The 57,671-nt window shown below is 60.4% G+C and carries 48 protein-coding genes (2 of these 48 running past the window's edge); 41 read left to right on the top strand and 7 right to left on the bottom strand.

The window, feature by feature from the left end; all coding sequences use genetic code 11:
* From PH605_RS05895 to PH605_RS05865, 7 genes are all read left to right on the top strand, one after another.
* Positions 1-207 carry the 3' portion of an ABC transporter ATP-binding protein gene (locus tag PH605_RS05895; protein ID WP_003524635.1) on the top strand. 546 nt of this gene lie to the left of the window's left edge, so only the last 207 of its 753 coding nucleotides appear in the window; the start codon falls outside the window, past its left edge; its stop codon occupies positions 205-207.
* 188 nt (positions 208-395) lie between these two features.
* Entirely contained in the window at positions 396-896 is a 501-nt protein-coding gene (locus PH605_RS05890) for an RNA polymerase sigma factor (protein WP_003524633.1), read from the top strand.
* A 104-nt stretch (positions 897-1,000) separates the two neighbouring features.
* Positions 1,001-1,996: a FecR family protein gene (locus PH605_RS05885; RefSeq protein WP_142844652.1), complete on the top strand. Its 996-nt coding sequence runs from the start codon at positions 1,001-1,003 to the stop codon at positions 1,994-1,996.
* A gap of 149 nt (positions 1,997-2,145) precedes the next feature.
* Entirely contained in the window at positions 2,146-4,920 is a 2,775-nt protein-coding gene (locus PH605_RS05880; RefSeq protein WP_142844651.1) for a TonB-dependent receptor, read from the top strand.
* A 104-nt stretch (positions 4,921-5,024) separates the two neighbouring features.
* Positions 5,025-5,780 (top strand): hypothetical protein, encoded by a 756-nt coding sequence (locus PH605_RS05875; RefSeq protein WP_078052495.1) that lies wholly within the window; start codon positions 5,025-5,027, stop codon positions 5,778-5,780.
* Between the two features lie 14 nt (positions 5,781-5,794).
* The gene (locus PH605_RS05870; RefSeq protein ID WP_080857325.1) at positions 5,795-7,642 is read left to right on the top strand and encodes a type I secretion system permease/ATPase; all 1,848 of its coding nucleotides are present in this window, start codon (positions 5,795-5,797) and stop codon (positions 7,640-7,642) included.
* Positions 7,629-8,942: an HlyD family type I secretion periplasmic adaptor subunit gene (locus PH605_RS05865; protein ID WP_142844650.1), complete on the top strand. Its 1,314-nt coding sequence runs from the start codon at positions 7,629-7,631 to the stop codon at positions 8,940-8,942. Before PH605_RS05870 ends, PH605_RS05865 begins: the two co-directional genes overlap by 14 nt.
* A 24-nt stretch (positions 8,943-8,966) precedes the next feature.
* Here the strand turns inward: PH605_RS05865 and PH605_RS05860 are convergent, their stop codons facing one another.
* Complete coding sequence (locus PH605_RS05860) at positions 8,967-9,887, bottom strand: SMP-30/gluconolactonase/LRE family protein (RefSeq protein ID WP_161987816.1); 921 nt, start codon at positions 9,885-9,887, stop codon at positions 8,967-8,969.
* A 33-nt stretch (positions 9,888-9,920) separates the two neighbouring features.
* Entirely contained in the window at positions 9,921-10,634 is a 714-nt protein-coding gene (locus PH605_RS05855; protein WP_142844649.1) for a GntR family transcriptional regulator, read from the bottom strand.
* A 103-nt stretch (positions 10,635-10,737) separates the two neighbouring features.
* Here PH605_RS05855 and PH605_RS05850 point away from each other — a divergent pair, with 103 nt between their 5' ends.
* Genes PH605_RS05850 through PH605_RS05805 form a run of 10 tightly spaced genes read left to right on the top strand, consistent with a single transcriptional unit; the run spans position 10,738 to position 21,640 of the window.
* Positions 10,738-11,790, top strand: coding sequence for a Gfo/Idh/MocA family protein (locus tag PH605_RS05850; RefSeq protein WP_142844648.1), 1,053 nt, complete (start codon positions 10,738-10,740; stop codon positions 11,788-11,790).
* On the top strand, positions 11,783-12,799 hold the full coding sequence (locus tag PH605_RS05845) for a Gfo/Idh/MocA family protein (RefSeq protein WP_080854518.1): 1,017 nt from the start codon (positions 11,783-11,785) through the stop codon (positions 12,797-12,799). Before PH605_RS05850 ends, PH605_RS05845 begins: the two co-directional genes overlap by 8 nt.
* Positions 12,796-13,869: a Gfo/Idh/MocA family protein gene (locus PH605_RS05840; protein ID WP_125145767.1), complete on the top strand. Its 1,074-nt coding sequence runs from the start codon at positions 12,796-12,798 to the stop codon at positions 13,867-13,869. The genes PH605_RS05845 and PH605_RS05840 overlap by 4 nt, the downstream gene beginning before the upstream one ends.
* Before the next feature lie 21 nt (positions 13,870-13,890).
* The gene (locus PH605_RS05835) at positions 13,891-15,162 is read left to right on the top strand and encodes an ABC transporter substrate-binding protein (protein WP_125145766.1); all 1,272 of its coding nucleotides are present in this window, start codon (positions 13,891-13,893) and stop codon (positions 15,160-15,162) included.
* A 57-nt stretch (positions 15,163-15,219) separates the two neighbouring features.
* Positions 15,220-16,188, top strand: coding sequence for a carbohydrate ABC transporter permease (locus tag PH605_RS05830; protein ID WP_020011947.1), 969 nt, complete (start codon positions 15,220-15,222; stop codon positions 16,186-16,188).
* A complete protein-coding gene (locus PH605_RS05825) occupies positions 16,181-17,224 on the top strand; it encodes a carbohydrate ABC transporter permease (protein WP_121490429.1) in 1,044 nt (347 codons plus the stop codon). The genes PH605_RS05830 and PH605_RS05825 overlap by 8 nt, the downstream gene beginning before the upstream one ends.
* A 22-nt stretch (positions 17,225-17,246) precedes the next feature.
* Positions 17,247-18,326 carry an ABC transporter ATP-binding protein gene (locus tag PH605_RS05820; protein ID WP_142844647.1) on the top strand — a complete coding sequence of 360 codons (1,080 nt, stop codon included), beginning with the start codon at positions 17,247-17,249 and terminating at the stop codon, positions 18,324-18,326.
* 37 nt (positions 18,327-18,363) lie between these two features.
* On the top strand, positions 18,364-20,088 hold the full coding sequence (araD, locus tag PH605_RS05815) for an L-arabinonate dehydratase (protein ID WP_142844646.1): 1,725 nt from the start codon (positions 18,364-18,366) through the stop codon (positions 20,086-20,088).
* A 9-nt stretch (positions 20,089-20,097) separates the two neighbouring features.
* Positions 20,098-20,895 (top strand): NAD-dependent epimerase/dehydratase family protein, encoded by a 798-nt coding sequence (locus PH605_RS05810; protein ID WP_142844645.1) that lies wholly within the window; start codon positions 20,098-20,100, stop codon positions 20,893-20,895.
* A gap of 34 nt (positions 20,896-20,929) precedes the next feature.
* Positions 20,930-21,640, top strand: coding sequence for a ribonuclease activity regulator RraA (locus PH605_RS05805; protein WP_078052504.1), 711 nt, complete (start codon positions 20,930-20,932; stop codon positions 21,638-21,640).
* A gap of 3 nt (positions 21,641-21,643) precedes the next feature.
* On the opposite strand, the gene PH605_RS05800 is transcribed toward PH605_RS05805, so the two are convergent.
* Entirely contained in the window at positions 21,644-23,995 is a 2,352-nt protein-coding gene (locus tag PH605_RS05800; protein WP_161987815.1) for a helix-turn-helix transcriptional regulator, read from the bottom strand.
* A gap of 136 nt (positions 23,996-24,131) precedes the next feature.
* On the opposite strand from PH605_RS05800, the gene PH605_RS05795 reads away from it, so the two are divergent.
* From PH605_RS05795 to PH605_RS05700, 20 genes are all read left to right on the top strand, one after another.
* A complete protein-coding gene (locus tag PH605_RS05795; RefSeq protein ID WP_059753288.1) occupies positions 24,132-25,160 on the top strand; it encodes an ABC transporter permease in 1,029 nt (342 codons plus the stop codon).
* A complete protein-coding gene (locus tag PH605_RS05790) occupies positions 25,160-26,041 on the top strand; it encodes an ABC transporter permease (RefSeq protein WP_020813268.1) in 882 nt (293 codons plus the stop codon). The genes PH605_RS05795 and PH605_RS05790 overlap by 1 nt, the downstream gene beginning before the upstream one ends.
* A 4-nt stretch (positions 26,042-26,045) precedes the next feature.
* Positions 26,046-27,692 carry an ATP-binding cassette domain-containing protein gene (locus PH605_RS05785; RefSeq protein WP_142844644.1) on the top strand — a complete coding sequence of 549 codons (1,647 nt, stop codon included), beginning with the start codon at positions 26,046-26,048 and terminating at the stop codon, positions 27,690-27,692.
* 17 nt (positions 27,693-27,709) lie between these two features.
* On the top strand, positions 27,710-29,266 hold the full coding sequence (locus PH605_RS05780) for a hydantoinase/oxoprolinase N-terminal domain-containing protein (protein ID WP_142844643.1): 1,557 nt from the start codon (positions 27,710-27,712) through the stop codon (positions 29,264-29,266).
* Positions 29,259-30,392 (top strand): DUF917 domain-containing protein, encoded by a 1,134-nt coding sequence (locus tag PH605_RS05775; protein ID WP_142844642.1) that lies wholly within the window; start codon positions 29,259-29,261, stop codon positions 30,390-30,392. The genes PH605_RS05780 and PH605_RS05775 overlap by 8 nt, the downstream gene beginning before the upstream one ends.
* A 43-nt stretch (positions 30,393-30,435) precedes the next feature.
* A complete protein-coding gene (locus PH605_RS05770; RefSeq protein WP_161987814.1) occupies positions 30,436-32,031 on the top strand; it encodes an ABC transporter substrate-binding protein in 1,596 nt (531 codons plus the stop codon).
* Positions 32,032-32,148: 117 nt separating this feature from the next.
* Complete coding sequence (locus PH605_RS05765) at positions 32,149-33,225, top strand: DUF917 domain-containing protein (RefSeq protein ID WP_003524597.1); 1,077 nt, start codon at positions 32,149-32,151, stop codon at positions 33,223-33,225.
* Positions 33,222-34,760, top strand: coding sequence for a hydantoinase/oxoprolinase N-terminal domain-containing protein (locus tag PH605_RS05760; protein ID WP_142844641.1), 1,539 nt, complete (start codon positions 33,222-33,224; stop codon positions 34,758-34,760). The genes PH605_RS05765 and PH605_RS05760 overlap by 4 nt, the downstream gene beginning before the upstream one ends.
* 45 nt (positions 34,761-34,805) lie before the next feature.
* The gene (locus PH605_RS05755; protein WP_142844640.1) at positions 34,806-35,750 is read left to right on the top strand and encodes an isoaspartyl peptidase/L-asparaginase family protein; all 945 of its coding nucleotides are present in this window, start codon (positions 34,806-34,808) and stop codon (positions 35,748-35,750) included.
* A gap of 115 nt (positions 35,751-35,865) precedes the next feature.
* A complete protein-coding gene (locus PH605_RS05750; protein WP_142780480.1) occupies positions 35,866-36,771 on the top strand; it encodes a LysR family transcriptional regulator in 906 nt (301 codons plus the stop codon).
* A 180-nt stretch (positions 36,772-36,951) separates the two neighbouring features.
* The gene (locus tag PH605_RS05745; RefSeq protein ID WP_104679684.1) at positions 36,952-37,896 is read left to right on the top strand and encodes an ABC transporter permease; all 945 of its coding nucleotides are present in this window, start codon (positions 36,952-36,954) and stop codon (positions 37,894-37,896) included.
* On the top strand, positions 37,893-38,711 hold the full coding sequence (locus PH605_RS05740; RefSeq protein WP_035221040.1) for an ABC transporter permease: 819 nt from the start codon (positions 37,893-37,895) through the stop codon (positions 38,709-38,711). Before PH605_RS05745 ends, PH605_RS05740 begins: the two co-directional genes overlap by 4 nt.
* Positions 38,708-40,342 (top strand): ABC transporter ATP-binding protein, encoded by a 1,635-nt coding sequence (locus PH605_RS05735; RefSeq protein WP_142844639.1) that lies wholly within the window; start codon positions 38,708-38,710, stop codon positions 40,340-40,342. The genes PH605_RS05740 and PH605_RS05735 overlap by 4 nt, the downstream gene beginning before the upstream one ends.
* A 13-nt stretch (positions 40,343-40,355) precedes the next feature.
* A complete protein-coding gene (locus tag PH605_RS05730; RefSeq protein ID WP_161987813.1) occupies positions 40,356-41,198 on the top strand; it encodes a serine hydrolase in 843 nt (280 codons plus the stop codon).
* A 29-nt stretch (positions 41,199-41,227) separates the two neighbouring features.
* Positions 41,228-42,772 carry an ABC transporter substrate-binding protein gene (locus PH605_RS05725; RefSeq protein WP_161987812.1) on the top strand — a complete coding sequence of 515 codons (1,545 nt, stop codon included), beginning with the start codon at positions 41,228-41,230 and terminating at the stop codon, positions 42,770-42,772.
* A gap of 126 nt (positions 42,773-42,898) precedes the next feature.
* Positions 42,899-44,341 carry a M20 family metallopeptidase gene (locus PH605_RS05720; protein WP_142844636.1) on the top strand — a complete coding sequence of 481 codons (1,443 nt, stop codon included), beginning with the start codon at positions 42,899-42,901 and terminating at the stop codon, positions 44,339-44,341.
* Between the two features lie 78 nt (positions 44,342-44,419).
* Positions 44,420-44,578 (top strand): hypothetical protein, encoded by a 159-nt coding sequence (locus PH605_RS05715; RefSeq protein WP_161987811.1) that lies wholly within the window; start codon positions 44,420-44,422, stop codon positions 44,576-44,578.
* A 280-nt stretch (positions 44,579-44,858) separates the two neighbouring features.
* A complete protein-coding gene (locus tag PH605_RS05710; RefSeq protein WP_003524584.1) occupies positions 44,859-45,788 on the top strand; it encodes a sugar ABC transporter substrate-binding protein in 930 nt (309 codons plus the stop codon).
* Between the two features lie 239 nt (positions 45,789-46,027).
* A complete protein-coding gene (locus tag PH605_RS05705; protein ID WP_080857299.1) occupies positions 46,028-47,569 on the top strand; it encodes a sugar ABC transporter ATP-binding protein in 1,542 nt (513 codons plus the stop codon).
* 32 nt (positions 47,570-47,601) lie between these two features.
* Positions 47,602-48,633: an ABC transporter permease gene (locus tag PH605_RS05700; RefSeq protein ID WP_003524582.1), complete on the top strand. Its 1,032-nt coding sequence runs from the start codon at positions 47,602-47,604 to the stop codon at positions 48,631-48,633.
* Between the two features lie 80 nt (positions 48,634-48,713).
* On the opposite strand, the gene PH605_RS05695 is transcribed toward PH605_RS05700, so the two are convergent.
* Positions 48,714-49,469, bottom strand: coding sequence for a gamma-glutamyl-gamma-aminobutyrate hydrolase family protein (locus PH605_RS05695; protein ID WP_003524581.1), 756 nt, complete (start codon positions 49,467-49,469; stop codon positions 48,714-48,716).
* Positions 49,470-49,773: 304 nt separating this feature from the next.
* Between PH605_RS05695 and PH605_RS05690 the strand changes: the two genes are divergently transcribed.
* Positions 49,774-50,871 carry a TRAP transporter substrate-binding protein gene (locus PH605_RS05690; protein ID WP_003524575.1) on the top strand — a complete coding sequence of 366 codons (1,098 nt, stop codon included), beginning with the start codon at positions 49,774-49,776 and terminating at the stop codon, positions 50,869-50,871.
* Positions 50,872-51,258: 387 nt separating this feature from the next.
* Here the strand turns inward: PH605_RS05690 and PH605_RS05685 are convergent, their stop codons facing one another.
* Together PH605_RS05685 and PH605_RS05680 are read right to left on the bottom strand one after the other, a co-directional pair.
* On the bottom strand, positions 51,259-52,728 hold the full coding sequence (locus PH605_RS05685; RefSeq protein WP_078052517.1) for a TRAP transporter large permease: 1,470 nt from the start codon (positions 52,726-52,728) through the stop codon (positions 51,259-51,261).
* A gap of 32 nt (positions 52,729-52,760) precedes the next feature.
* On the bottom strand, positions 52,761-53,300 hold the full coding sequence (locus PH605_RS05680; protein ID WP_065657269.1) for a TRAP transporter small permease subunit: 540 nt from the start codon (positions 53,298-53,300) through the stop codon (positions 52,761-52,763).
* A 414-nt stretch (positions 53,301-53,714) separates the two neighbouring features.
* Here PH605_RS05680 and PH605_RS05675 point away from each other — a divergent pair, with 414 nt between their 5' ends.
* Complete coding sequence (locus PH605_RS05675; protein ID WP_003524572.1) at positions 53,715-53,939, top strand: aa3-type cytochrome c oxidase subunit IV; 225 nt, start codon at positions 53,715-53,717, stop codon at positions 53,937-53,939.
* Between the two features lie 69 nt (positions 53,940-54,008).
* The gene (locus PH605_RS05670) at positions 54,009-54,542 is read left to right on the top strand and encodes a hypothetical protein (protein ID WP_193559571.1); all 534 of its coding nucleotides are present in this window, start codon (positions 54,009-54,011) and stop codon (positions 54,540-54,542) included.
* A gap of 16 nt (positions 54,543-54,558) precedes the next feature.
* Here the strand turns inward: PH605_RS05670 and PH605_RS05665 are convergent, their stop codons facing one another.
* The gene (locus tag PH605_RS05665; RefSeq protein ID WP_142844635.1) at positions 54,559-55,812 is read right to left on the bottom strand and encodes an NAD(P)/FAD-dependent oxidoreductase; all 1,254 of its coding nucleotides are present in this window, start codon (positions 55,810-55,812) and stop codon (positions 54,559-54,561) included.
* A gap of 319 nt (positions 55,813-56,131) precedes the next feature.
* On the opposite strand from PH605_RS05665, the gene PH605_RS05660 reads away from it, so the two are divergent.
* Positions 56,132-57,671: the 5' portion of a methyl-accepting chemotaxis protein gene (locus tag PH605_RS05660; RefSeq protein ID WP_080857295.1), read on the top strand. It continues 197 nt past the right edge of the window; 1,540 of the gene's 1,737 nt are visible here — the first part of the coding sequence; its start codon is at positions 56,132-56,134; the stop codon falls past the right edge of the window.

Genomic DNA, 57,671 nt, shown 5'->3' with positions numbered 1-57,671 from the left:
ATCGTGCTGATCGCCCTGCATGACCTCAACCATGCGCTTCGTTATTGCGCCAATACGATGGTTATCGCGCGTGGCGAAATGGTGGTGAGCGGTAGCACGGAGGCGGTTATAACCCCGGAGATGCTGCGCGATATTTATCGCATCGATGCCCGTATCGAACCCTGCTCGCAGGGCAGACCCATGGTCATCGTCGACGGGGCCATCTGACAGGTCAAGTCCCGGCCGCCTTCGCTGCCGGGTCTGCTCGGTGCGGCTTGCACAAATTCTTGATGATAATAGTCATGAAATATCTGTTCGATCCACGGTTTGGATGCTAGAGCTTTGAGCGGCAGAGCTGTGCGGCCATTCGGGGGCGGCAGGTTTCGTCGATCCTTGAAATTTCTCTCGGTTGAGACATGGGCATACGGGAAGATGACAAGCGTTATAACGCTTACGTCGCGCATAGGGTCGACCTGATCAAATACGCCACCCTCATTCTGGGGTCGCGGGCGGATGCGGAGGACGTGGTTCAGGAAGCATTCCTGAAATTCGTTCCCGAGGCCTCCGGCAATCCTTCCAACCTCAAATCCTATCTCTTCCGCATCGTTCGCAATCTTGCGCTCGACAATCGCCGGCGCAGCCGCCAGGACCTTCGGGAACGGCCGGACGATACGCCGTTCTGGGGTGTGCCGCAGGACAATGGTACGCCGGAAGAGCATGCCCTTTTCTGCGACGAAGTTCGCCAGATGCGGACTATTTTGGCCGGCCTGCCGGTTCAGGCGCGGGTGGCATTGGAAATGCACAGATTCGGTGGTTACAATATGGAAGAGATTGCGCGTCACCTTGGCGTGTCCGTGGCCAGCGCACATCGTCTGATCAAGGGCAGCATTGCCGCGATTACCAAAGAAATGAAGTAAAATAGTCCCGATTGTCCCGCCTTGTGAAAAAAATCTCTTCCTCAAACGTCTTTATAGCAATGCAGAAGACGACGCTTCTCCCGCAAAGGAACTGGCCCGGTTCAATGACCATTGATCCAGAGAAAAAAATTGAATTGCCGGCCGGTAAGGCGGAGGAGGCGGCCGATTGGCTGCTGCGCTTGCAGTCTGGCTCGGCGGAGCCGCGGCTAAAGGCGGAATTCGAGCAATGGCTGGCGGCAGCGCCGGCAAACCGTCTCGCCTGGGAACGAACATGCAAGACGTGGCGCAATCTCGGCCTGGTGGAGCCGGAATTCAAGAACCTCTGGGAAGATGCGCCGCATCTGCCCGGCAAGGCCGCGACAAAGCCGCAGCGGCGGCGCTGGTCCGTGCGACATTATGCCGGCGCGGCTGTGGCGGCGGCGTCCCTCTGTCTTGCCGTATTGTTCGTTCCGGCATTTTTCGTTCGCCTGGAGGCGGACTATCAGACCACCACTGCCGAAAGCCGCACGATCACCCTCGAAGACGGCAGCAAAGTGCAGCTTGCCGCCGCGAGCGCGCTTTCAACGGATTTCACGAATGGCCGTCGCAATGTGACGGTGCTGAAGGGGGAAGCCTTTTTCGACGTCGTGCCGGATAAAACGCGTCCCTTCGTCGTGGAGGCAAAAAACGTGACCGTTCAGGTGCTGGGCACGGCTTTCGACGTCGACCTGACGGATGGCGTAACCCAGGTGGCGCTGGCGCACGGTTCCGTGGAGGCGTCTTTCCGCAATGCGCCGCCAACGCGGCTGGTGCCGGGCGAGATGCTGATTGTCGACGCTTCCGGTGCGATCCGCAAAGAGACTGTTTCCGTCGAGGATATTGGCGGCTGGCGCAATGGCGAACTCTATGTGGTCGATGCGACGATAGGCTCGGTCGTGGAGCAGATCCAGCGCTACCATCCCGCATGGCTGACCATGGCCGACAAGCGGCTTGCCGAGCAGAGGGTGACAGGGTTTTACGATCTGCGCGACCCGGATCGCGCGCTGGAAGCCCTGGTGGAACCCTACAAGGGCAAGGTGCATGCGATTGGCGGCAGCGCCCGCATCATCACCCGCTTCTGAAACATTCCGAAACAAAAAATCATATTTATTTTCAGTCATTTATAAAATTTCTTCCGAAAGCCTGAAAAAAATCGACGAGGCAATCGTCTTTTTGTTGAGTAATCCGGTCAAGATATATCCGGAGCGAAAGACAGGAAGACAAAAGCAATATGCGCCTCCAGACATGCAAGACCGGTTCAGGGGAAAAAGCAGCAAAGCAGGCTCGCAGGGCCGTGCTGCTGGCGACAACGGCAGTCGCCGTTTCATTCGCGACGCCCGTTCTGGCCCAGACCGGAGCTGACACCGCCAATTCCCAGCGTCCAGGCGGCGAGCAGGGGGCGACGCGGCCGTTCAACATTCCCGCCCAGTCGCTGTCATCGGTCGTGGGTGCTTTCGGGCGGCAATCCGGCCTTCAGGTCACGCTTGCCACGCCCGCGGCCGGAAATGTGCGCACCAATGCCGTCACCGGCAGTTTCACGGTGCGGGAGGCGCTGTCGCGGTTGCTGGCGGGAACGGGCGTCAATTTCCGTATCGCCGGCAATGGCAGAACCGTCGTCATCGGCACGGGGCAATCGACCGTCGATTTTTCCGCGGCGGAGGGTACGACGGTTCTGGAAACCATTACCCTGACCGGCAAGACCGGGCGCAACTCCATTGCCGGTTCCGGTTATCAGGGGACGCCCGACTGGGTTTATGAAACGCCCGCCAGTGTCAGCGTGGTCGGCCGTGAGGCGATCCAGTCGGCCGGGGTGCGCAACACGCGCGATGTTTTCAACCGGGTTTCCGGTGTTTATGCCGGCGAGGGCAATGGCAGCTTTCCAACCGTTTCGCCCAATGTGCGCGGTTTGCAGGAAAGCGGCCGCGTGGTCGTCTCCATCGATGGCGCGCGGCAGAATGCGCAGCGTGGTGCGGCCTTCGGCGGCGCCACGAGCTACACCGCAAGTGCCGGGCAGGGTTATGTGGATGTCGCTTTCATCCGTGCCGTCGAGATCGAGAAAATAACCAATGCGCGCTCAGGCAATGTCGGCTCTCTGGGCGGCAAGGTCGAGTTCCGAACCGTCAGCGCCGACGATCTGATTGCCGAGGGTGAAAACAAGGGCGGGGAAGCGAATGTTTCTCGCGGCACCAATGGCTATGATTTTCAGGGCTCGGTTCTCGGCGCCGTTCGCTCGCCGGATGGTCCTCTCTCCTTCGTCGCCGGCTACAGCCGCACGATCATGGATGAATACAAGATCGGAACAAAAGGCGAGGCTCGCAGCACCGCGCTGACGATGAAGGATTTGCTCGGCCGCGACGGCTGGTCGACCTTTTTCAAGGGCGAAGGCGACTTCGGCGACGTGAAGGCTTCGCTTTCCTGGATGCATCAGGAGAATGATTTCGTTCAAGGCGCTTCCACGGTGATCGACCGGGAAAGCGTGCGAAACGACAGCGTCGTCGCAAAGCTGGACTGGGACCCCGAGAGCGAACTCATAGACCTCAAGTCGTCGCTGTGGCTGAACGATAATATGACGCATGAACTGCGGGCGGAACGAGAGAGATACGCGGCCGAAACGAACCTTGACATGGGCCTGCGCAGCTTCGGCGGCAGCCTGGAAAATACCAGTCGCTTTGATACGGCGGCGGGCGCGCTCAGTCTGAACTATGGGGCAGAAGCCTTCCGGGACATTGCCACATCCGTTGCGACAAGCGCCAAAATCGCGGAAAATCCTTCTTTCGCCAGCAGCTACACGTCATTCAGCCCTGCCGGGCGGCGCGATGTCGCCAGCCTATTCCTTAATGGCGAGCTTGAGCCGGCCGAGTGGATCACGCTGAGTGGCGGTGTGCGTTACGACTGGTCGCGCCTGAAAGGATCTGCGACCTATTATAGTGTCAAGGAATCGATAGTAACGACAAGTGTGCCTTGCGACCTTGTTCGCAATCACTATACGGCCCTGGAATACTTCAATCGGGTCTTTCTGCCTGCAAATTCCCCCATATGGGCATCCCGCTATAATGTTTTTCTCGCCAGCATTTGGCCGCGTACATCGGCCAACTGCATGCCGGGCACCGGTATAACCACCAGTACGCCGGTCCCCGAATATCCATCGCACAATGTCGATATCGATCGCACCTACAGCGCCTGGCTGCCCTCCGCCACCATTGAACTGAAACCCGTCGACTGGTTCCGCCCCTATGTGAGCTATTCCCAGAGCTTGCGTCCGCCGACAATTCTCGAAGCATTTTTCGCTGGAGCGCGTCCGGGCGACAGCCCCGGATACGAATACGCTCCGAACCAGGCCCTGCGTGCGGAAAAAGCGACGACCTATGAAGTCGGCGCGAATATGAGCTTCGACGGCGTGCTGCTGGACGACGACTCCATTCGCATAAAAATGGCTGCCTTTCGCCGCGAGGTGAAGGACTATATCGCGCTCGGTTATCTCGTTACGGATCAGGTGCTCGACCGCACCTATACCAGCTTCGTCAATCTGGACGGCACGACCTATATGCGCGGGCTTGAATTCGAGGGCAATTACGATGCCCGCAGTTTCTGGATCGGCGGTTCGGCAACCTTTCTGAAAACAGAATGGCCTGAAAAGACGCAGGTTTTTTCCAACGGCACGACCACCACAACGGGCGAAATCGTTGCCTGGCCGGGCGACGTCGCGCCCAAGGTGAAGCTGACGCTCGATGGCGGCATGCGTTTCTTCGATGAAAAATTCTCGCTGGGCGCAAGGCTCAACCACGTTACGCCGACACAGTCGCGCACGCTGGATACGGAAGGCAATCTGCGCGAGGTGACCGATCCTTACACGACGGTGGATCTCTACGGTTCCTATGCCTTCAACGACAAGGCCACGCTTCGCTTCGCCGTCAACAACCTGACGGACCGCAAATACATCCCGGCGGCAAGCGCTTACACGGCGCCGGGCCGCACCTTTATCGCGACGATGAACGTGAAGTTCTGAACCGTGGAAGAAATTCTCCGGGCTGGGTTGCAGCCCGTCCCGGAGATGAAACGCCTTCGCCACAGGACGAAGGTATCGATATTGGCCAGCAAAGGAGTACACCTATGGCTACCACAATTCAACTGACGCAGTCTTCCTCCGATCTGATCGGCTACCTCAACGGTTGGACGAGCGGTTTCGGTTCGACATACGGTGCGTTCTACGACGCTCAGACCAGCTCTCTCGCCACCACCACCATCGATCCGAACACGACCTATGAGGCGTGGGGCGATGGCAGCACCGGCGGCAAGGGCATCGTCATGAGCGGCGCTCTGCAGTACTCCCAGGGCAACCTGACGGGTTCGGTCGACAGCATCGTTCTGGGCACTGGCTACAGCCAGTCCACCAGCGGCATCGCCGTCAGCCAGCAGGAACTGCTGATCGATCCCGACAGCGCCTACTCGCTTGCCGGTGCCCGCGATCTTCTCGATCTTGCCGTTTATCAGCTCGCCCGCTTCGGTTCGCTTGCCGGTTTTTATGATTACTTCGCGGCCACTGGCACGGTCATCGAGGATACGGCTGCCTCCAACACCCTGACCGGCTTTGCCGGCGCAGACACCTTCGTATTCTCCGGCGGCAACGACGTTGTGGCGACTGGCCCGACCGGCACCTACGGCTACCAGGATGGCACGGATACGCTTGACGTTTCCGCCTGGGGGGCAACTTCGGTGGACGATTTGTTGTGGTATAACGATAATGGAAATGCCGTTATCCTTTCTGCCACAGACACGTCCGTCTCCGTCACACTGAATGGCGTCGATGCAAATGTGCTCGACGCATCGGACTTCATTTTCGCCAGCGCATCGGCGCTTGCCGCGTAAAGGAAAATCAGGCTGTGGGCTTTCAAAACCACCAGCAGACGCCGCCGCAGTCCCTCACTGCGGCGGTTGTTTCGCCCCTTAAAAGCACATTTCTCGGCGTTGCGCTCGTCAGCGGCGTGGTCAATATACTCGCGCTCACGTCGCCGCTCTTCATGCTGCAGGTTTATGACCGGGTCCTGGCAAGCGGCAGCCTGCCGACGCTGGTCGGGCTCGCCATTCTCGCGCTTGGCCTTTACGGCTTCCAGTGCCTGCTCGATATCATCCGCGCCCGCGTTCTGATCCGCATCGGTGAAGATTTCGACATGCGTTATTCCGGCAGGGTGCATGATGCGGTGGTGCGCCTGCCGCTCGTCAACCGCATGCCGGGCGACGGTTTGCAGCCGCTGCGCGATCTCGACAATGTGCGCGGTTTTCTCTCCGGTACGGGGCCGACGGCCTTTTTCGATCTGCCGTGGATGCCGCTTTATCTCGGCATATGTTTTCTGTTTCATTTCTGGATTGGCGTGACGGCGCTTGCCGGCGCGATATTGCTTGTCTCCCTGACGATCCTCACCAATATCTTCTCGCAGAAGCCGATCCGCGACACCATGGTCGAGAATATGGCCCGCAACCGGCAGCTGGAGGCCTCGCGCCGCAATGCCGAAGTCGTGCAGGCCATGGGGCTTGGCGGCCGGCTCGGAAAACGCTGGCAAATTTCCAACGAGGCCTATCTCGCCGCCAATCGCAAGGCCGGAGATGTGGCCGGCGGTCTCGGCAACATCGCGAAGTCTTTGCGGGTCGTGCTGCAATCGGCCATTCTGGCGGTCGGCGCCTGGCTCGTCATCAATCAGGAGGCCTCCGGCGGCGTGATGATCGCCAGTTCGATCATGATGGGCCGGGCGCTCGCGCCCGTTGATCTCGCCATTTCCAACTGGAAGTCCTTCGTGGCCGCCCGGCAGAGCTGGGCGCGGCTGAGGGAGCTTTTTGCACAGATGCCGGCCAATGCCGCCGCCATGGCCCTGCCGAAGCCTGAAAAGGAACTGCGGGTCGAAAACGTCGCCATCGTTCCGCCGGGAGAAAGAAAACCGACCGTCACCGGGCTTGGCTTCATCGTGACCGCCGGAAACGCGCTCGGCGTCATCGGTCCCTCCGGCTCGGGTAAATCCACGCTCGCGCGCATTCTCACCGGCGCGTGGATGCCGGCGGCCGGCAAGGTACGGCTGGACGGTGCAAGTTTCGAGCAATGGGACCGTGAGGCGCTGGGCCGCCATATCGGCTATCTGCCGCAGGGCGTGGAGCTGTTCGACGGCACGATCGGTGAAAATATCTCCCGTTTCGAGGATAATCCCGATCCTGACGCCATCATCGCGGCGGCCAGGGCTGCGGGTGCGCATGAACTGATCCTGCGTTTCGAAAAGGGTTATGACAGCGATATCGGCGAGGCGGGTTCGGCGCTTTCCGCCGGGCAGCGCCAGCGCATCGGCCTTGCCCGCGCGCTATACCGCGATCCTTTCATCGTCGTGCTGGACGAACCCAACGCCAATCTCGATGCGGAAGGCGAAGCCGCCGTGGTCAAGGCGATTGCCTCGGTCAAGGCGCGAGGCGGCATTGCCGTCGTCGTTGCCCACCGGCCGAGTGCCATCGGTGCTGTCGATTTCATTCTGATGATGGAAGAGGGGCGGATGAAGGCCTTCGGCCCGCGCGACGAGGTTCTGTCGAAGGTACTGCGCGTTCCGCAGGCGCAGGCGGCCAAGGGATTTACCGCATCCGCCCAGACGATCTCGCCGCTGCGCGTCGTCGCCAATACCCAGCCGCAGGCGTTGGTGCTGGAAGACGTCCGTGAAGAGAACAGCCAGGAAGGAGATGCGGATGTCAAACATTGACCAGCGCAGCCATGTGTCCCGCTCCATCCGCAAACATCTTGTTGCCGGCCTCGCTGCAGGTGTAGCGCTGCTGGCCGGCGTCGGCGGATGGGCTGCGACGACCAATCTTGCCGGCGCGGTTGTCGCCTCCGGCCATCTGGTTGTGGATTCCTACAGCAAGAAGGTGCAGCACCCGAGCGGCGGTGTCGTCGGCGAAATTCTGGTGAATGAGGGCGACAGGGTAAAGGCCGGCGATGTGGTCATGCGCCTTGATGCGACCCAGACCCGCGCCAACCTCGCCATCGTGACCAAGCGTCTGGATGAGCTGAATGCGCGCATGGCAAGGCTGGAGGCCGAGCGCGACGATCTGCCGGAACTCGTTTTTCCGCAGGCGCTGATGGCGCGAAAAGACGATGCCGATGTCGCCTCCGCCATGCGCAGCGAGACCAAGCTGTTCGAATTCCGCAAATCCTACCGAGAAGGGCGCAAAGCACAGCTTTCCGAACGCATCACCCAGTTCGAACATGAGATTGAGGGGCTGAAGGCGCAGGAAGTCGCCTATGATAACGGCCTTGCCGTGCTGGAGGCTGAAATCACCTCGCAGAAATCCCTGCGCGAACAGGGTATCGTTTCGGTGCAGAGGCTGAACAGCCTGCAGACGCAGGCCGCGACATTCGGCGGCGAGCGCGGCGAAAAAATCGCCTATCAGGCGCAGACGGCAGGGCGCATCACCGAAACCAGGCTGCAAATCCTGCAGATCGATCAGGAGTTGCGCACCGAGGTCGGGCGGGAACTGCGGGAAATACAGGCGCAGATGGGCGAATTCGTCGAGCGCAAGGTTGCCGCCGAAGACGAGCTGAAGCGCATCGATATCGTCGCGCCGCAATCCGGCATGGTGCATGAAATGGCCGTGCACACGGTGGGTGGCGTGGTGACGCCGGCGGATCCGATCATGCTCATCGTGCCTGACGGAGACGAGCTGGCGCTGGAGGTAAAGATCGTGCCGAAGGATATCGATCAGCTTCAGGTGGGGCAAAAGGCCATGCTGCGCATGACCGCCTTCAACCAGCGTGTCACGCCGGAACTGGAAGGCCATGTCAGCCGCATCGCGGCGGATATCACCACCGATCAGCGCAGCGGTCTCTCCTATTATCTGGCGCGGATTTCCGTGCCGGTCTCCGAGCGGCAGAAGCTGAACAATGCGCCGCTGGTGCCGGGCATGCCGGCCGAGGCGTTCATTCAGACCAGCGAAAGGACGGCGCTGTCCTATATCGCCAAGCCGCTGACCGACCAGATCAGCCGCGCCTTCCGGGAAGAGTAGGAATCCTGGTCCGGTTTCCGGGCTTTATCCGCCTTCGCCAAAACGAAAGGCGGCAAAGCCTTTCGTTTTTGTCGGGATCGCCCAGACGCCGCCCGAAAATGGTGCTTTCGCCAGCCTGTCTTCGGACATGTTGTGGCGGTGTGACGTCAGGAAAAGGAGGCTGAAATCAGGTCCTCCGAAGCACGGCATGGTGGGGTGCGGGACGGGCGCTGCGAGCACCTCCGCATGCCTGCCGTCGGCCGTGAAAACGTTCAACAGGCCAGCGGAAACGCCCGCGCTGTAATAGGTGCCGCTGCTGTCGAGACAGCCGCCATCGGGTCTTCCCGTCTCTTCCGTCATCCAGGCCACCAGCACGCCCTCATCAAATGTGCCGTTTCTGCTGTCGAATTTTCGCCGGCGTATCCATTTCTGGACGGAATCGCTCTGCCACATGATGGAGCCGTCTGGGGAAAAGGCGAGGCCGTTCGGGCATGTCAGGCCGGTCTGCATGCGCTCGGCGCTTTTTTCGGTGATCCGCCAAAGTTCACCATGGGGCTCCATGTCCGCGAGTGGCACATTGTGCATGGTTCCCACCCAGAAGGCGCCGTCGGGGCCGATTCGTCCGTCGTTGAGCCGGCAGGGAATGCCGTCCGGTGACGGCAGGGAGTGGAGAAGGCGTGTTTCGCCGCTCTCCGGATCGAGGATGACGATATCCATGCCGCAGGCGACGATGAGGTCGCCGTTCCGACAGAGACCGAGACTCGAGACCGTATGGGGAAACGCCCATTCGCGATAAAGGCCAGGCTCAAGCGCTGCGGACCGCACCGCCTTGCCGAGTATATCGCACCAGAAAAGCACCTGTCGCCGCTCATCCCAAACGGGGGATTCCGCAAGCGTGCTCATCGTGTCGCACAGAAGTTTCGCCTGCGACATGGCAGGCGCTTTTTCAGGAGTTGCCGTATTCATGATGCTCGAACCGTTGAAGATGATGGCGCAGATTTATTCGAAATAGTCCTGATGGTTCTCGAAAACCTGCGAAAGAATGCCGAGGACGCGTCTCAGGTGTTTGCGCAAACCATCGGTCGCACGGGCTTCGTCCCCGGCCTTGATCGCATCGTAAACCGCTTCATGTTCGGAGAGCAGCCGCGCCATATGCGCCTCGTCGGTGATGGCGAGCGCGCGCAGGCGGTCCAGCCCCGCCTTTTCGCGGATCAATAGCGTCTCCAGCCTCTCAAGCCCCGTCGCGGCGGCAAGCGCGCTGTGGAACTGGTCGTCATGCACACGGAAAGCCTTTCTGTCCCCGCGGTGCATGGCTGCACGTTGGCCGGTGAGGGCGTGTTCGATCTCGTGCTCGGCCTCCGCCGTTATGCCGATCTGGCAGAGCCTGCAAACCGCAGCGACCTCCAGCGCCTCGCGGATGAATTGCGCGCTGCGAATGTGCTTTTCCGATAATCTGGAGACATAGGTGCCACGGCTTGGCAGGGTGACGATCAGGCCGTCATCCCGCAGGCGGCTCAGCGCTTCGCGCACCGGCGTGCGGCTGGAACTGAACAACTGTCCGATCTCGTTCTCCGAAACCGCCTGGCCGGGAAAAAGCTCCCGGGAAAGGATCGCCGATTTCAGCGCGGAATAGATCTGGTCCACGACCGGACGATTAAGATCCAATCGCTCCATTGTCGGCACGGTCCCACCTGTTACGGGAATTTTTGGCATATACCCTCCAGCACTTTCATAACCGGTATACCGGAACACAAGTCTGTTGACAACCGGCATACCGGTATGCAAATGATCGCGTATTGGGAAGGAGGCTCCCGAAATGCAAAATATCAAGACCTGCGTCATCGTTGGCGCCGGAATGGTGGCGAAGACGCATGTGCTTGCCTGTGCGGCAAGTCCGGAAAAAATTCGCCTGAAGGGTTTAGTCGATAGCGGCTCCGGCCGCGCCAGGGCGCTGGCCGCCGAAGCGTCGAAACATACAGGATATGAGGTCGTCGTTTATTCCTCGGTCGAGGAAGCAGCGCGCGATGCGGATGTCGATTTCGCCATCATCGCAACGCCGCCGAATGCCCGCATCGATCTCGTCGGACAGCTCGCAAAGGCGGGCAAACACATTCTGATGGAAAAGCCCGTTGCCCGTAACACGAAGGAAGCCGGCGGGCTTGTCGCCCTATGTCGTGAAGCCGGCGTCACGCTTGGCATCATCTTCCAGCACCGCATGCGGGCTGCATCGCAAAAAGCCCGCGAGCTTGTGGATGGCGGGACGCTCGGAGCGCTCGGTCTCTGCGAAATTTCCGTGCCGTGGTGGCGCGCGCAATCCTATTATGATGAACCCGGCCGTGGCACACTCACACGCGACGGCGGCGGTGTCCTGATCTCCCAGGCAATTCACACCATCGATCTGGCATTGAGCCTTACAGGGCCGGTCTCGCGCGTTCAGGCCATGGCGGCGACGACGCGGTTTCATCGCATGGAAACCGAGGATTATGTCGCTGCCGGTCTGCGTTTCAAGAATGGCGCTGTCGGCTCGCTGGTGGCAAGCACTGCCAGTTTTCCCGGTGCTCCGGAATCGATTGTCCTGCATTTCGACAATGCCAGCCTGCGGCTCGCCTCGGGCCTCCTGCATGTCGACTGGCGCGATGGCCGGCAGGAGACCTTTGGCGGTGCGGCATCCGGCACGGGTGGCGGCGCCGACCCCATGGCTTTCACGCATGAATGGCATCAGGGCGTCTTCGAAGATTTCGCAGACGCCATCTCCTCAGGGCGCGCCCCGGTCGTCACCGGTGAAGCGGCTCTTTTGTCTCACAGATTGATCGACGCGATCATCAACTCGGCCGACACCGGCAAGGAAGTGGAACTGCAGGATGACTAAAGCAATCAAGTTCGTCGCTCTCGGCATAGAGCACCGGCACATTTTCGGCATGGCCCAGAACATGCTGGATGCCGGCGCGGAATTCGCCGGCTGGTGGACCGAAGGCGAGCCAGACGTGGTGGAAGGCTTCGTCAAGCGCTTCCCGGATGTGCCGCGCGCGGCCTCCAAGGAAGCTCTGCTGGCCGATGGCAGCATCGATCTCGTGCTGATCGCCGATATTCCCTCCAAGCGCGCCGATCTCGCCATCGCCGCCATGGAAGCCGGCAAGGACGTCATGTCCGACAAGCCCGGCTGCACCACATTCGAACAGCTTGATCGCCTTCGTCAGACCGTGGCGAAGACCAAGCGCATCTGGACTGTCGATTTCTCCGAGCGTTTTGAAGTTCCGAGCGTGACCAAGGCCGCTGAACTCGTTGCGCAGGGTGCGATTGGCCGTGTGATCCAGACCGTCGGCCTCGGCCCGCACCGCCTGAACCGCCAGATCCGCCCGAAGTGGTTCTTCGAGCGTGAAGCTTACGGCGGCATCATCACCGATATCGCCAGCCACCAGATCGACCAGTTCATGTTCTTCACCGGCTCGACCGAAGTGGAGATTGTGGCTGCCACCGTTGCCAACTATGCCAACCCGCGCGATCCGGGCTTGCAGGATTTCGGCGAAGTGGTGCTGCGCGGCGACAAGGGCCACGGCTATATCCGCGTCGACTGGTACACGCCCGATGCGCTGCCGACCTGGGGCGACGGCCGCCTCACCATCCTCGGCACCGAGGGTTACATCGAGCTGCGCAAATATGTCGATGTCGGCAACAAGGAAGGCACCGACCGTCTCATTCTCGTGAATGGGGACCGCTGCGAATATATTGACGCCTCCGGTGCCGGCCTGCCCTATTTCGGCCGGCTGTGCGACGACATCCGCAACCGCACCGAAACGGCGATGACGCAGGAGCATGTGTTCAAGGTATGCGACCTGTCGCTGCAGGCGCAGGCCAAGGCCGAAGGAGCAAAGGCATGATCGGCGTTGCAATCGTTGGTGCCGGCATCGGCGCCCTGCATCTGAAGGGTTATCAGGCGTTGCCGGAGCGCTTCTCCGTCAAGGCGATCTGCGACCTCGATCTCGAGCGCGCCCGCTCCGTGGCGGGTGAGGATACGTCCATCCGTCTGACGACCGATCTCGATGAGATTCTGGCCGATGAGAGCATTCAGCTCATCGACGTCTGCCTGCCGCCGCACCTGCATTTTCCCGTGACGCTGAAGGCGCATGCGGCGGGCAAGGATGTGGTTTGCGAAAAGCCGCTGGTCCGCTCGCTTGAAGAGGCAAATGCGCTCATCGACTCCGTCAAGAAGACCGGCCGTGGCGTGTTTCCCGTCTTCCAGTACCGTTTCGGACATGCGATGCGGCAGCTTCGCGCGCTCATCGATGCCGGCCTTGCGGGCAAGGCTTTCGTCGCGAGTTCGGAAGTTCACTGGAACCGTGGCGCCAGCTATTACGACATTCCGTGGCGCGGTACGTGGAAGGGCGAATGCGGCGGCGCTATCCTTGGCCATGCCATCCACGCCCATGATCTTCTCTGCCACGTTCTCGGCCCGGTCGACGAAGTGTTCGCCATGGCCGATACGCGCGTCAACACGATCGAAACCGAAGACTGCGCGGCGCTCAGCTTCCGCATGAAAAGCGGTGCGCTGGCGACGAGCTCGGTGACGCTCGGTGCCGCCGAAGATACGTCGCGACTCCGTTTCTGCTTCGAAGGCTTCACCGCCGAGAGCGGCACGCTGCCCTATCGCCCGGCCGAAGACACATGGCGTTTCATCGCGCGTGCACCGACCACGCAGGACCAGATCGACGCCGTTCTGGCGACGGTCGGCGATGGCGAAAACGGCTTTGCCGGTTTTGTGGAAGCCATTGCCGACGCGATGGAAGGACGCGGCGGCAAGGAAGTGACTGTGAACGATGGCTTGCAGTCCATCGAGCTCGTCACCGCCATTTATCGCTCGGTGCGGGAAGGAAAGCCGGTCCGCCTGTCCGACGCCGCAGAAGGCGAATGGATCAAGGGCTGGGCTCCGCGCGCATCCGCCAACGCATAATCATCTAAGGGAGGAAAAGAGATGATCGGTAAATACAGCATGGCATTGGCGCTCGCCATTGGCGCGGCGTCCTTTGCGGGCGCCGCCCAGGCGGCTGAGGAAGTGCGCTTCACCTGCGCTTATGACGGCAACGGCTGCGAAATTCTGAAAGACATTCTCGCGCGTTACGAAAAGCAGCATCCGGACGTGAAGATCGTCACCGACGTCGTGCCCTACAAGGCGCTGCTGGAAGGCCTGCCCGTGCAGCTTGCCGGCGGCAGCGGCCCGGATTTCGCAACCGTGACCGACCTTGGCGGCCTCAACCGCTATTATCTCGATCTCACGCCCTATGTGGACGCGAAATATTGGGAAGACAATTTCTCCAACGTGCTGAAATGGTATCGCAGCGGCCCTGACGACAAGGGCATCTACGGCATGCATACCCAGCTGACCATCACCGGCGCCTTCATCAACCGCACTTTGTTCGATCAGGCCAATGTCGCCGTTCCCGGCAAGGATGCGACGCTGGACGACTGGGCGAAGGCCGCCAATGCCGTCGCCAAGGCAACCGGCACGCCTTACCCGATGGCCATCGACCGTTCCGGCCACCGCATTGCCGGCCCGGCCATTTCCTATGGCGCGAAGATTTTCGACGCCGATGGTAAGCCCATTCTGGTTGATGAAGGTTTCACGACCTTCGTGAAGAAATTCGTGGAATGGAACAAGGACGGCACCATGGCGCGTGACGTATGGGCCGGGCAGGGCGGCAATACCTATCGTGACGCCGCACAGGAATTCATCAACGGCCAGCTCGTCTATTATTACTCGGGCAGCTGGCAGACCGCGCGTTTCGACAGCCAGGTCGGCGATGCGTTCGACTGGGAAGTCGTGCCGCAGCCCTGCGGTGGCGCAGCCTGCACCGGCATGCCTGGTGGTACCGGCATCGTCGGCTTCAAGCAGACCAAAAACCCGAAGATCGTTGCCGATATCCTGAACTTCATGGCTCAGGACGAGAATTATCTCGACTTCACCGTTCGCACCCGCAACGTTCCGGCCCATAAGGCCGTGGCCGACAAGGGCGTGACCTATACCGGTGCGACGCCTGCGACGCAGAAGGCCATGAACGCCTGGCTGGACCAGATCCCCGGCCTCAGCCCGATTGCCTATGCCTATCAGGGCTACAAGAACAATCGCGCCATGTTCAACATCTCCGTCCAGCGCATCACGCAGGCCATCGTCGGTGAAAGCACTGTTGATGAGGCCATGGCCCGCGCGAAGACGGACCTCGAGGAAGCGTTGAAACAGGCGAAGTGATCCATCGCCTTCCGGCGCGGCGCATGCCGCGCCGCGCCGGATCGAAGGAGGACCCTCATGTATAAATTTCTTGCGCCCGTGATGGGCATCGTTGAACTGCCCTTTGCCTTTCTGCAAAAGGTTCTGGGCCATCGGCGAATTGCCTGGGTGTTTCTCACACCCAACCTGATCCTGTTTGCGGTCTTCGCCTTTCTGCCGATCGTGCTGAACATGGCCTATTCCGTGACAGGCAGCGAACACATATTGCTTTCCGAACGCCCTGCCGTGGGCGGCGAAAATTTCTCGGTCCTTCTTTCCTGTCAGAATTACCTCGACCCCAATTCCTGTCAGCGTGACCTGTTCTGGCGCTCCGTCTGGAACACGGTTTTCTTCGTGGTGCTGCAGGTTGGATTCATGGTCGGCTTCTCGCTGATCACGGCCATCGTGCTCAACCGCGATATCCGGGCGCGCGGGTTCTTCCGTGCCGTCTTTTTCTTCCCCGTGCTGCTGTCGCCCGTCGTTGTGGCCTTGATCTGGAAGTGGATTCTCCAGCGTTTCGGCGTTCTCAATGCGGCGATGGAGGGGCTGGGCCTCGGCTCGGTGGACTGGTTGCTCGAAGCCAATCTTGCCTTCGGCTGGTCGGTCTTCCTGTCGGTCTGGGCGCATATGGGCTTTTACACGCTCATTCTTCTGGCCGGCCTGCAGGCGATCCCGCGCGATGTCTATGAGGCGGCGCAGCTCGACAAGGCAAGCCCCTGGCGCATCTTCCGGCGCATCACGCTGCCGTTGCTTGCGCCCACCATGCTCGTCGTTCTCGTCCTCTCGCTCATCAAGGGCGTACAGACCTTCGACGAAGTCTTTGCCTTCACGGGTGGCGGCCCCGGTTCGGCGACGACCTTCATCATTCAGTTCATCTATCAGACCGGCTTTGCCGGGACGCCCCGCAATTTCGGCCTTGCGGCTGCCGCTTCGCTGCTGCTCGCCGTGGTGCTCGTGGTGCTGACCGCCCTGCAATTCCGGGCAAACAGGAGCAAGGTCGATGGCTAGGATTGGCGCATTTCTGACCCGTACCCGCGGCCGCAACGGCAAGCTGCACTGGACCGACTGGCTTTCCTACGCCTATCTCGGCGTGGCGGTGCTGATGATGTTCGGTCCCGTCGTCTGGCTCGTGCTTTCCTCGTTCAAGACGGAAGCCGATCTCCAGCGCTTTCCGCCGCGCCTCCTGCCCTATAGCCAGGAAACCGTGGTGGTGGATGGGCAGGCAGCGCCGCTGCCGGCCTATGTCGACAAGGATGGCCGCAAGTTCGGCATGGTCCGCCGCATCGGCCTCGTGGCCCAGGTGGTTGACCCGGCCAAGCCAACCGAAGTCCTGAAGATGCCGTTCAACGAGCTGAAACCGGCTGAAAAAGTGGCGCTGGCGACGGAAAACTACACCGAGCTTTTCCAGCGCTTCAATTTCCCGCTCTATTTCTGGAACTCGACCTTCATCACGGTGACCTCCACCATCATCATGCTGATCGTCAATTCCATGGCGGCCTTCGCGCTCTCGAAATACCAGTTCAAGGGCAGGGGTGCGGTGCTGGCGCTGGTTGTCGGTACGCTGATGATCCCGCAGACCGTCGTGCTCGTGCCGCTGTTTCTCATCACCAGCCAGCTGGGCATGATCAATAGTCTCTGGGGCGTCATCATTCCCGGTGCAGCGACACCCACGGGCGTCTTCCTGCTGCGGCAATATATGCTGACGATCCCGGATGAAATCCTCGATGCGGCGCGTATGGACAAGGCGAGCGAGTGGAAAATCTACTGGCGCATCATCCTGCCGCTTTCGGCTCCGGCGCTTGCCGTTCTTGCCATCCTTGCGATCATGTGGCGCTGGAACGACTTCCTCTGGCCGCTGATCGTTCTGACCCGCAACGACAACTTCACCCTGCAACTGGCGCTCAACTCCTTCCAGGGGGAGATGACGACGGAATGGAGCAATCTTCTGGCCATGACGGTGCTGACACTCGCCCCGATCGCGCTGGTCTTCATGTTCCTGCAAAAATACATCGCCACCGGCATTGCATCGACGGGCGGCAAATAATCCTCAGGGAGGAAACACGACAATGGCAAGTATTCAGCTTCGTCAGGTCAAAAAGACATATGGTGCCCTCGATGTGATCAAGGGTGTCGATCTCGATATCAAACACGGCGAGTTCTGTGTTTTCGTCGGCCCTTCCGGCTGCGGCAAGTCGACCCTGCTGCGCATGATCTCCGGTCTCGAGGAGTTGAGCGGCGGCGATATCGTCATCGGCGGCGACGTGGTCAACACCGTGCCGGCGGCGGATCGCGGCCTTGCCATGGTGTTCCAGTCCTATGCCCTTTATCCGCATATGACGGTGCGCGAAAACCTGTCCTTCGGGCTTGAGAACATCGGCACCTCCAAAAAGGACATCGCCGAAAAGATCTCCCAGGTTTCCAAGATGCTGCAGATCGACCAGCTGCTGGAGCGTCGTCCGAAGGACCTTTCGGGCGGCCAGCGCCAGCGCGTCGCCATCGGCCGCGCGGTGGTGCGCGAGCCGCGCGTGTTCCTTTTCGACGAGCCGCTTTCCAACCTCGATGCGGAACTTCGCGTCGACATGCGCGGCGAGATTTCAAGCCTGCACCGGCGTCTCGGCAATACCATGATCTATGTGACGCACGATCAGGTGGAAGCCATGACCATGGCCGACAAGATCGCCGTCCTGCGCGCCGGCAAGCTCGAGCAATTCGGTGTGCCGCTCGATCTTTATAACCGCCCGGCCAATCTCTTCGTGGCAGGCTTCATCGGTTCGCCCAAGATGAACTTTTTTGCCGGCGAAGTGACGTCGGATGCAACGCCGTCGCTGAAGATCGCCACCGGCGAATTGATCCCGCTACCGCAGACCGGCTTTTCCTACAAGCCCGGCCAGAAGGTGACGCTCGGCGTCCGCCCGAACCATGTGCAGCCGGGTGAGGGCGGCGCGCTGACCATGTCTGTGCGCACCGCAGAACAGCTGGGCGGGGAATCCTATCTCTATGGTAATCTCGGCGATGGCACCCGGGTGACGCTGCATCTTTCCGGCCAGACCTCGACATCGGCGGACGAAGTCATCCGTTTGTCGGCGCCGCTGGAACATATCCATCTTTTCGATACGACGAGCGGGCTGACGCTCCGGCAGGACTGACAGCCTTTGGCGCAACCCGCAACGCAGGACCATTGACATGACCGATAGAAAACTCCGTTCCGACCGCTGGTTCGCTCCCGACGACCTGCGCAGCTTCGGCCACCGCTCACGCATGATGCAGCTCGGTTATGCGGAGGAGGATTTTGTCGGCAAACCCGTCATCGGTATCCTGAACACCTGGTCGGAGCTGAATACCTGTCACTCGCATTTCCCTGAAAGGGTGAAGGACGTGAAACGCGGCGTGTTGCAGGCCGGTGGTTTCCCCGTCGAAATGCCGTCGCTCTCGGTGGACGAAAGCTTCACCAAGCCGACATCGATGCTCTATCGCAACATGCTGGCGATGGAGACGGAAGAAATGATTCGCTCGCATCCGCTCGACGGGGTGGTGCTGATGGGTGGTTGCGACAAGACGACACCCGGCCTCGTGATGGGCGCGATCTCGGCCGGTGTGCCGATGATCTATCTGCCGGCAGGCCCGATGTTGCGCGGCAATTATGCCGGCAAGGTGCTGGGTTCGGGTTCGGATGCCTGGAAATATTGGGACGAGCGCCGTGCCGGTAACGTCACGGACGAGGAATGGCGTGGCGTGCAGGGCGGCATTGCCCGCTCCGCCGGTGTGTGCATGACCATGGGCACCGCCTCGACCATGACCGCCATCACCGACGCCCTTGGCCTCACCCTGCCGGGAGCTTCCTCCATTCCGGCGGTGGATGCCGAACACCAGCGCATGTCGGCAGGTTGCGGCCGGCGTATCGTGGAAATGGTGGCCGAGGAGCTGACGCCGGACCGTATTCTGACCGCGACCGCCTTTCGCAATGCCGCCATCGTCGCCATGGCGACCGGTTGCTCCACCAATGCCGTCGTGCATCTGATCGCCATGGCGCGGCGCGCCGGCGTGCCGATGACGCTGGATGAACTGGACGAACTTGGCCGGGTCACGCCGCTCATCGCCAATGTTCGCCCCTCCGGCAAAGACTATCTGATGGAGGACTTCTATTACGCCGGCGGTCTGCGGGCGCTGATGAAGCAGCTCGAAAGCCGTCTCGACTGTTCGGCGCTCACCGTGACCGGCCGCAGCATGGGCGAAAACCTCGAGGGTGCGAAGGTCTATAATGACGACGTCATTCGCTCGCTCGATAATCCCGTTTATGCGGAAGGCTCGCTTGCGGTGCTGCGCGGCAATCTTTGTCCGGATGGCGCTGTCATCAAGCCCGCCGCCTGCGATCCGAAATACCATGTTCACGAGGGCCCGGCGCTGGTCTTCGACAGCTATCCGGAGATGAAGAAGGCAATTGACGACGAAAACCTCGATGTCACGCCGGATCATGTGCTGGTGCTGCGCAATGCCGGTCCGCTGGGCGGTCCCGGATTTCCGGAATGGGGCATGCTGCCCATCCCCAAGGCGCTGATCAAGAAGGGCCACCGCGACATGGTGCGCATTTCCGATGCCCGCATGTCCGGCACCTCCTATGGCGCCTGCGTGCTGCATGTCGCGCCGGAAAGCTTCGTCGGCGGCCCGCTGGCGCTTCTGAAGACCGGCGATATCGTGCGCCTCGATCTGCCGCAGCGTCGTCTCGACATGCTGGTCAGCGAAGAGGAAATCGCCAGCCGCCGCGCCGCCTGGCAGGCGCCCGCGCCGCGTTATGAACGCGGCTATGGTTATCTCTTCTCTAAACACGTCACCCAGGCCGATGAAGGTTGCGATTTCGACTTCCTGCAGACGGATTTCGGCCGCACCGCCGGCGAGCCCGATATTTTCTAAGGACGCGATATGTTGAAGCGATTGCTCATCACCGGCGCCGGCGGCAAGCTGGGAAGCATGCTGCGCGGGCGGCTTGGCCATATCGCCGAGACCATCCGCCTTTCCGATGTCGTCGATCTCGGGGAGGCAGCGCCCCATGAGGAGCTTGTTCGCTGCCGGCTCGAAGACGAGGCGGCGGTTCATGAACTGGTGAAGGGCTGCGATGGCATCGTCCATCTCGGCGGTATTTCGGTGGAAAAGGCTTTTGATCCCATCGAGGCCGCCAATCTTCGCGGCGTCTACAATCTTTACGAGGCGGCGAGACAAAACGGCCTGCCGCGCATTCTCTTCGCGTCCAGCAACCACACGATCGGTTATTATCCGCAGGGACAGCAGCTTGAGCCGGAAACGCCCTTTCTGCCGGACGGCCTTTACGGCGTCTCGAAGATTTTCGGTGAAGCGATGGCAAGCCTCTACTACTCCAAATTCGGCCAGGAGACGGCCATCGTCCGTATAGGGTCCTGCGAAGAAAAGCCCTCCAACTGGCGGATGCTGTCGACCTGGCTCAGCTACGGTGACTTCGTCTCGCTGATCGAGGCCACCTTCCGCGTACAGAAACTCGGTTGCCCTGTCATCTGGGGTGTTTCCGCCAATGACGACAGCTGGTGGGATAATTCCCATGTCGATTTTCTCGGCTGGCAGCGCCGCGACAATGCCGCGCGCTACCGTGCGGAAATCGAAAGCGATGTGCCGCGCCCCGATCCCGAGGCCGCAATCGCAAAATATCAGGGCGGCGTCTTCACAGACGAGCCCATTCACAGGACTTGAAACACATCCATCCGCCCATTGCGAGGAGACAGACATGAACAATGAAACGCGCGAAAAACTGATGACGATTTCCGTGGCTACCCTGGCGACGGCGCTTTACAAGCGGGGTCTGCGCAACCAGGTCATTCAGGGCGTGCGCCCGCTGGGCTACAAGGGCAAGAATATGGTCGGCCCGGCCTTTACCCTGCGCTATATGCCGGCCCGCGAAGACCGCAACCAGCTTGTTGAATTCCGCAATCCCGCCCATCCGCAGCGCGTCGCCATCGAAACCTGCCCGCCGGGCCATGTGCTCGTCATGGACAGCCGCAAAGATGCGACCGCCGCCTCGGCCGGCGATATTCTTGTGACCCGCCTGATGGTTCGCGGCGGTGCCGGCATCGTTTCCGATGGCGGTTTCCGGGATGCGGCCACCATTGCCGAGCTGGATATTCCAGCATACCACACCCGCCCTTCCAGCCCCACCAACCTCACCAAACACGAGGCAATCGAGATCAACGGCCCGATTGGCTGCGGCGATGCGCCGGTGTTTCCGGGTGACATCATTGTCGGCGACGCCGATTGCGTCATCGTCATCCCGGCTGGCATTGCCGACGAGGTGGCGACCGAGGCGGTGGAAATGACGGCTTACGAGGATTTCGTGGTGGAACAGGTCAAGGCCGGCCAGACGATCATCGGGCTTTACCCCTGCACGAAGGAAGAGCACCAGACGGCTTTTGCCGAATGGCGCAAGAAGAACAACCGCTGAGTCTTATAGCCAGCCCAGTGCTTTCGCCGCGCGGATCGCCTCCGCGCGGCGTTTGCAATCCAGCTTGCGGAACAGGTTGCCGAGGTGAAACTTCACCGTCACTTCCGAGATGTTGAGCGTCTGGGCAATCTTCTTGTTCGACATGCCGCTGGCGAGCAGTTGCAGCATCTGCGCTTCCCGCTGCGAAAGCCCGCCATGCAGGGCGCGCGCCTGCGGTGAATTCACCGAGGCGGCGAAAATCGACAGCGCGGTGCGGACATCGGACGAGGTTTCGATGAAGCTGCGGATGCGGCGATTGTTCAGGAGCGGTGAGAGGAAGACGCGCTCCTCCGACAGGACGCCGCTGCAGCCAAGGCGGGTCGCCGATTCAAGGGCGGTGAGGATATGGGCGCGGGCGGCGGCGTTGTCGCGGCGCTGATGCGCGGCATAGCTCTGCCAGATACGCAGCGCGACCTTCTCGCGGTTGGTGACCTTGGGATTGGCGATCATCGCGTCGATCTGGCGGGAGAGATAGGCGCGCGGCGTGAAAAGATGCACCGCATCGCGCAGCCAGGCCATGACATAGGCGATCTCATCGCGGCGCGTCAGGCGGGAAAGATCCTCATGCGCGCTCTCCACCCAGTTGCGGCCCATGGGCATGCGGATCGCCGAAAGCGTCGCGGCCGCATCCGCCCAGCGGTTGGCGTTCTGATAGGCGATGGCCGTCCTGATCTCCATCATCGCATGGAATTGCAGCCCTTCCGACAGATGGATCCACAGACCGTCGAGAAAACCGGGGCGCACGGTCATCGGAAAATGATCGATCAGCACCTGTGAAGCATAGTGCAGGGCAAACTGCATCAGGCTCGGCCATATCTCGGCCGCAGCGAAATGATCGAATTCATGTTCGACAAAATGCAGCAGGTCGCGCGGTTTTCCCGCCTCATAGGCAAGACAGGCTTCCGCCAGTCGCAGCATCCGGAACTCCTGCACGGCGTCATGCGGCACCTGTTCCAGCCGCGCACGCGCCTCCTGCGCCGCGTGGCGTGCCAGAAGCGTATCGCCGCTCATCAGCCGCAGCACGATCTGGTGCAGATGGATGAAAAATTCCAGCAGCGGCTGCCCGCCCATCTTGCGCAGATAGATGAGCGCACGCGCTGCGGCAGCCTCCGCCTCGCGGAAATTGCGGCGGCGGATTTCGAATTCCAGCAACGCATTGTAATAGGCCGCCCATTTGCCGTGATCGTCCATGGGGTAGTCGGCCATGAACTCGGCGAGGCGGGTTATCACCGCGTCATTGGGCGTCAGGTCCTCGGCAATCATCAGGTTCAGCCGAAAGGTGCGTGCGGCGAAGGAAAACCGCGAGCCACGGGCAAGCACCTTCAGTGGATCGAGATAATCCGATCCGAGGCTCTTGCCGAGCAGATGGCGCACGCGCTGCAACTCACCCTGTTTCAGCAGGGCGCGGGTAACGGCGAAGAGCACGGTTTCATTCGTTGCGATCATATCCTGCGAAAACCGCATGATGATCTCGCGAAACCTGTCGACGCTGCTTCGATAGATCAGCTCGCGCCCATGGGCGCGTTCAAGGATTTGCGCGGCATGGGTCTCGTAACCACGGTTGAGCAGCATCGCCATAGCCGCAAGCGCCCGTCCTTCCTTTTCGAAAGCCGATGCGACCTCCACCACGGCGCTGCCTGCCTGCAGCGTGGCGAGACGTTCCCGTGCAGCCACGCCCAGAAGACGTATCAGGGTGGGGTGGCTGTCGGGATTTCCGGTGAGGAAAGGTGGCAGCAGTTCGGTCCAGTCCGCCTCTGGCTCCGCAGAGGGGTTTTCCAGCCAGAAGGAAAGCTCAACCGTCTGGGCGGGAGAAAGATGCGGCAGGTAGTTTTCCCGCAGATAGTCGACACACAGCGTTTCATCCGGAAAACGCGCCAGTGACAGAAAAGCCGGCCAACCCGCATAGTCGTGGAGTGCGAGGCGTTTCTGTTCAGGTGGCAGGTCTTTCACCTCGTCCTCACCAAGAAGCAGTTCATTCGGTCCGATGGTAAGCGAACCGCGATGCAGGATTTGCCGGGCCAGTCCGCTGATCCGTTGATCCGGCCTGCAGGCGATCACCACCAGACGCACCGCTTCCAGAATGGCGGCCGGCATGCGCGCGGCCCGTGCGAAAACCGGCACGTCCCACAGGAGACAGCCATTCGCGGTCTCGTCGCTTCGCGGCTGGTGCGTGCGGCACACTTCGGTTCCGAGCTCTTTTGCGAGCATTTCCAGCAACACGCTTTTTCCCGCACCCGCAGGCGCCCGCAGAAAGACCACGCCGGCGGTCTCGCTGGCGATGCGACGGCAGAGGCGGGTGCGGGGAAGCAGCGTCATTCGCAAAGGCATAGGGGATTTAATCTTGAAAACCTATACTCATCTTTCAAAAAACTATACCTTTTCCAGATTGTTCAAAGGGACATGTGGTGAAAACTTGTGCTCACGCAACCGATGCACAAGGAACGTTCCACCGATGCAGCAACATCCGCTGGTCGCGATTTTGAACAGGCTCGGCACCTTCGTGCTGGTCATGATCGCCCTGTCCATCATGATTTTCGTGCTCGCCCGCGTGGTGCCGGGCGATCCCGCGCGTATGGCGCTCGGTCCTGCGGCAACGCAGGAGCAGGTGGATGCGCTGCGCGGTGAGATGGGCCTCGACAAGCCGCTCGCCGTCCAATATCTCGACTATATCGGCAATGCCCTGCACGGCGATCTTGGTTTCTCGCTGGTGTCGCAACGCCCGGTGACTACCGATCTGGCGCAGACCGTTCCGGCTACCGTGGAGCTGGTACTTGTCTCGGTCATCTTCATGTTTGCCGTTGCCATCCCTCTCGGCGTCATCACGGCGCATTACCGCGACCGGCCGCTTGACCATATCGGTCGCATCCTCTCGCTCACCGGGGTCACGATCCCGAGCTTTCTTTTCGCCATCACGCTGCAATTGCTGGCCGCCCGGTTTCTCTCCGGCTGGCCGATCATCGGCAGGCTCGATCACGGGCTTGGCTGGCAGGGCGGCCCGACGGGCTTCATCCTCATCGACGGCACGCTGGCCGGACGTTTCGACGTCGTGCTCGATGCGCTGAAGCATCTCGCACTGCCGGCCTTCGCACTTTCCATGGCAGGCATCGGCCAGATCACCCGCATCACGCGCTCCTCGATGATCGAGAACCAGCGCAAGGACCATGTGCTCACCCTGCAAAGCTTCGGCGTGCCGGAGCGGGTCATCATCTTCCGTTACCTGCTGAAGCTCTCTTCCATCGCGCCGCTGACGATCATGGGTCTCGAATTCGCGTCGCTGATCGGCAATGCCTTCGTGATCGAGATGGTCTTTGCCTGGGGCGGGTTCGCTTCTTACGGGCTGAACGCCATCCTGCAGAAAGACCTCAATGCCGTGACCGCCGTGGTGCTGGTGGCCGGCCTGTTCTTCATCGTTGCGAACCTGATCGTGGATGTCCTGATCTCGATCATCGACCCGCGCCTGCGCCGCAAGGAGGCTCGCTGATGGCTGATATGAAAATGCTCGAACCCACCGATCGGGGCTTAAGCGCCGGTTACATGATGTGGTATCGCTTCAGCCGCAATCCGGCGGCGGTCATCGGCTCGCTGATCCTGCTATCGGTGCTGGTGCTGGCGGTCTTCGCGCCATGGCTCACGCCCTATCCCAAACATATCGGCGCGGTCGTCGATTTCCGCGCCCGCCATATGCCGCCGGATCTGGAGCACTGGTTCGGCACCGACAAGGCGGGGCGCGATATCTTTTCGCGTACCATCTTCGGGCTGCGGGTCTCGCTGCTTCTCGTCATCGGCGTGCTCGGCATTTCGGTGCCGGTCGGAACCGTGCTTGGCCTGATCGCCGGTTATTTCGGTGGCTGGACTGAAAAGCTCATCAGCGGTCTGACGAATGTGATGCTGGCCATGCCGCCGCTCGTCATGGCGCTCGCTGTCTCCAACCTGCTGGAACCGACGCTGATGAACGCCATGATCGCGATCACGCTGCTATGGTGGACCTGGCATGCGCGGCTGATCTATTCGGTGTCGAAGTCAATCGCCTCGGAAGACTATATCGAGGCGGCGCGTCTTGCCGGTGCCGGGCCGCTGCATATCCTCTTTCGCGAAATCCTGCCCAATTGCGTCTCCGTCATATCGGTCAAGACCACGCTGGACGCCGCCTTCGTCATTCTGTTCGGCGCGACGCTGAGCTTCCTCGGTTTCGGCGTCAAACCGCCGACCCCTGACCTCGGTTCGATGGTTGCCGACGGGCGCCAGTTCATGCCGGATTTCTGGTGGGAAGTGCTCTGCCCCGGTGCGGCTGTGCTTTACGTGACGCTGGGTTTCAACCTGCTGGGCGACGGCCTGCGCGACATGTTCGACGTGGAAAGCTAAGGCCATGACTGAACCGCTTCTCAAGGTCGAAAACCTCAACGTCACCTTCACCAATTATGGCCGCACCCGGCAGGTGCTGCGCGATGTCGCCTTCACGGTTGCCGCCGGCGAGCGCGTGGCGCTGATCGGCGAAACCGGATCGGGAAAATCCGTCACCGCCAAGGCGATCATTGGCACTTTGCCGAAGAATGCCGCGATCACCTCCGGTGCGATCGTCATCGATGGCCGGGATGTGCTGTCCATGCCGCGCAGGGAGCGTGAGGCGCTGAAGGGCACGGCGTTTTCGCTGATCATGCAGGACCCGCTATCGTCCTTCAATCCGGTCTTCAAGATCGGCACGCATCTCGATGATGTCATGCGTTTTGCCGACAAGCGCGACGGCATCAACTCGTCCAAGGCCGAGCGCCGCAACCGTATCGCGGCCGTGCTGCGTCGGGTACAGCTCGCGGATACCGAACGGGTCATGAACGCCTATCCCTCCGAACTTTCGGGCGGCATGCGCCAGCGCGTGCTGATAGGACTTGCGCTGCTGCACCAGCCGAAGCTCCTGATCGCCGACGAACCGGGCACGGCGCTTGACGTGACGACGCAGGATGAAATCCTCAACCTTATCAACCAGCTGGTCGCCGAAGAAAACATGGCGCTGCTGATGATCACCCACAATCTCGGCGTCGTGCGTAAGGTGGCGGACAGGGTCGTGGTCATGCACCACGGCGATATCGTCGAGACCGGTCCTTGCAGGCAGATCCTACATGCTCCTGCCGAGGATTATACGCGTTCGCTGCTGGATGCCGTGCCGCCGCTCTATGGCCCGCGCGTTACCGATCTGGCGCAGAGCACGCGCTCGCCCATCGTCACCATCGAAGGGCTGAATAAGATTTACGGCCGCCGCAACGGTTATCACGCCGTCCGCGATGTGAACCTGACCCTGAAGGAAGGCGAGGTTTTCGGCCTTGCGGGTGAGTCAGGCTCCGGCAAGACCTCGGTTGCGCGCATGATCATGGGCCTTTCGCGTCCCACGTCTGGCAATCTTGTTATCGACGCCCCGACTCCTGAGCGCGGCAAGCGGCTGACGCAGATTGTCTATCAAAATCCGGGCACCTCGCTCAATCCGAAGCGCACGGTGAAACAGACGCTTGCCCTGCCGCTGAAATCCATAGGCATGGACGGGCCTGCGCGTGAAAGCCGCATGCAGGAACTGATGGGGCTGGTGCGGCTGCCGCAATCCTATCTCGGCAAATATCCGCACGAGCTTTCCGGTGGTCAGAAGCAGCGCGTGGCGATTGCCCGGGCGCTCGCGGCCGAGCCGAAAATCCTCATCCTCGATGAGCCGACGGCCGCACTTGATGTCTCCGTGCAGAAGACGGTTATCGACCTTCTGCTGCAGCTGCGCGAGGAGCTTGGCCTGACCTATCTGATGATCTCGCACGACCTGTCGCTGATGCGCAATTTCTGTTCGCGCGTCGCCATCATGCTGCGGGGCGAGATAGTCGAAGAGGGCGTGACGTCGGGGGTCTTCGCCGAGCCGACCCATCCCTATACCCGCGCCCTGATCGCGGCCATCCCCGTCGTCACCGACGAGGAAGAACGTCTCAAACCCATGGTGACCGAGGAGGAGCGCATGCGCTTCCTCGTAAAAACGACCGATTGATGAAAGAGGAGCCTGACGTGTATCGCGTTGGAATTGACGTCGGCGGCACGAATACCGATGCCGTTGTGTTGCAGGATAAAACCGTTCTGGCGGGGGTGAAGGCCTCCACGACAGAGGATGTGACATCCGGTGTCATCGAAGCCCTTGAAAAGGTCATCGAGGCTTCGGGCATAGACAGGGCGCGCATCGGCGCCGTGATGATCGGCACCACGCATTTCACCAATGCGGTGATCGAGCGCCGGCATATGGACGAGGTCGCCGCCATCCGGCTCGGCCTGCCTTCCGGTGCCGGCCTGCCGCCCATGGTGGACTGGCCGGACGATCTCCGTGAAATCGTCGGCAACCACGGTTATCAGGTGCGCGGCGGTTATGAATTCGACGGACGCGAAATTTCGCCGCTCGATGAGGACGAAATTGTCCGCATCGCCGCCGATATCCGCGCCAAGGGTCTGAAGGCCGCTGCCGTTACCTGCGTTTTCAGCGGCATCAACGATGCGATGGAACTTCGGGCGAAAGAAATCCTGCAAGAACGTTGCCCCGGTCTGCCGGTGGTGATGTCCAAGGATATCGGCCGCCATGGCCTGCTTGCACGGGAAAGTGCGGCAATCATGAATGCCAGCCTGCTGTCGCTTGCCGACCGCACGGTCGCCGCTTTCGGCGCTGCGCTGAAGGCTGCGGGCATCACCTGCCCGTTTTATATCACCCAGAACGACGGCACGCTGATGGCGGCTGACGTGGTGCGCGGTTTCCCCGTGCTCACCTTTGCTTCCGGTCCGACGAACTCCATGCGTGGTGCGGCCTTTCTCACCGGTCTCAAGGATGCCGTCGTCGTGGATGTGGGCGGCACCACGTCGGACGTCGGCTCGCTGTCCCACGGTTTCCCGCGTCAGGCCTCGACCACGGTGGATATTGGCGGCGTGCGCACCAATTTCCGCATGCCTGACGTTTTCTCCATCGGTCTCGGCGGCGGTTCCCTCGTGGTCAATGGCGACCATGGCCTGACTGTCGGACCGAAATCCGTCGGTTACCGCGTCCGCCGCGAGGCGCTCTGCTTCGGTGGCTCGACCCTGACGGCGACCGATATCGCGGTTGCCTCCGGCAAGGCCGATGTTGGCGAGAAAAAGCTGGTCTCCAGCCTTGATAAAAAGCTCGTGGATGCGGCGGTCGACAAGATCAACGACATGCTGGAGGCCTGCGTGGAGCGCAGCCGTATCTCTTCGTCGCCGGTGCCGGTTATCGCCGTTGGCGGCGGTTCCATCCTGATGCCGGATCGCATCGGTGATCTTGATGTCATTCGGCCCGAGAATTTCGCGGTGGCCAATGCCGTTGGCGCGGCCATTGCGCAGATCAGCGGCGAGACCGACCGGGTCTTCTCACTCGTCGATGGACGCACGCGCGAAAGCGCACTGGCTGAGGCAGAAGCGGAAGCCCGCGAAAAGGCGGTTGCCGCTGGCGCGATTGCCTCGACGCTCGAAGTGATCGAGCGCGAGGATATGCCGCTGGCTTACCTGCCCGGCAACGCCACCCGCATTCACGTGAAAGTTGTTGGAGAAATGGGAGCCAATCATGGCTGAGACACGCAAGCTGAAATATGACGACGCGGCATTGCGGACGCTGACCCGTGAAGATCTCGACGCGCTGGAAATCGGCGCAGGCATTCTCGGCACGGGCGGCGGCGGCAACCCCTATCTCGGCAAGCTGCTGGCGCTGGAAGCCATGAAGGCCGGTTACGAGATGAAGATCCTCTCAACCGATGCCATCGAGCCGGACGCGCTCTGCATGTCCATCGGCGGAATCGGCGCGCCTGTCGTCGGCGTCGAGCGCATTCGCGAAGGTCGCGAAGGCCTGCGCTGCCTGCGCGCGATGGAAGAGCTGATCCGCACCCCCATCGACGCGATCGTCTGCGAGGAAATCGGCGGTTCCAATTCCATGAACCCGCTGGTGACGGCGGCGCTGGGCGGCCTGCCGATCCTTGATTGCGACGGCATGGGCCGGGCATTCCCGGAAATGCAGATGACCACCTTCTCCATCTACGGCCATAGTTCCACGCCGTCGGTGATGTGCGATCTGCATGGCAATGCCGTCATCTTCAGCCATGCCGTTTCCGAGGTCTGGCACGAGCGCATGGCGCGGGCCTGCGTCGTCTCGCAGGGCGGCGGTGCGATGTTGGCGACCGCGCCGATGCAGGCGCATTACGTGCACCAGTATGGCATTCCGAAGACTTACACCAAAGCGATCGCGATCGGCGAGGCAGTGATCCGCGCCCGCAAACAGCAGGAAGACCCTATTGCCGCAGTCTGCGCGCTCGAAGGCGGGCGGCGCATCTTCAACGGCAAGATCACCGATCTGAAGCGCCATCTTCGCGGCGGTTTCGCGGTTGGCGATCTCACGCTTTCCGGCTTTGATGATTGCGCCGGTCAGACGGCAGGCGTCGCCATCCAGAACGAATTCCTGCTGTTTTCCCGTGACGGCAAAGTGGAAGTGACGGTGCCCGATTTGATCGTCCTGCTCGATGTCGACACCGGTTATCCGATCACTACCGAAGTGCTGCGCTACGGCCAGCGCGTGGCCGTCATCGCCATCCCCTGTCACGACCTGCTGCGCAGCGCCCGCGCGCTTGAGGTCGTCGGGCCGGCGGCCTTCGGTTATCCGGACATTCCTTTCTCACCGCTGCCCTTCCCGGTCAGCAAGGCTGCCTAACCATAAGCGGGGCCAACGCCCCGCAATAAAGAGGAGAACGATAATGAAAATGCCTGTACTTTCTTCCCGTCTCGCCGCGCTGGCGCTCGGCACGGCGCTCGTGCTGCCGTTTGTTTCTTCCGCAGCCATTGCGGAAGACAAGGTGTCAGTTGCGGTCAACACCATGCAGATATTCAGCTCGCTCGACCCGGCGAAGGTGACCGATTACACCGGCTACATGGCCATCGTGAACATGTATGACGGCCTGACCACGGTGAACGCCAAGGGCGAAATCGTGCCGCATCTGGCGAAATCCTGGGATATTTCGCCGGACGGCCTGACCTATACCTTCCACCTGCGAGACGATGCGAAGTTTCAGGATGGCACGGCGGTGAAGGCTGCCGATCTTGCCTGGTCGATCCAGCGCCTGCTCGGCATCAACAAGGGCCCGTCGAACCTCATCGTCGGCGTTCTGAAGCCCGAAAACGTCACCGCGCCTGACGATGCCACGCTGGTCATGAAGATCGAGCGCCAGTTCTCGCCGTTCATGGCGGCGACGCCGCTGATGATGGTGATGAACAAAACGCTGATCGAAGCCAATGCCAAGCCCGAAGACAAATGGGGTGAGGCTTATGTCGGGGAACACTCCGCCGGTTCCGGCCCCTACAAGCTGGTCAGCTACAATCGTTCGGCCGATATGGTCATCGCCCGCAATGCCGATTATTTCCTCGGCTGGACCAAGGGCAAGCCGATTGACGAAGTACGCTTCGTGCAGACCAGCGACGACGCCACCGTCAAGGCGCTGGCGGAAAAGGGCGAACTCGGCCTTTCCTCGCACGGGCTTGGCAACGACACCTATGAATCCATCGGCCGCATGAAGGGTTACAAGTTGATCCAGACCCGCACCGCCGGTGGTTTCGTCATCAAGCTCAACACCAAGGTCTATCCGACGGACGACGTCCACGTTCGCCGCGCCATCGCCTATGCGACAGATTACAAGACGATCCAGGAAGTGATCTATCCGGGCTTCGATATGAAGGGACCGCTTTCCGACGCGTTCAAGGACGCGCATAATGGCGATATCCAGCCGGGCGTCTACGATCTGGAAAAGGCCAAGGAAGAGCTGGCGAAGTCGAAATATGCCGGCCAGAAGATCACGCTGGTCAACAGCTATGTCGCGTCGCTCGCCTTCGAGGCGGAAGTGGCCTTGCTTCTGCAATCCAGCCTCGAGCAGATCGGCATCACGCTCGATATCAAGCCGGAGCCATGGAACCGGATCGTCGAGCTTTCCTCCAAGCCGGAAACGACGCCTGCATCGACGCAGGTGAACATCTCGCCGACCTATCCGTCGCCGGATTCGATGTTCTACAACCAGTATCACTCCAAGGCCTCCGGTACCTGGATGTCGATGGAATGGTTGCAGAATGCGGAGATCGACGGCTTGATTGACAAGGTTCGCTCCACAACTGATGTCAACGAGCAGAACGCCACCTACAAGGAACTGCAGACGAAGATTGCCGATCTTCAGCCTGACGTCTGGGCCGTTGCGCCGAACCGCCGTTACGCGGCGAACAAGTGCCTTCAGGGTTACGAGTTCATTCCCATGCAGAGCTGGGACCTGAACTTCTCCAACTTCCATTGGGACTGCAAGGCGGAGTGATCTCCGCCTCATGAAACCCGGCCCCGCCGCAAAGGCGGGGTTGGCCAGACTTGGAACTTCAAAGGGAAGGAGCATCGCCTGCGGCCGGAAAGGCTGCGGCATGCCCGAGGATGACGCATGATCCAGGAATTTTCCGAAGACGATATCGAACCTCTGGCCACCGGCGCCTGGATTCTGGGAACCGGCGGTGGAGGCAATCCCTACATCTCGACGCTCAATCTGCGCCGTCTCTATGCCGAAGGGCGGCGGGTGAAGGTAATGGATCCCATGGCGCTTGCCGATGACGATATGGTTGCCGTCGTCTCCAAGATGGGTGCGCCGCTTGTCGGTCAGGAACGACTGGGTGATCCCGTGCATCTCGCCCGTGCCGTCGAGGTGATGGAGGATTATCTCGGCAAGCCGTTCCGGGCGATCATGAGCGTTGAAATCGGCGGCTCGAATGCGCTTTCTTCCTTCCTCGCCGCTGCCGTTCTCGACCGGCCGGTCGTGAATGCCGATGCCATGGGACGCGCCTATCCCGAAGCGCAGATGACATCTTTCGCCATCGGCAACCTGCCGATGTTTCCGCTGTCGCTGGTCGATGTGCGCGACAATGAGGTGATCGTGACGCGTGCTGCTTCGTGGAAATGGATGGAGCGCATCTCGCGCAAGGTCTGCACCGAAGTCGGTTCCACCGCCGCCACGTGCAAGGCGCCGCGCACCGGCAAGGAGGTGAAGGAGTGGGGTATTCATTACACCGTTACCAAGGCGACCGAACTCGGGCGCGCGGTGATGGCAGCCCGTGCGCGCCATGACGATCCGGTTCAGGCGGTTCTCGACCACGAGGGCGGCAAGCAGCTGTTCCGCGGCAAGGTGGTGGATGTGGCGCGCGAGACCACTGGCGGTTTTCTGCGCGGCAGCACGACCATTGAAGGTATCGATGCCGACCGCGGTTCGCGCATGGAGCTCGCCTTCCAGAATGAGTGGGCCGTTGCCTTCCGTGATGGCCAGCCAGTCGCCATGACGCCGGACCTGCTCTGCCTTCTCGATACGGTTTCCGGTGGCGCCATCGGTACGGAATCGGTGCGTTACGGTCAGCGCGTGACGGTTGTCGCCCTGCCCGCGCCGGAACTTTTGACGACGCCTGCCGGCATCGCCGCCGTCGGCCCGCGCGCCTTCGGTTATGACATTGACTTCAGATCGGTATTCCCATGAAACGCATCGGTATTGACGTTGGCGGCACCAATACGGATGCCGTTCTGATCGATGGCGACACCATCGTGGCTTCCATCAAGGTTCCGACCACGCAGGATGTCCTATCCGGCGTAAAGGCGGCGCTTGCCCATGTGGCGGGCCATGTCGGCGCGGCGGACCGGCCGATTGATGCGGTGATGATCGGCACGACGCATTTCACCAATGCGGTGGTGGAGCGCGCCCGGCTGGAGCGGGTTGCGGCCATCCGCATCGCGCTGCCAACAGGTTCTTCGCTGCCGCCCATGTGCGACTGGCCGAAGGATCTGCGCGATGCCGTCGATCCGCTGATCTTCATGGTGCATGGCGGCCATGAATATGACGGTAGTCCGCTGGTGCCCATGGTTCCCGATGAAATCCGCGAAGCGGCGATGAAAATTCGCGATGCGGGCATCACCTCCATTGCCATTTCTGCAACTTTCTCGCCGCTGACGACGGAGTGCGAGGTGCGGGCGGCGGAAATCGTCCGTTCGGTCATTCCCGATGCACGCATCACGCTTTCCCATACGCTTGGCCGCATCGGGCTTCTGGAGCGGGAAAACGTCGCCCTGCTGAACGCAGCGCTGCAAACACTTGGCAGGACAACCGTTCAGGCATTTTCGGATGCGTTGCGCGAAGCCGGTGTGAAGGCGCCGTTTTATCTGACCCAGAATGACGGCACCGTGGCGCTCGCGGATGTCGCTGCCGCCAACCCCGTGCACAGTTTCGCTTCCGGCCCGACGAATTCCATGCGCGGTGCGGCCTTCCTCACCGGTCTTTCCGATGCCATGGTGGTGGATGTCGGCGGCACCACCTCCGATATTGGCTGCCTTGTCGGCGGTTTTCCGCGCGAGGCGAACAATATCGTTCATATCGGTGGGGTGCGCACGCTGTTCCGTATGCCAGATCTTCTGCCGATTGCGCTCGGCGGCGGCACCATCGTCGACCCTGAGACGGGCAAGATCGGTCCGCGCTCGGTCGGTTATCGCATTCTGACGGAAGCCCGCGTTTTGGGCGGTGAAACGCTGACGACATCGGATATCGCGGTTGCCGCAGGCTTGATCGAAATGGGTGATCGCGACCGTGTAAAAGACCTTGATCCATCTTTCGTGCAGGCCACGCTTCAACGCATCCGTGACATGGTGGCCGACAGCTTCGACCAGATGAAGACATCAGCCGAAGACGTACCGTTGGTTGCTGTAGGCGGCGGGGCGTTCCTGATCCCCGAGACGGTTCCGGGTGCGTCGGAAGTGTTGCGTGTGGAAAATGCCGGCGTTGCCAATGCGCTGGGCGCGGCGATGGCGCAGGTTTCCGGAGAGGTCGATCAGGTCTTTTCCGGCCTGAGCCGTGACGAGGCCCTTGCGAAAGCAGAAACCGAAGCGCAGAACGCGGCGGTCTCTTCGGGCGCGGAGCGGGCGAGCCTCAAGACGCTTGAGGTGGAAGATATTCCTATCGCCTATTTGCCTGGCGGCGCTCGCAGGGTGCGCGTGCGGGTCATCGGCGATATCGCCTTTCATTGATGCTAAGAGGCCCTGCCGCTGGTGGGGCGACGAGGGAGTGAGCACATGACGAAGATCGCACTGGCCATTCACGGTGGTTGCGGCGTGATGCCGGAAGACAGCATGACGGCCGGGGAGTGGGCTGCTGCACGCGACGATCTGGCAGCGGCCCTGCGCGCCGGTTATGGCGTGCTGAAGGCTGGCGGAACGGCGCTTGAAGCGGTTGAGGCGGCGGTCGTCGTCATGGAGGATAGCCCGCATTTCAATGCCGGCCACGGGGCGGCGCTCAACGAAAACGGCATTCACGAACTCGATGCCTCGATCATGGATGGTGAAACGCTGGCGGCAGGTGCGATCAGCGCCTCTCGCGCCATCCGCAACCCGGTAAAGGCGGCCCGTGCGCTGATGGCGGATGAGCGTGCCGTCTATCTGACGGGGGAGGCGGCCGACCGCTTCGCGAAGGAAAAGGGGCTCGCCACCGAGCCTCAATCCTATTTCACCACCCAAAAGCGTCTTGAAGCGCTGGCGGCGATGAAGCGCCATGCCTCCGCCGGTACGGAAGCGACGGAAAACGAAAAGCACGGAACCGTCGGCGCGGTGGCGCTCGATGCGGCGGGGCATCTCGCGGCGGCTACTTCGACCGGCGGTTACACCAACAAGCCTGATGGCCGGGTGGGCGATAGCCCGGTGATCGGGGCTGGCACCTATGCGCGGGATGGGGCCTGCGCCGTTTCCGGTACCGGCAAGGGCGAGTTTTTCATCCGTTATGTTGTCGGCCACGAGATCGCGTCCCGCGTTGCCTATCTCGGGCAGGATCTGGAGACCGCCGCCGGCGATCTCGTCCACAAGGATCTGGCGCCCTACGATATCGGCGCGGGCCTCGTCGCAATCGATGCCGAAGGCGGCATATCCGCGCCCTATAATACATCAGGCATGTTTCGCGGCTGGGTGACGCCATCGGGAGAGGTGCGTGTGGCCACCCATGACACGATCTATGAGGTGGAATTGTAACCGGCGACCGTGCCGGCCAAGTGGCGACGCAAAAAAACCGGTGACATCAAGGTCTATCGGCGGCAAAACGTCTGAACCGAAACCGGCTCGTTTCTTCACCCATGGTGCTGGCCTCATGAACATCAAGCAGCTCGAAGTTCTGCGCACGCTTCTTTCCACCGGCTCCACCATCGCCACCGCCAAGGCCATGGGTCTCAGCCAGTCCGGTATCAGCCGGCTTCTGGCCCAACTTGAGGCCGACCTGTCGCTGACGCTGTTTGCCCGCGACAAGGGGCGACTGATACCGACACCGGAGGCGGTCCTTCTTGCGCGGGACGCGGAAAACGTGCTGCTTGCCGTGGACCGCATGTCCGGCCACGCCGAGGATTTGCGCAATGGCGCAGCCGGTCCGGAAATCGTCCGCATCGGCCTGCCGAGCAGCATGTGGGAAAATTTCGCGCCCGCCATGCTGATCGATTATGTCAGGGATTTTCCCGGCGTTCGCATCGAGACATTTTTCGAAACGACGACCGCCATCAACAAGCTCGTCGGCGAGCGGGTGATCGATCTCGGTTTCCTGCGGATGGAAGGCGAGATCGGGCCGGGCATCGATGTCGAACGTGTTGCAACCGGCAAGAGCGTCTGTGTGGTTCGGGAGGATCATCCCTTGGCCGAGCTCGATGAAATTACCGTCAAGGACCTGCGCAATGTTCCGCTCATCCTGATCGGCCGGCAGCGGCCGAACCGCATGGCGCTCGATCAGGTCTTCAAGAAGGCCGGCGTCAAGCCGATGGTGAAGATCGAGACCCACACCAACAGTTCCGCCTGCGCCTATGTCGCGCATGGGCTGGGGGTCACGATCATCAGCAGTTTTTATGCGAACCTCTACCGGCATCTTCCCGTTGTCGCCCGGCCATTCGTTCCGCAGGCGACGCAGGAATTCGGCCTAGCCCGTGCTTCCGGCGCACCGCTGTCCATCGCTGCGCAGGCGCTGAGCGATGCCTTGAAGCGGGAAATCCAGCTTTCGCAAAAAATCGACTGAAAACGGGATTTTGAGCGGAAAATCTCATTGTCCTCATCAGGATGAAACGCGCCGTCATTCTGCATAGATATATGACGTTTATGCATAATATTGCGCCTTATTTATCAATCCGTCATAGTCACCAGCAACGAAACCGATAGAGGCGGGATACCATTCCCTGCCATCAATCGTGGGGAACCGATGATAAGATTCATACTGAGCCGTCTTTTGATGGCGCTGCCGACGATCGCATTCGTGTCGATCACGGTCTTTGCGCTCATCCGCTTCATTCCCGGCGATCCGGCTGCCCTGATGCTGGGCGACATGGCGCAACCGGAGCAGATCGAAGCGATGAGGACCGAACTCGGCCTCGACAAATCCATGCCGCAACAGTTCCTCATCTGGGCCGGCAATGTGGTGCAGGGCGATTTCGGCCGCTCCATCGTTAATGATGAGGCGGTGCTGCCGCTGGTCGTCTCGCGTTTTCTCGTCAGTGCCGAGATCGTGGTGGTCGCGGTGCTGCTCGCCAGCCTGATCGCGGTTCCGGCGGGTGTTATCGCCGCCTGGAAACAGAACAGCCTCACCGATCTTGCGCTGGTGGGAACGGCGACCCTGCTTCTGTCCATTCCGACATTCTGGCTGGGTCTTCTGCTTCTTCTGTTTTTCGGCCTCAAGCTCGGCTGGTTGCCGGTGCTGGGATATGTGTCGATCAGCGACAATTTCGTCGGTGGCCTACTCTATCTCGTCCTGCCCGTCATGACGCTGGTGATCCATGAAATGGGCGTTCTGATCCGCATGGCGCGTGCCTCCACGCTGGAAGTGCTGCGGCTGGATTACATCACCCATGCCCGCGCCAAGGGCCTTTCGGAAAGCGCCGTTCTCTGGCGGCACGCCTTCAAGAACGCCTTCGGCCCGACATGGACGATGATCGGCCTTATCCTCGGCAATCTTCTCGGCGGCATCGCCGTCATCGAGACAGTGTTCACCATTCCGGGGCTCGGACGGCTGATGGTCGACAGTATTTTCGCCCGCGATTACCCCGTCATTCAGGGATGCCTGCTGTTCGTCTCGCTGTCCTATGTGCTGGTCAACCTCTTCGTCGACCTTCTTTATCCCCTCTTCGATCCGCGTGTGGTTGCCGAATGAAAAAGTTCACACTTAACGGGCTTATCGGCGGCTTTCTCATCGCCCTCCTGCTCATCACCGCCGCAACCGGTCTGTTCTGGACGCCCTATGACCCGATGAAGCTCGGCTTTGCCTCGCGTCTGGCCGGCCCAAGCGCCAGCCATCTTCTCGGCACCGATGAATTCGGGCGCGATGTTTTGAGCCGCCTGATGGTGGGTGCCCGCGCCAGCGTCTGGATCGGCTTCCTGACGGTCAGCTTCGCAACGATCTGCGGCACGCTGATCGGCCTTGTCAGCGGTTATGCGCGCGGCTGGGTGGATGGCGTCATCATGGCCATCAACAATGCGCTTCTTGCCTTTCCGGGCATTCTGCTAGCGCTCGGCCTGCTCGCGGTTTTCGGCGCAAACCAGTATGGCATCATCTTCGCACTCGGCATCGCCTATACGCCATCCATGGCCCGCGTGGTGCGCGGTGCGGTCCTCTCATTGCGTGAGCGGGAATTCATCGAGGCGTCGCTGGTGATGGGCAATGGTGAGATCTACACCATGTTCCGCCATATCCTGCCCAATTGCATCGCGCCGATCACGGTTCTTGCCACCTCCATGTTCGGCTGGGCCATCCTGTCGGAAAGCGCGCTCTCCTTCCTCGGCCTCGGCGTGCCGCCGCCGGCCCCCACCTGGGGCAACATGCTGGCCGCCGGCCGGCCCTTCATCCAGCAGGCCGTCTGGCTAGGGCTTTTCCCCGGTCTGTGCATCGCGCTGACGCTGCTTGGCATCAATCTTCTGGGAGATGCCCTTCGCGACAGGCTTGACCCGCGCATGAGAGGTCTCAAATGACGGATAATACACTTCTCACCGTTCGCGGCCTTTCGCTCGAAGTCGCCAGAACCGGCCACCAGGTGGTCAAGGATGTCTCCTTCGATATTGCCGCGGGCGAAATCTTCGGCATCGTCGGCGAAAGCGGGTCGGGCAAGACGCTCGCCACCCGCGCGCTCATCTCGCTTCTGCCACCGGCCATCGCCGTCACCGGCGGGTCGATCATCTACAAGGGGCAGGATGTCATGTCCCTGCCGGTGAAGGAGCTACGGCGTCTGCGCGGCGCGGAGATCGGCGTCGTGTTTCAGGAGCCGATGACCTCCCTAAACCCATCGATGACGATAGGCCGGCAGCTGGAGGAGGGGCTGATCCTTCATACCAAATTGTCGCCGGAGGAGCGCCGCGAGAAAATTCTAGACATGCTGCGGCGTGTGGGCATCCGCGATCCAGAAGGTGCGCTGACGGCCTATCCGCACGAGTTTTCCGGCGGCATGCGCCAGCGCATCATGCTGGCCTCGGTCATGCTGCTGAAACCCGCTTTGCTGATCGCCGATGAGCCGACGACGGCGCTTGACGCGGTCATCCAGCGCGATGTCATGGAACTGATGGTGGAGCTGACGCGGGCGGAAGGCACCGCCGTTCTCCTCATCAGCCACGATCTGCCGATGGTGGCACGTTATACCAGCCGTATCGTGGTGATGGAAAAAGGCGCGATTGTCGAACAGGGCCGCACCGAGGATTTGCTGGACGCGCCGCAGCACCCCTATACGAAAAAACTGCTTTCCTCCCTGCCGTTCCGCGGCGAGCCACGCAATATCGACACCTCCAAGGCGCCAATGGTTTCGGCCCGCGATATCGTCGTCGATTATGCCGGCCGCAAATCTCTGCTGAAGAAGGCCAAACCGAAGCGGGCGCTGCATGGCGTCAGCGTCGATATTCATGAGGGCGAGGTCGTGGCGCTTGTCGGCGGTTCCGGTTCCGGCAAGACCACGCTTGGCCGCACCATCGCCGGGCTCTTGCAGGAGAGCGAAGGGCATATCCGCTTTCAGGGCCGGGAGCGCAACGAGGACTGGAAGGATTATCGCCTCAACTGCCAGATGGTGTTTCAGGATCCCTATTCCTCGCTTGATCCGCGCATGACCATTCAGGCGCTGGTGGAGGAGGCGCTGCGCCTCGTGCCGGGCCTCGACCAGGCCGCCAAGCGCAAGCGGGCGCTGGAAACCCTGGAGGAGGTGGGGCTCGGCGCTGATTTTGCCGCCCGCTATCCGCACGAGCTTTCCGGCGGCCAGCGCCAGCGCGTGGCGATTGCCCGCGCCATTGCCCGCCGTCCGCGGTTCCTGATCGCCGACGAGCCGGTCTCGGCGCTCGACGTGACAGTGCGGGCGCAGGTGCTCGATCTCTTTTCCGATCTGCAGAAACGTTACGGCTTTTCCTGCCTGTTCATCAGCCACGATCTCGGTGTGGTGGAGCAGGTGGCCGACCGTGTCGTCGTCATGCAGGACGGTCGCATCATCGAAGAGGGTGACCGCGACACGATTTTCGACAGTCCGAGGGAGGCCTATACGCGCCGGCTGCTCTCGGCCATTCCCGCCCTCGACCAGAATGAAAAGGGCGGCGTGACACTGAAATGGCGTCTGGAAGATGAAGTTTAACAGGAAGATGACTATGACCGTTGCTGCCCAACTGAATGCGATCTGCGATGCACAGCCTTTCGTGACACGCTTCATGGTGCGCAATCTCCTGACCGGAGAAGAGATCGGCCGGGGGGAAAACGAGGAGACGCCATCGGGAAGCACCCGCAAGACGTCGATCATGATGGCCGTACTCAAGGCCGCCAGCGAAGGGCGGATCGATCTCGGCCAGCCCGTCACCTATGAAAAGCGGCTGGCGGAAGAGGTTGCGAGCGGCATGTTCCGTTATATGACGCCAGGCATCGTCATTTCGCTACGCGATGCCGTCGCTGGCATGATGGTGCTGAGCGACAACGTCTGCACCAAGATGGTGCTGGAGAGGCTGACGCTGGAAGAGGTGGACGGCTATTGCAAATCGCTTGGCATGGCCAACACCCATCACCGTTTCCTCATTCCGCCGCTGGCGCTGGCGGCCGACCATCCGCTGAAAACCGTCACCACTACCTCGGCGGCGGATCAGGTGCTTCTGCTGCAGACCATTCTCGATGCGCAATCGTCGCCGGATGCGCAGGCAAAGCTCGGTTGCATCCCGCAATTGTGCGAATGGGCCATGCAGACGCTGAAGAACCAGATTTTGCGGTATGGTATCCGCTCCCGCCTGCCCTTTGAGGCTGTGGTGGCCAGCAAGAGCGGTCGCGGCAAGCGCGGGCGCATGGATGCCGGCATCGTCTACAGAAACGGCGCGCCGTCCTTCATCATCACCACTTATACCGACGAGGTGCCGCAGGTGATGCCTGACGGTACGCCGGGATACACCATCGCGCTCGAAACGATCGGCCGGCTGGCACAGGCCTGCTGGGACGGCTTTCACCAATGACAATCAATGACAACAAAGAGGGTAGAACAGTGAAAAAACTTCTTCTCGCAGGCGTTGCCCTGCTGGTAACGGCCAATATCGCGGCGGCCCGCGACATCACCATCGCCCAAAGCTCGGATCTTCGCAGCAACAATCCCGGCGTGAACCGCGACGGCAATACGGATGGGGTTATCCTGCACATCGTCGAAGGTCTTGTCGGCTACAACAACGCCGGTGAGGTGAAGCCGCTTCTGGCCGAGAGCGTCGACGTTTCGCCCGATGGCCTGACCTATACGTTCAAGCTGCGCAAGGACGTGAAATTCCACAATGGTAAGCCGCTTACCGCAGAGGACGTCGTCTGGAACTGGACGCGCTACCTGAAGCCGGAAACGAAGTGGACCTGCCTCAACGATTTCGCGGAAGGCGGGGCAGCGCACGTCACCGGCGTCAAGGCCCCGGATGCATCCACGGTCGAGATTACCCTCGAAAAACCCTCCGCCGTTTTCCTTGGCCTGATGTCGCGGCCGGAATGCGGTTATACCGGCATGATCTCGCCGGAATCGGTTGCTGCCGATGGCAGTTTCGCCAAGCCCATCGGCACCGGGCCGTTCCAGTGGGACGAGTGGAAGAAAGGCGAATATATCCGCCTCGCCAAATTTGCCGATTATGTTTCGCCGGCAAATGACGGCAAGCCGGACGGCATGGTCGGCTCCAAGCGCCCGCTCGTCGATGGCATCAAGTTCATGGTCATTCCCGATGCTTCGACGGTGAAGGCCGGGCTTGAATCCGGTGTGCTCGATACGGCCGAGATTTCTCCCGATCTCATTCCGGAATTCAAGACCAATGAGAAGATGCAGCTGATCGTTGCCCGCAACAACGGCAAGAACCTGTTCTACATTCAAACCCGCGACAAGGTTCTGAGCAATCCCGGCGTGCGCCGCGCCATGGCGATGGCGCTCGATCTCGATGAACTGGTCGCCGCCGCATCGAACGGCACGGGTGAAGCCAACGGTTCGATGGTCTCGCAGGACTCGGTTTATTATGACGAGGCCCAGAAAAAGCGCCCGGCCTATGATGTCGAGGCGGCGAAGAAGGAGCTGGAGGCCGCCGGTTACAAGGGCGAGCCGATCTCTATCATCGCCAACAAGCGTGGCAACGTGCCGAGCTTCCCGGCCGCCGTCATGGCGCAGGCCATGATGCAGCAGGCGGGTCTCAACGTGCAGATCGAGGTGCTGGACTATGCCACGCAGGTGGACCGCCGCCGTTCCGGCAATTATCAGGTGATCTCTCAGTCGGTCGCCCCACGTCTCGACCCGGCGCTGATGTATGCCTTCTATGTCGGCAACAAGGACAAGAACGCCTCGCTGATGTGGGACGATCCGAAGGCGATAGAGCTGATGAAGGCGGCTTATGTCGAAGCCGACCAGACGAAGCGCCAGAAGATTTTCGATGAGTTCCATGAGCTGATGTTGAAGGAAATGCCGGGCATCTTCCTTTACGACATGGTCGATGTCTGGGGCGCGACGAAAAAGCTCAAGGGCCAGCCGGTCTGGCAGTCGAACGCCCGTCTCTGGGAAGTCTCGGTCGACAACTGATTCATTATGCCCGCGCCGGAGGCGGACCCCGGCGCGGGCTTTCCAATATGAAGCGCAGGAATTTGGCGGTGCATCCGCCGAAGCGCTTGCGCGTGCCCGTAAAGGGCAAAAATGCGAGGACAAGCCATGAACCGTGACGCCGTGATGTCGATTGCCGCCGAAGTCGAGGCGATGAAGCCCGATTTCACCACCTTGAGCGACAGCATCTGGGATTTTGCCGAACTCAAATTCGAGGAACAGCAATCTGCCGGCGTTCTGGCGGGCGCGCTCGAGGGCAACGGCTTTGCGGTTCGCCGCGGCATGGCAGGCATGGAAACGGCCTTCATCGGCGAATTCGGCAGCGGCAAGCCGGTCATCGCTTTTCTCGGTGAATTCGATGCGCTGGCCGACATGAGCCAGGTGGCCGATGTGGCTGAGGTGCAGCCGCGCGAACCCGGCGCCACCGGCCATGGCTGCGGCCACAACCTGCTTGGCGTCGGCTCATTGATGGCCGCTATTGCGCTCGCCCGGCATCTGAAAGCCAATAATTTGCCCGGCACCGTCCGTTATTACGGCTGCCCCGGCGAGGAGGGCGGTTCCGGCAAGACGTTCATGGTGCGCGCCGGCCTGTTCGACGATGTCGATGCTGCGCTGACTTGGCACCCGGCACCGTTCAACGGAGTACGCTCGACCAACAATCTGGCCGTGCTGGAATATTTTTACCGTTTCAAGGGTGTTGCGGCTCATGCCTCCAACGCTGCCCATCTGGGCCGCTCGGCGCTCGATGCCGTCGAACTGATGAATGTCGGCGTCAATTTCCTGCGTGAACACATGCCGCAGGATTGTCGGGTGCATTACGCAATCACCGATACCGGCGGCAAGGCGGCGAATGTGGTGCAGGCCAGGGCAGAAGTGCTCTATCTGATCCGAGCCCCGGAAATGCGCCAGGCGCTCGATCTTGCCGCGCGGGTGGACAAAGTCGCGCGCGGCGCGGCGATGATGACCGAAACAGAGGTGGAAATCGTCTTCGATACCGCCTCCACCAATCTCCTGCCCAACATCACGCTGGAAACGGCGATGCATGAAAACATGGTGGCGCTAGGCCCCATCGCCTTCGACGAGGCGGATATCGCTTTTGCCAAACGCATTCAGGACACTTTCACCGACGAGGCGATCAAAAGCAGCATCAGGCTCTATCAGATCAAGGGCGATGTCTTTTCCAACCGGAAGATTGACGGGTCGACACCCCTGCATCTCGGCCTGCGCGATTTCGAGGGTCAGTCGCATTTTCGGGCGGGTTCCACCGATGTCGGTGATGTCAGCTGGGTGACGCCAACCGCGCAGTGCTGGACGCCCGCCTGGGCGATCGGCACCAATCCGCATACCTGGCAGGTGGTGGCGCAGGGCAAAAGCCCCGCCGCCCACAAGGCCATGGCCCATGCCGCCAAAACACTCGCATCGACCGGCTTTGCGCTGATGACCTCGCCGGAACTGCTCGCGAATGCTAAAAGGGAATGGCAGGAAAAAACCGAGGGCAGCAAATATGTCTGCCCGATTCCCGCCGATGTCATGCCCGGTTCCCATCGATAGAACGTGGTGCACCAACACGCCCATTCTGCTGAACCTGTTCCCTTCTCGCGTATTTTCGCCGGTGGAATGGTGCCTCCCATGAGCGCGCTAAGCGAAAAGATGAGACCCGCCGGTGGCTTTGCCAATGGCGGGGTCTGCGGGTCCGGCATTGAAAACGGACCTTCCGCCATATTCTTCGTGATCCTAGGTTTCGGCCCGCGCATCCATGATTTCAACGGCTTATCGATCCCCGCCTGACGAGTGCGGGTAACGTTGAAGAAGCTTCGGCGCAGTTCCCGGCAATCCGCCACGAAACTCCTTCCTCCTGAAATCCTGCCTCATCACCGCCTTGTGTGCCGCTTCGCCGCCTTGCCGTGAAGAAAGCATTGACGTTTGGACCAAAAATGGAATAAATATATCGAACAGACAGAAAATCGGTTTCATTATTCCGTTTTCTGGTTGTGAGGAGGTAGCGGCGGGCTCTCGGGTTCGCCTCCGGCTGGGAGAGGTGGCGCCGGACACCGAGGAGGAGAAAACAATGAAGAAATTTATCATCGGCGCAGCCATGTCTGTGCTTCTGGGCACGGCGGCGCATGCGGAGACCGTAGGCGTCTCGATGGCGCTGTTCGACGACAACTTCCTGACCGTGCTGCGCAACGGCATGCAGGATTATTCCAAGGAACTGAAGGGCGTGACCCTGCAGGTCGAGGACGCCCAGAACGACGTTGCCAAGCAGCAGAGCCAGATCCAGAATTTCATCGCGTCCAAGGTCGACGCGATCATCGTCAACCCGGTTGATACGGATGCGACGGCGGCCATGTCGAAGCTCGCTGCAGACGCCAAGATTCCGCTGGTTTACGTCAACCGCCAGCCGGTGAACGTCGATAGCCTGCCGGACGGCCAGGCATTCGTCGCCTCCGACGAGACGGTGGCCGGCACGCTTGAAGCGAAAGAAGTTTGCCGCCTTCTCGGTGGCAAGGGCAATGCGGTCATCATGATGGGTGAGCTTTCCAACCAGGCGGCACGCATGCGCACGCAGTCTGCCAAGGACGTTCTGAAGACCGACGAATGCAAGGGCATTTCGGTTGTTGAAGAGCAGACCGCGAACTGGCAGCGCACGCAGGGTTCCGACCTCGTCACCAACTGGCTTTCCAGCGGTATCGAATTCAATGCCGTCATCGCCAACAACGATGAAATGGCGATTGGCGCGATCCAGGCCCTGAAGGCCGCAGGCAAGGACATGAAAAGCTATGTCGTCGCCGGCGTTGACGCCACGCAGGACGCCCTTGCCGCGATGCAGGCGGGCGATCTGGATGTAACCGTGTTCCAGGATGCGGCAGGGCAGGGCAAGGGCGCTCTCGATGCCGCGCTGAAGCTCGTCAAGGGCGACAAGGTGGAGAAGAAGGTCTACATTCCTTTCCAGCTCGTCACGCCTGAAAACGTCAAGGACTACGTGGCCAAGAACTAACGGCCGCCTTCCGGCATCTGCGCCCGTTCAGATTGACATTGGAGGCAGATGCCGGTTTCCGACGGCGCCGAAGACAAGCTTCGGTACGCGAGCGGATTACGATTGAATTTCAGTGAATTCAAAGTGTTGCAGCGCCTTTCATGTCGTGATCGACATGGCGCTGCAAGCCTCCCCGGAGGCCGGGTGCGCCATCTGGCAAAGCCTGTTTCCGGTCATTTTTGTCTATTGTGGAGGATGAGATGGTCGTCAGTCCATCGACAATGGCCGCCGTGCGCGCCAGCGGAGCCGTGCCGAATGCGGAGTATCTTCTCGCGGCGGAAGGCATACGCAAGGAATTTCCCGGCGTCGTGGCGCTTGATGATGTGCAGTTCAAGCTGAAGCGCGGCACCGTGCATGCGCTGATGGGCGAGAATGGCGCCGGAAAATCGACGCTGATGAAAATCCTGGCCGGCATCTACCAGCCGGACAGTGGCGAAATTCGCCTGAAAGGCGCCGACATACGTCTCGATTCCCCGCTCGATGCGCTGGAAAACGGCATTGCCATGATCCATCAGGAACTGAACCTGATGGCGTATATGACGGTGGCGGAAAACATCTGGATACGCCGCGAGCCGAAAAACCGGCTGGGTCTCATCGACCATGGCGAAATGTATCGCCGCACCGAAACGTTGCTGGAAAGGCTCGGCATCGATCTCGACCCGGAAACCCGCGTCGGCGAGCTTTCGGTGGCAAGTCGCCAGATGGTCGAGATCGCCAAGGCGGTTTCCTATGATTCCGACGTTCTCATCATGGACGAGCCGACATCCGCACTGACGGAGCGCGAGGTCGAGCATCTCTTCCGCATCATCCGCGATCTCCGGGAACGCGGTATCGGTATCGTCTACATCACCCACAAGATGAACGAGCTGTTCGAGATCGCCGATGAATTTTCGGTTTTCCGCGACGGCAAATATATCGGCACCCACGCCTCGACCGATGTAACGCGTGACGACATCATCCGCATGATGGTGGGCCGTGAAATCACCCAGATGTTCCCGAAGGAAGAGGTTCCGATCGGCGACGTGGTGCTTTCGGTCAAGAATCTCACGCTCGACGGCGTTTTCCACGACGTTTCCTTCGAGGTGCGCGCCGGCGAAATTCTCGGCGTTGCCGGCCTTGTCGGATCGGGCCGCTCCAATGTGGCGGAAACGGTGTTCGGTGTAACGCCCGCATCCTCGGGTACGATTGCAATCGACGGCAAGCCGGTATCGATCGACAGCCCGACGAAGGCCATCAGTCACCGCATGGCGTTTCTGACGGAGGATCGCAAGGATACGGGATGCCTGCTGATCCTTAATATTCTGGAGAACATGCAGATCGCCGTTCTGCAGGACAAATATGTCGCCAATGGCTTCGTGCAGGAAAATGCGCTGTCGGATGCCTGCGAGGAGATGTGCCGCAAGCTCCGGGTCAAGACGCCGCATCTTTACGAGCGCATCGAGAACCTGTCGGGCGGCAACCAGCAAAAGGTGCTGATCGGCCGCTGGATGCTGACCAAGCCGCGCATTCTCATTCTGGATGAGCCGACACGCGGCATCGATGTCGGGGCCAAGGCGGAAATTCACAAGCTGGTTTGCGAGATGGCGCGCCAGGGCGTCGCCGTCATCATGATTTCCTCCGAAATGCCGGAGGTTCTGGGTATGAGCGACCGTGTCATGGTCATGCATGAAGGTCGGGTGACGGGCTTCCTTGATAGAAGTGAAGCCACGCAGGTTAAAGTGATGGATCTCGCATCGCGGTGAGGCGCGCCGGGATTTCTCGAGGAGGAATGACTATGAATACGAACGCCGCCGCCAACACAGAGTTGGACGCAAAATCCGGACGCAAGCCGCACCGGCGCATCCCGCCGGAGGCCAATATCTTTTTCGTGCTGATCGGCATCGCGCTGGTTTATGAAATTCTCGGCTGGATTTTCATCGGCCAGAGCTTCCTGATGAACCAGCAGCGCCTGACGATCATGATCCTGCAGGTCTCGGTGATCGGCATCATCGCGGTTGGTGTCACGCAGGTCATCATCACCGGTGGTATCGATCTTTCTTCCGGTTCCGTCGTCGGCCTGACGGCGATGCTGTCCGCCAGCGTTGCGCAATCGTCCACATGGCCGCGGGCGCTTTATCCGGGATTGACCGATCTGCCCTTCTTCATACCGCTCGCCGTCGGCATATTGGCTGGCGCCCTTGCGGGCTTCATAAACGGGCAACTCATCGCCCGCACCAAAATTCCGCCCTTCATCGCAACGCTTGGCATGATGGTGACGGCGCGTGGTCTTTCCAAGTGGTATACGAAGGGTCAGCCGATCTCCGGTCTGACGGACGGTTTCAACTTCATCGGCACGGGCATCTGGCCGGTCGTGGTGTTCCTCGTCGTCGCCGTCATCTTCCACGTGGCGCTGCGTTACACCCGCTACGGCAAGTTCACCTATGCCATCGGCGCCAACCAGCAGGCGGCACGCGTGTCCGGTATCAATATCGAGGCGCATCTGATCAAGGTCTATGCCATTGCTGGCCTGCTCGCCGGTCTCGCCGGTGTCGTCACTGCCGCCCGCGCCCAGACGGCGCAGGCCGGCATGGGCGTAATGTATGAACTCGACGCCATCGCCGCAGCCGTTATCGGCGGCACATCGCTCGCCGGCGGTGCCGGCCGCATCACCGGAACGGTGATCGGCACCATCATCCTCGGTGTCATGACGTCGGGCTTCACCTTCCTCCGGGTGGACGCCTATTATCAGGAAATCGTCAAGGGCCTGATCATCGTGGCCGCGGTCGTTGCCGACGTCTACCGACAGAAGAAACGCGCAAAGCGCTAAATCCTCCTCCCAGACTTGGGGCAGGCCTTCAGGCTTGCCCCTTTTTTGTGTTCTTATGAGCCGGGGGGATTAGCTAAGGTTCATGCCTTGCTGTTCCGATAGTCGTGGACGGCCTTGCCGAAGGCCTCGAACAAAGCGCGCGACGGTGCGTCGGTCTCAGCCCAATATTCCGGATGCCATTGCACGCCGACGGCAAATCCCTTGGCGTCGATGACTGAAACAGCCTCGATGGTGCCGTCCGCAGCTGTCGCCTCCACCTGCAGGCGTGGCGCGGTCTCGGCGATTGCCTGCCGGTGCAGCGAATTGATCTGGATTTCGCCCGACATGCCAAGATGCTGTGCGATGCAGGAGCCTTCGCGCACATGCACCGGCTGGCGGATGGCGAAGGCCACGTCGCGGTCGTCATGTTCCGGCTTGCGGTGGTCCCATATGCCGGGCTGCTCCTGAATTTCGGACGCAAGCGTACCGCCCAGCGCGACGTTCAGCTCCTGAATGCCGCGGCAGATGGCCAGCATCGGGATGCCGCGTTCGATAGCGCGGCGAATGAGCGGCAGGCTGGTGGCGTCGCGGGCCTGATCGAACGGGCCGTCGCTTTCCTGCGCCTCTTTTCCGTAAAGGGAAGGATGCACATTGGTGGCGGAGCCGGACACGAGCAGGCCGTCCACCCGGTCGAGAATAGCGTCGACCTCGTTTCCGTCCTCGAAGGCCGGGACAATGAAGGACATGACACCAGCCACCTTCAGCGCGGCGGAAACATACTGGTTCTGCGCGGCGTGCCAGTCGGCTCCGGTGAAATGCCGGATGTCGGCGGGAACGGCAATAATGGGTTTTGGCATGATGGCTCCGGGACGAATCTTCGAAATTTGTGCGACTGCCGGCTGGCCAAGTCAAGCACGCGTTTTGCGTTATGAGGATCCTCTATGCGCCTAAAGTATAAGGTGATGCCGGGATATTTCAGTTGGAAATAAAATACGAAGCAGAGTTTCCGAAAATTCCAGGAAAGGCCGGTTTTTCCGCGATTAATTCTTGGTGCGGGTGCTTGTCAGCCGGGCCGTAACCGTGCTTACTTTGCTGCGATGCCTGAACAGCAACGAGGGGAATTCAAAGCTGCGGGCAGCGTTCATATCTGGGAGGATATAGATGGATCGCCGTTCCTTTATGAAAAAAGGTGCGCTTGCGGGAGCTGCCACGGCAGCGCTGGCCGCGCCCGCCATTGCACAGCAAAATACCAAGATCAACTGGCGCCTGACGTCGTCGTTTCCGAAATCGCTCGACACGATCTATGGCGGCGCGGAAGATATTGCCAAGCATGTCGCCGCCGCAACCGACGGCAATTTCACCATCCAGCCCTTTGCCGCCGGTGAAATTGTGCCCGGCCTGCAGGCAGCCGATGCCGTATCGTCCGGCACGGTGGAAATGTGCCACACCTGCTCCTATTATTACGTCGGCAAGGACCCGACCTTCGCCATCGGCACGGCAATACCTTTCGGCCTCAATGCCCGCCTCACGAATTCATGGTTCTATGAGGGCAACGGCAACAAGCTGCTCAACGAGTTTTACGCCAAGCACAATCTCTACGGCATGATTTCGGGCAATACCGGCGCGCAGATGGGCGGCTGGTTCCGCAAGGAAATCAATACCGTCGACGATTTCAAGGGCGTGAAGATGCGCATTGCCGGTCTCGCCGGCAAGGTGGTGGAAAAGCTCGGCGTGGTGCCGCAGCAGATCGCCGGCGGCGATATCTATCCGGCGCTGGAAAAAGGCACCATCGACGCGGCGGAATGGGTCGGTCCCTATGACGACCACAAGCTCGGCTTCCAGAAGGTGGCGAAATATTACTATTATCCCGCCTTCTGGGAAGGTGGCCCGGTCATCCATTCCTTCGTCAATCTGGAGAAGTGGAACAGCCTGCCGAAAAACTACCAGACGGCGCTGCAGGACGCCTGCGCCTTCGCCAACACCAGCATGATGGCGAAATACGACGCGAAAAACCCGATCGCCATCAAGCAGCTCGTCTCTGAAGGTGCGGTGCTCAGGCCGTTCAGCCAGGAAATCCTCGAGGCTTGCTACAAGGCTGCGCTGGAGGTCTATGCCAATATTTCGGCCTCCAATCCGGACTTCAAGAAGATCTACGAAGATCAGGTCGCCTTCAAGCGCGAAGGTTATCTGTGGATGCAGCTTGCGGAATACACGTTCGATACTTTCATGATGATCCAGCAGCGTAACGGCAAGCTCTGATTATTCGGTGACGGCGGACCGAGCAAAGGCCCTGGGGATTTCGGTCTCCGGGGTTTTTGTTGCGCGCGCATGCCTTCACGCATCCGACAACAAAGGATGATTTACGATCAATTCCGTTGTGGGCAAAAGCAGCAGGCTCCGGGCCAGCTGGAGTGTCGGCGAGGATTGGCCACGCCGACCTCGGCAAAGGCCTTGCTCTCAACTGTGGAGGTGATGCGATGTGGAAAACGCTGAGCATTACGCTTTGGTTTAGGAAGAACCGGACGGGCTGGTCTGTCTCCGTCCGGTTCAATTTTCTAAGCAGATAAGCAAACGGAAGACGGGTGTGCACTCCCGTCTTCCACTCCGCAACTATAAGCGTTTCGCCTAGCCCTTACAAGACGCCGATCAGGGTCCGATCTTCGGGGGCTCGCCAAGATTCGGCATGCCCGGTAACCCACCCGGCTGGCTGAAATTGGGCATGGTGTTGCCACCCTGATTGCCGAAGGCGGGCACTTCGATCTTTATGGAATTCAGATCGACCTCGGGCGCCTTGTCCAGCCAGTAGGTGACGGATTCCGGCCAGAAGATCACGATGGCGACGAGGATGAGCTGCATGCCGAGCCAGGGAATCGCGCCCATGTAGATATCCGATGTCTTGACCGTGCGCGGCGCGATGGAGCGCAGGTAGAACAGCGCAAATCCGAAGGGCGGATGCATGAAGCTCGTCTGCATGTTGATGCAGATCAGAACGCCGAACCAGATGAGGTCGATGCCGAGCGACTGGGCGATTGGCGCCAGCATCGGAATGACGATGAAGGCGATTTCGAAGAAATCAAGGAAGAAGGCGAGGAAGAAGATGAAGATGTTGACGAAGATCAGGAAGCCGATGGGGCCGCCCGGAATGCCCGACAGCATATGCTCGATCCAGAGCGAACCGTCCATGCCCTGAAAGACGAGGGAGAAGCAGGTGGCGCCGACCAGAATGAACACCACCATGGAGGTGATATGCATGGTGGAATGCATGCCCTGCTTGATGAGGTCCCAGGTGAGGCGGCGGTGCGCGGCGGCCAGCGCCATGGCGCCCACGACCCCGAGCGCACCGGCTTCGGTGGGCGTTGCGAGGCCGAGGAAGATGGTGCCGAGCACGAGGAAGATCAGCACGATGGACGGGATCATGCCTGCCAGCACGCGAAACACCAGCGCCCGGTTGAGCTCTCCCCGCGCTTCCGGCGGCAGCGCCGGCAGGTCCTTCGGCCGCACGACCGACATGAACAGGATGAAGAGCATGAAGATGGCGACCTGCAGGATCGAGGGGCCGATAGCGCCCAGATACATGTCGCCAACGGATTTACCGAGCTGGTCGGCAAGCACGATCAGCACCAGCGAAGGCGGGATGACCTGCGTGATCGTTCCCGATGCGGCGATGACGCCGGTGGCAAGTCGCGGGTTGTAACCATATTTCAGCATGATCGGCAGCGAGATGACGCCCATGGTGATGACCGAGGCGGCAACCGTGCCGGTAATCGCACCAAGGATCGCGCCGACGATGATGACGGCATAGGCAAGGCCGCCGGGAATGGCGCCGAACAGCTTGCCCGTTCCTTCAAGCAGATCCTCTGCAAGCCCGCATCGCTCGAGGATCGCGCCCATGAAGGTGAAGAAGGGGATGGCCAGCAGAAGGTCGTTCGAGACGATGCCGAAGATGCGCAGCGGCAGGGCCTGAAGGAAGGCCGGCGAAAAATGCTCCGTGAAGATGCCGATGACACCGAAAACGAGACCGACGGTGGCGAGCGAGAAAGCAACCGGAAATCCGTAAAGCATGAAGATGATCATGCCGAGGAACATCAGTGGCGGAAGAATACCATATTCGAACATGGGAAATATCCTGAAGGTTCAGATCGGTGCGATCATTGCAGGGGTTTTTCGTACTTCGTATCGAGCGCATAAAGCCCGTTGAGGGCGCCTATGCGCTTGATGAGTTCGGAAAAACCCTGAAGAACCAGAAGTGCGAAACCAGCGAAGATGATGAATTTCACCGGCCAGCGGATGAGGCCGCCGGCATTGGAGGACATTTCGCTCTGATGCCAGGATAGCGTGAACATAGGCCAGGAAAGCCAGGCGAGGTAAAAGCAGCCGGGAAGCAGGAACAGCACGATGCCGATAATGTCCACCCAGATGCGGCTGCGCGGTGAAATCGCGCCATAAATGATGTCCACTCGCACATGTTCATTCATGCGCAGCGTGTAGGATGCGCCGATCAGCACGATGAAAGCGAACATGTACCACTGGATTTCCAGCCAGCCGTTCGAACTGTAATTGAAGGCATAACGGACCATGGCATTGCCGGCGCTGACGAGGCAGCAGATGAGCACGAGATAACCGGCAACCTTGCCCAGAGCTTCGCTTGCAAGGTCTATCAGCGCGCTTAGTTTTAAAAGCGATTTCATAACTTTCCCCTCTTCCCTTTTCGGGCCCTTTGCGGGTTTATGGCGGAGAGTAAAGCCCGGTGCCCCTGCTGCGGTCACGCCTCCACGTGCTTCCGCTGCCACAGGCTCCAGAGTTCCTCCCCACAGAATCCCGTGTATGGTCAGGCGGTTCGAAAAGCAACCAAAACCACCATGAAACAGCTTGGCGGACAGCCGTTTTCAACCGTTTGCGAAAGAATGTTGCCCAATGACATGTTTTGCCCGGTTGCGCTGTCACGGTGCATGCCATTGCCGCTCTTTCGCTGAGAACGCATTGCGCTTTTCGGCGACTTCATGTTACCTCTGGTTACGGAGAATCCGGCATTGGCCCGTGATCGTCCACGGGCAGATTTACCGTGTGACGGGCATGACGGATGGAGCACAAGGGGAAGCGGAATGAGCGAACACCACACGGGTCCTGTCGAAGTCGGCGCCGAGATGAACTACGCCGAGCACGAAAAGACCTATAACGGTTTTCTGGCCTTGACGAAGTACGGCACCATGATGCTGTGCGTGCTGATGCTGGCCATGGTCGCGGGTTTCTTCACCACCGCCGGCTTCCTTGGTGGCCTGGTCGTCTTCGTCGTACTGTCGGCTGCGGGTTTCTTTTTGCTGCGCTGAACGATCCCGTTCATGAGCGGTTCCCGTTCCGGGGACCGGGCGATGCCGGATAACCGGAAAGGCCAAGCCATGAAGCGTATGTTATATTGTCTGTTTCTGCTGGTGGCGATTGCGCATCCCGCTTTGTCACGCGATCTCTCACCTGCCGAGCAGGATAGTCTTCGTACGCAGATAGAGCGATTTCAGACGGCTTTGAGCACGCAGGATTTCGATGTCGTCGGCAAGACGGTGCCGCCGAAAATCTTTGAATTCATCGCAGGCGAAGCGGGTATTACCGCGGAGCAATTGCGTGGCGCCTTGACCGCGCAGATGCAGATGGCGCTCGCCGCGGTCAAGATAACCGAGTTCACTATGGATACGCAGGCGATCAGCCTTGCGCAAACGTCCGATGGAACGCCCTATGCGCTCATTCCGACCAGGACGGTGATGGAAACCGGCGGCCAGACGATAGAGGCGAAATCCCACACGCTGGCGCTGATGGACGGTGCGGACTGGTATTTGCTGCGGGTGAGCGACCAGCAGCAGGTCACGATCCTGCGCAAGGTCTATCCGTCCTTCGCCGAGGTGGTGTTTCCGGACGGTTCCATACAGCCGGTGAAATAGCTCCGTCTTCCCGAACTCAGGAAAAACGTCCCGGCCGGAAAGGATCGATCGAGATTTCCGTATCCTCTCCGCTGGCCAGTTGCGTTACCAGACGGGCGGTTGCTGCCGATTGTGTCAGCCCCAGATGGCCATGGCCGAAGGCATAGATGACGGACGGGGTGGCGCGTGCCGTGCCGATGACGGGAAGACAGTCCGGCATGGACGGGCGGAACCCCATCCATTGTTTCCCGCCTTCCAGTTTGAGGCCGGGCAGGAAACGTCCTGCTTTCTTCAGCATGGCTTCCGCACGGCGGAAATTCGGCTTCAATTCCAGCCCGCCGAGTTCGACCGCGCCGCCGATACGGATGCCCGTCGATAGCGGAGTGACGACGAAGCCATGATCGTTGAAATAAAGCTGGCGCGTCAGGTTGAAAGCCTCGGGGGAAAGCGTGGTGTTATAACCACGTTCGGTTTCCAGCGGCACGATGTTGCCAAGCGTCGCGGCAAGTTTTCTCGACCAGGCGCCGCAGGCGATCACCACTTTGTCGGCATCGATCTTGTCGCCATTTTCCAGCGTCACGATCGTACTTTCGCCCACGGCATCGATGCGTTCGGCCTCGCCTTTGCGCAGGCTGGCGCCGCGGGCGATTACCAGATCGAAAATGGCGCGGGTGAAATCGTAAGGGTCGGAGACCTGCAGGCCATCCGGCGAAAACATGGCATGGCGGAACTGGGGCGCGAGACCCGGCTGCAGTTCCTCGATTTCGGGGCGGCCGACGCGCTGAAAGGTGAAACCGGCGTTTTCCTTTTCGTCCCAGTCCCTGCGGGCAGCATTGAGACTTGCCTCGCTGTCATAAAGATCGAGCGTGCCGGTTTTCGAAACGAGATGCGAAAGTTCCGGCATCGCCGCGACATGAGCCATTTCCACGGCAGCCAGGCGGTTGATGTCCGTGAGTGACTTCAGCCCATGGCGAAAGTTGCGCTCGGCGCTCGCGCGCCAGAAACGCCACAGCCAGGGTGCGATCTTCGCCGCATAGGCGGGCGACACGCTGAGCGGGCCGAGCGGATCGAACAGCCAGCGCGGCGCTTTTTTCATGATGCCTGGAGCGGGAATGGGGATGATTTCAGGGAATGCCAGAATGCCGGCATTGCCGGAACTCGCGCCCCGGGCAACCTCGCCGCGCTCCAGCAGCACCACCTCGCGTCCGGCATTCTGCAGATAAAGCGCCGCCATGGAACCGATAATGCCGGTGCCGATCACCAGCACATCGCATTTCAGGGTTTTGGTCATCGGCGCTCCTGCAACACAAATCTTTCAACCCCGCATAACAATGAATGCCGCCCCGATGAAAGGCCGTATCGTATTGCCGGCGCAGAAATATCAGCACTGTGGCAAATAAGCGGTCCGAAATAAACAAGGCGAATATATTCGCGATGAAGCATACTCGCGGTCGATTGATGTTCCGGATCAATAGTTATAGTTCATTATTAATCGCTATTTAACAGTGTCCGGCTAGTTTCGCGTGCAGGCGGGCCGACCGTTTTTCATCTCTATATTTCGAGGGTGGAGCAGGTCTGCATATGGATTACTGTTTGGGGGTTTCAAAAAGATGTCTTACTTTTCTAAACTTGGTCTTGACGCTTCTGCGGTGCTTGATGCGCTTAGCCGCTCACAGGCCATCATCGAGTTCGATCTGACCGGCAAGATTTTGAAAGCGAACGATAATTTCTGCAAGGCCGTCGGCTATCAGCAGTCTGAAATCGTTGGGCGTACCCACAGCATGTTCCTGTCTCCCGAAGATGCGGCCTCGCCTGAATACAAGAGCTTCTGGGCGAGGCTGTCGCGTGGCGAATACGATCAGGGTCAGTATCGACGTCGGGCCCGGAATGGCGACGAAATCTGGATCGAAGCTTCCTACAATCCCGTGTTCCGTTTCGGCAAGCCCTACAAGGTGGTCAAGATTGCAACCGACATCACCTCGATCAAGCGCAAGAGCGCTGAGGATGACGGGAAACTGGCGGCGCTCTCCCACGCGCAGGCCATAATCGAATTTACGCCCGAAGGGAAAATCCTCAGCGCCAACGAAAATTTCCTCGCGACGCTCGGTTACACGGCGGAAGACATCATCGGGAAACATCATTCGATGTTCTGCGAGCCTGCCTATGCCCAGTCGCAGGACTATCGGGATTTCTGGAAGGAACTCGGAAAGGGCCACTTCTCGACGGGGCAGTTCATGCGCCTTGGCAAGGATGGCAAACGCGTCTTCATTCAGGCCTCCTATAATCCGATCATCGATGATCGGGGCCGCGTCTTCAAGGTAGTGAAATTCGCTTTCGATGTGACGGACCGGATGCATGCGGTCGAGGAACTTGGTGCTGCGCTCGAGCGGCTTTCTCAATGCAATATCCGTATTACGCTGGACAAACCCTTCGTCGGCGAGTTCGAACGGCTGCGCCACGATTTCAATAAATCCATCGCCGAATTCCAGAAGACGCTGGAAAACGTTCTCGGCCAGACCGGAGACCTGACCCGCAGCAGCCAGGAAGTCAGCGAAGCCTCCGTCAATCTCGCCGAACGTTCGCGTGAGCAGGCCGTGGCGCTCGAGGAGACTTCGGCAGCACTCGAAGAAATCACCGCGACGGTCCGTTCCTCGACAGAAAATATGCAAGAGACGCGCAAGCTCGTTCAGAGCGCGCGGACATCTACCGTGGCTTCCACCGAGGTCGTGGAGCGGACGGTCGATGCCATGCAGCGTATCGAGACGGCTTCGCGGGAAATCAGCCAGATCATCGGTGTGATCGACGAAATCGCCTTCCAGACGAACCTGCTGGCGCTGAATGCCGGCGTGGAAGCTGCGCGTGCGGGTGACGCGGGCAAGGGTTTTGCCGTCGTGGCTCAGGAAGTGCGCGAGCTGGCGCAGCGTTCCGCCAATGCCGCGAAGGAAATCAAGGCGCTGATCAACAATTCCGGCACCGAGGTTCTGGAAGGCGTCAGGCTGGTGGGCGAAACCGGCGAAGCGCTGAAGCAGATCGATGCGCTGGTCAGGCACATTGACGGCAATGTCGACATGATCGCCAAGGCGGCGGACGAACAGGCTGTCGGCATCAGCGAGATCAACAAGGCGGTCAGCCGGCTGGACCGGATGACGC

This window comes from Agrobacterium sp. CFBP 3001 (assembly GCF_027871605.1).
GTDB classification, from domain to species: Bacteria; Pseudomonadota; Alphaproteobacteria; order Rhizobiales; family Rhizobiaceae; genus Agrobacterium; species Agrobacterium leguminum.
This window is presented reverse-complemented; position numbering and strand designations above follow the sequence as displayed.

Coding starts and splice junctions, on each gene's coding strand:
- PH605_RS05890 (WP_003524633.1), top strand. CDS start 396: ATGGGCATACGGGAAGATGACAAGCGTTATAACGCTTACGTCGCGCAT.
- PH605_RS05885 (WP_142844652.1), top strand. CDS start 1,001: ATGACCATTGATCCAGAGAAAAAAATTGAATTGCCGGCCGGTAAGGCG.
- PH605_RS05880 (WP_142844651.1), top strand. CDS start 2,146: ATGCGCCTCCAGACATGCAAGACCGGTTCAGGGGAAAAAGCAGCAAAG.
- PH605_RS05875 (WP_078052495.1), top strand. CDS start 5,025: ATGGCTACCACAATTCAACTGACGCAGTCTTCCTCCGATCTGATCGGC.
- PH605_RS05865 (WP_142844650.1), top strand. CDS start 7,629: ATGTCAAACATTGACCAGCGCAGCCATGTGTCCCGCTCCATCCGCAAA.
- PH605_RS05860 (WP_161987816.1), bottom strand. CDS start 9,887: ATGAATACGGCAACTCCTGAAAAAGCGCCTGCCATGTCGCAGGCGAAA.
- PH605_RS05855 (WP_142844649.1), bottom strand. CDS start 10,634: ATGCCAAAAATTCCCGTAACAGGTGGGACCGTGCCGACAATGGAGCGA.
- PH605_RS05850 (WP_142844648.1), top strand. CDS start 10,738: ATGCAAAATATCAAGACCTGCGTCATCGTTGGCGCCGGAATGGTGGCG.
- PH605_RS05845 (WP_080854518.1), top strand. CDS start 11,783: ATGACTAAAGCAATCAAGTTCGTCGCTCTCGGCATAGAGCACCGGCAC.
- PH605_RS05840 (WP_125145767.1), top strand. CDS start 12,796: ATGATCGGCGTTGCAATCGTTGGTGCCGGCATCGGCGCCCTGCATCTG.
- PH605_RS05835 (WP_125145766.1), top strand. CDS start 13,891: ATGATCGGTAAATACAGCATGGCATTGGCGCTCGCCATTGGCGCGGCG.
- PH605_RS05830 (WP_020011947.1), top strand. CDS start 15,220: ATGTATAAATTTCTTGCGCCCGTGATGGGCATCGTTGAACTGCCCTTT.
- PH605_RS05825 (WP_121490429.1), top strand. CDS start 16,181: ATGGCTAGGATTGGCGCATTTCTGACCCGTACCCGCGGCCGCAACGGC.
- PH605_RS05820 (WP_142844647.1), top strand. CDS start 17,247: ATGGCAAGTATTCAGCTTCGTCAGGTCAAAAAGACATATGGTGCCCTC.
- araD (WP_142844646.1), top strand. CDS start 18,364: ATGACCGATAGAAAACTCCGTTCCGACCGCTGGTTCGCTCCCGACGAC.
- PH605_RS05810 (WP_142844645.1), top strand. CDS start 20,098: ATGTTGAAGCGATTGCTCATCACCGGCGCCGGCGGCAAGCTGGGAAGC.
- PH605_RS05805 (WP_078052504.1), top strand. CDS start 20,930: ATGAACAATGAAACGCGCGAAAAACTGATGACGATTTCCGTGGCTACC.
- PH605_RS05800 (WP_161987815.1), bottom strand. CDS start 23,995: ATGACGCTGCTTCCCCGCACCCGCCTCTGCCGTCGCATCGCCAGCGAG.
- PH605_RS05795 (WP_059753288.1), top strand. CDS start 24,132: ATGCAGCAACATCCGCTGGTCGCGATTTTGAACAGGCTCGGCACCTTC.
- PH605_RS05790 (WP_020813268.1), top strand. CDS start 25,160: ATGGCTGATATGAAAATGCTCGAACCCACCGATCGGGGCTTAAGCGCC.
- PH605_RS05785 (WP_142844644.1), top strand. CDS start 26,046: ATGACTGAACCGCTTCTCAAGGTCGAAAACCTCAACGTCACCTTCACC.
- PH605_RS05775 (WP_142844642.1), top strand. CDS start 29,259: ATGGCTGAGACACGCAAGCTGAAATATGACGACGCGGCATTGCGGACG.
- PH605_RS05770 (WP_161987814.1), top strand. CDS start 30,436: ATGAAAATGCCTGTACTTTCTTCCCGTCTCGCCGCGCTGGCGCTCGGC.
- PH605_RS05765 (WP_003524597.1), top strand. CDS start 32,149: ATGATCCAGGAATTTTCCGAAGACGATATCGAACCTCTGGCCACCGGC.
- PH605_RS05760 (WP_142844641.1), top strand. CDS start 33,222: ATGAAACGCATCGGTATTGACGTTGGCGGCACCAATACGGATGCCGTT.
- PH605_RS05755 (WP_142844640.1), top strand. CDS start 34,806: ATGACGAAGATCGCACTGGCCATTCACGGTGGTTGCGGCGTGATGCCG.
- PH605_RS05750 (WP_142780480.1), top strand. CDS start 35,866: ATGAACATCAAGCAGCTCGAAGTTCTGCGCACGCTTCTTTCCACCGGC.
- PH605_RS05745 (WP_104679684.1), top strand. CDS start 36,952: ATGATAAGATTCATACTGAGCCGTCTTTTGATGGCGCTGCCGACGATC.
- PH605_RS05740 (WP_035221040.1), top strand. CDS start 37,893: ATGAAAAAGTTCACACTTAACGGGCTTATCGGCGGCTTTCTCATCGCC.
- PH605_RS05735 (WP_142844639.1), top strand. CDS start 38,708: ATGACGGATAATACACTTCTCACCGTTCGCGGCCTTTCGCTCGAAGTC.
- PH605_RS05730 (WP_161987813.1), top strand. CDS start 40,356: ATGACCGTTGCTGCCCAACTGAATGCGATCTGCGATGCACAGCCTTTC.
- PH605_RS05720 (WP_142844636.1), top strand. CDS start 42,899: ATGAACCGTGACGCCGTGATGTCGATTGCCGCCGAAGTCGAGGCGATG.
- PH605_RS05715 (WP_161987811.1), top strand. CDS start 44,420: ATGAGCGCGCTAAGCGAAAAGATGAGACCCGCCGGTGGCTTTGCCAAT.
- PH605_RS05710 (WP_003524584.1), top strand. CDS start 44,859: ATGAAGAAATTTATCATCGGCGCAGCCATGTCTGTGCTTCTGGGCACG.
- PH605_RS05705 (WP_080857299.1), top strand. CDS start 46,028: ATGGTCGTCAGTCCATCGACAATGGCCGCCGTGCGCGCCAGCGGAGCC.
- PH605_RS05700 (WP_003524582.1), top strand. CDS start 47,602: ATGAATACGAACGCCGCCGCCAACACAGAGTTGGACGCAAAATCCGGA.
- PH605_RS05695 (WP_003524581.1), bottom strand. CDS start 49,469: ATGCCAAAACCCATTATTGCCGTTCCCGCCGACATCCGGCATTTCACC.
- PH605_RS05690 (WP_003524575.1), top strand. CDS start 49,774: ATGGATCGCCGTTCCTTTATGAAAAAAGGTGCGCTTGCGGGAGCTGCC.
- PH605_RS05685 (WP_078052517.1), bottom strand. CDS start 52,728: ATGTTCGAATATGGTATTCTTCCGCCACTGATGTTCCTCGGCATGATC.
- PH605_RS05680 (WP_065657269.1), bottom strand. CDS start 53,300: ATGAAATCGCTTTTAAAACTAAGCGCGCTGATAGACCTTGCAAGCGAA.
- PH605_RS05675 (WP_003524572.1), top strand. CDS start 53,715: ATGAGCGAACACCACACGGGTCCTGTCGAAGTCGGCGCCGAGATGAAC.
- PH605_RS05670 (WP_193559571.1), top strand. CDS start 54,009: ATGAAGCGTATGTTATATTGTCTGTTTCTGCTGGTGGCGATTGCGCAT.
- PH605_RS05665 (WP_142844635.1), bottom strand. CDS start 55,812: ATGACCAAAACCCTGAAATGCGATGTGCTGGTGATCGGCACCGGCATT.